Source organism: Chryseobacterium sp. GW823-FHT05E08, assembly GCF_058795655.1.
Genome location: NZ_JBXAHY010000005.1, coordinates 173015 through 230685 on the forward strand (window position 1 = coordinate 173015; position 57671 = coordinate 230685).

General features: G+C 33.4%; 60 protein-coding genes (2 of these 60 running past the window's edge). 26 read left to right on the top strand and 34 right to left on the bottom strand.

The features are described 5' to 3' along the window. The 4 genes from AC1Q7L_RS17500 to AC1Q7L_RS17515 form a co-directional block, all read right to left on the bottom strand. On the bottom strand, positions 1 to 235 hold the 5' portion of the coding sequence (locus AC1Q7L_RS17500) for a hypothetical protein (RefSeq protein WP_072411550.1). The gene continues 68 nt to the left of window position 1, outside the view; only the first 235 of its 303 coding nucleotides appear in the window; the start codon lies at positions 233 to 235; the stop codon falls past the left edge of the window. A 137-nt stretch (positions 236 to 372) separates the two neighbouring features. After that, positions 373 to 1155, bottom strand: coding sequence for a type IX secretion/gliding motility protein PorT/SprT (gene porT / locus AC1Q7L_RS17505; protein WP_066750526.1), 783 nt, complete (start codon positions 1153 to 1155; stop codon positions 373 to 375). 3 nt (positions 1156 to 1158) lie between these two features. Beyond that, positions 1159 to 1890: a bifunctional demethylmenaquinone methyltransferase/2-methoxy-6-polyprenyl-1,4-benzoquinol methylase UbiE gene (gene ubiE, locus AC1Q7L_RS17510; protein WP_066750529.1), complete on the bottom strand. Its 732-nt coding sequence runs from the start codon at positions 1888 to 1890 to the stop codon at positions 1159 to 1161. Further along, the gene (locus tag AC1Q7L_RS17515; RefSeq protein ID WP_066750532.1) at positions 1887 to 2456 is read right to left on the bottom strand and encodes a hypothetical protein; all 570 of its coding nucleotides are present in this window, start codon (positions 2454 to 2456) and stop codon (positions 1887 to 1889) included. Before AC1Q7L_RS17515 ends, ubiE begins: the two co-directional genes overlap by 4 nt. 102 nt (positions 2457 to 2558) lie before the next feature. Between AC1Q7L_RS17515 and AC1Q7L_RS17520 the strand changes: the two genes are divergently transcribed. Both AC1Q7L_RS17520 and AC1Q7L_RS17525 read left to right on the top strand, forming a co-directional pair. Continuing rightward, on the top strand, positions 2559 to 3626 hold the full coding sequence (locus tag AC1Q7L_RS17520) for a 3-oxoacyl-ACP synthase III family protein (RefSeq protein ID WP_492307139.1): 1068 nt from the start codon (positions 2559 to 2561) through the stop codon (positions 3624 to 3626). 67 nt (positions 3627 to 3693) lie between these two features. Further along, positions 3694 to 4899, top strand: coding sequence for a metallophosphoesterase (locus AC1Q7L_RS17525; protein ID WP_492307138.1), 1206 nt, complete (start codon positions 3694 to 3696; stop codon positions 4897 to 4899). A gap of 329 nt (positions 4900 to 5228) precedes the next feature. On the opposite strand, the gene AC1Q7L_RS17530 is transcribed toward AC1Q7L_RS17525, so the two are convergent. Both AC1Q7L_RS17530 and AC1Q7L_RS17535 read right to left on the bottom strand, forming a co-directional pair. Beyond that, complete coding sequence (locus tag AC1Q7L_RS17530; protein ID WP_492307137.1) at positions 5229 to 5981, bottom strand: polysaccharide deacetylase family protein; 753 nt, start codon at positions 5979 to 5981, stop codon at positions 5229 to 5231. Positions 5982 to 6066: 85 nt separating this feature from the next. Continuing rightward, positions 6067 to 7032: an NAD-dependent epimerase/dehydratase family protein gene (locus tag AC1Q7L_RS17535; RefSeq protein ID WP_492307136.1), complete on the bottom strand. Its 966-nt coding sequence runs from the start codon at positions 7030 to 7032 to the stop codon at positions 6067 to 6069. Positions 7033 to 7125: 93 nt separating this feature from the next. Between AC1Q7L_RS17535 and ggt the strand changes: the two genes are divergently transcribed. Then, positions 7126 to 8811, top strand: coding sequence for a gamma-glutamyltransferase (ggt, locus tag AC1Q7L_RS17540; RefSeq protein ID WP_492307135.1), 1686 nt, complete (start codon positions 7126 to 7128; stop codon positions 8809 to 8811). A 194-nt stretch (positions 8812 to 9005) separates the two neighbouring features. Further along, positions 9006 to 10286: a dicarboxylate/amino acid:cation symporter gene (locus AC1Q7L_RS17545; RefSeq protein WP_492307134.1), complete on the top strand. Its 1281-nt coding sequence runs from the start codon at positions 9006 to 9008 to the stop codon at positions 10284 to 10286. A gap of 332 nt (positions 10287 to 10618) precedes the next feature. On the opposite strand, the gene AC1Q7L_RS17550 is transcribed toward AC1Q7L_RS17545, so the two are convergent. The 7 genes from AC1Q7L_RS17550 to gyrB form a co-directional block, all read right to left on the bottom strand. Beyond that, on the bottom strand, positions 10619 to 11470 hold the full coding sequence (locus tag AC1Q7L_RS17550; protein ID WP_492307133.1) for a diacylglycerol/lipid kinase family protein: 852 nt from the start codon (positions 11468 to 11470) through the stop codon (positions 10619 to 10621). 75 nt (positions 11471 to 11545) lie between these two features. Further along, the gene (locus AC1Q7L_RS17555; protein ID WP_492307132.1) at positions 11546 to 12358 is read right to left on the bottom strand and encodes a DUF3298 domain-containing protein; all 813 of its coding nucleotides are present in this window, start codon (positions 12356 to 12358) and stop codon (positions 11546 to 11548) included. 72 nt (positions 12359 to 12430) lie between these two features. Next, positions 12431 to 13258 (bottom strand): RsiV family protein, encoded by an 828-nt coding sequence (locus AC1Q7L_RS17560; protein WP_492307131.1) that lies wholly within the window; start codon positions 13256 to 13258, stop codon positions 12431 to 12433. Positions 13259 to 13376: 118 nt separating this feature from the next. Continuing rightward, entirely contained in the window at positions 13377 to 15308 is a 1932-nt protein-coding gene (locus AC1Q7L_RS17565; RefSeq protein WP_492307130.1) for a transglutaminase-like domain-containing protein, read from the bottom strand. Positions 15309 to 15310: 2 nt separating this feature from the next. Next, entirely contained in the window at positions 15311 to 17203 is a 1893-nt protein-coding gene (locus tag AC1Q7L_RS17570) for a DUF3858 domain-containing protein (RefSeq protein ID WP_492307129.1), read from the bottom strand. A gap of 111 nt (positions 17204 to 17314) precedes the next feature. Continuing rightward, the gene (locus AC1Q7L_RS17575; RefSeq protein WP_492307128.1) at positions 17315 to 18190 is read right to left on the bottom strand and encodes a phage tail-like protein; all 876 of its coding nucleotides are present in this window, start codon (positions 18188 to 18190) and stop codon (positions 17315 to 17317) included. Between the two features lie 148 nt (positions 18191 to 18338). Further along, entirely contained in the window at positions 18339 to 20273 is a 1935-nt protein-coding gene (gene gyrB / locus AC1Q7L_RS17580) for a DNA topoisomerase (ATP-hydrolyzing) subunit B (protein WP_410693482.1), read from the bottom strand. Positions 20274 to 20506: 233 nt separating this feature from the next. On the opposite strand from gyrB, the gene AC1Q7L_RS17585 reads away from it, so the two are divergent. Next, positions 20507 to 21850, top strand: a complete 1344-nt coding sequence (locus AC1Q7L_RS17585) for a cytochrome ubiquinol oxidase subunit I (RefSeq protein ID WP_492307127.1) — start codon at positions 20507 to 20509, stop codon at positions 21848 to 21850. Then, positions 21847 to 22851: a cytochrome d ubiquinol oxidase subunit II gene (locus AC1Q7L_RS17590; protein ID WP_492307126.1), complete on the top strand. Its 1005-nt coding sequence runs from the start codon at positions 21847 to 21849 to the stop codon at positions 22849 to 22851. The genes AC1Q7L_RS17585 and AC1Q7L_RS17590 overlap by 4 nt, the downstream gene beginning before the upstream one ends. Positions 22852 to 22907: 56 nt before the next feature. On the opposite strand, the gene AC1Q7L_RS17595 is transcribed toward AC1Q7L_RS17590, so the two are convergent. From AC1Q7L_RS17595 to AC1Q7L_RS17625, 7 genes are all read right to left on the bottom strand, one after another. After that, entirely contained in the window at positions 22908 to 23720 is an 813-nt protein-coding gene (locus tag AC1Q7L_RS17595; protein ID WP_492307125.1) for an OmpA family protein, read from the bottom strand. A 130-nt stretch (positions 23721 to 23850) separates the two neighbouring features. After that, a complete protein-coding gene (locus AC1Q7L_RS17600) occupies positions 23851 to 24369 on the bottom strand; it encodes a hypothetical protein (protein ID WP_492307124.1) in 519 nt (172 codons plus the stop codon). Then, a complete protein-coding gene (locus AC1Q7L_RS17605) occupies positions 24366 to 25658 on the bottom strand; it encodes an AAA family ATPase (RefSeq protein WP_492307123.1) in 1293 nt (430 codons plus the stop codon). The genes AC1Q7L_RS17600 and AC1Q7L_RS17605 overlap by 4 nt, the downstream gene beginning before the upstream one ends. A 19-nt stretch (positions 25659 to 25677) precedes the next feature. Next, positions 25678 to 27378, bottom strand: a complete 1701-nt coding sequence (gene lysS, locus AC1Q7L_RS17610; RefSeq protein WP_492307122.1) for a lysine--tRNA ligase — start codon at positions 27376 to 27378, stop codon at positions 25678 to 25680. A gap of 203 nt (positions 27379 to 27581) precedes the next feature. Then, a complete protein-coding gene (gene rlmF / locus AC1Q7L_RS17615) occupies positions 27582 to 28508 on the bottom strand; it encodes a 23S rRNA (adenine(1618)-N(6))-methyltransferase RlmF (RefSeq protein ID WP_492307121.1) in 927 nt (308 codons plus the stop codon). A 2-nt stretch (positions 28509 to 28510) separates the two neighbouring features. Continuing rightward, complete coding sequence (locus tag AC1Q7L_RS17620; protein ID WP_492307120.1) at positions 28511 to 28885, bottom strand: c-type cytochrome; 375 nt, start codon at positions 28883 to 28885, stop codon at positions 28511 to 28513. Continuing rightward, on the bottom strand, positions 28885 to 29109 hold the full coding sequence (locus tag AC1Q7L_RS17625; protein WP_492307119.1) for a hypothetical protein: 225 nt from the start codon (positions 29107 to 29109) through the stop codon (positions 28885 to 28887). Before AC1Q7L_RS17625 ends, AC1Q7L_RS17620 begins: the two co-directional genes overlap by 1 nt. Before the next feature lie 180 nt (positions 29110 to 29289). Between AC1Q7L_RS17625 and AC1Q7L_RS17630 the strand changes: the two genes are divergently transcribed. The 18 genes from AC1Q7L_RS17630 to AC1Q7L_RS17715 all read left to right on the top strand — a co-directional run bounded on the left by AC1Q7L_RS17630 (position 29290) and on the right by AC1Q7L_RS17715 (position 41892). Continuing rightward, a complete protein-coding gene (locus AC1Q7L_RS17630; RefSeq protein WP_492307118.1) occupies positions 29290 to 29676 on the top strand; it encodes a cupin domain-containing protein in 387 nt (128 codons plus the stop codon). 371 nt (positions 29677 to 30047) lie between these two features. Next, positions 30048 to 31475 carry an anthranilate synthase component I family protein gene (locus AC1Q7L_RS17635; RefSeq protein ID WP_492307117.1) on the top strand — a complete coding sequence of 476 codons (1428 nt, stop codon included), beginning with the start codon at positions 30048 to 30050 and terminating at the stop codon, positions 31473 to 31475. A gap of 21 nt (positions 31476 to 31496) precedes the next feature. Next, positions 31497 to 32111 carry an anthranilate synthase component II gene (locus AC1Q7L_RS17640; RefSeq protein ID WP_492307116.1) on the top strand — a complete coding sequence of 205 codons (615 nt, stop codon included), beginning with the start codon at positions 31497 to 31499 and terminating at the stop codon, positions 32109 to 32111. Positions 32112 to 32149: 38 nt separating this feature from the next. Next, entirely contained in the window at positions 32150 to 33136 is a 987-nt protein-coding gene (gene trpD, locus AC1Q7L_RS17645) for an anthranilate phosphoribosyltransferase (protein WP_492307115.1), read from the top strand. 21 nt (positions 33137 to 33157) lie between these two features. Beyond that, a complete protein-coding gene (gene trpC, locus AC1Q7L_RS17650) occupies positions 33158 to 33937 on the top strand; it encodes an indole-3-glycerol phosphate synthase TrpC (RefSeq protein WP_492307114.1) in 780 nt (259 codons plus the stop codon). Between the two features lie 15 nt (positions 33938 to 33952). Next, a complete protein-coding gene (locus AC1Q7L_RS17655; protein ID WP_492307113.1) occupies positions 33953 to 34597 on the top strand; it encodes a phosphoribosylanthranilate isomerase in 645 nt (214 codons plus the stop codon). Between the two features lie 89 nt (positions 34598 to 34686). Continuing rightward, the gene (gene tnpA, locus AC1Q7L_RS17660; RefSeq protein WP_492307112.1) at positions 34687 to 35139 is read left to right on the top strand and encodes an IS200/IS605 family transposase; all 453 of its coding nucleotides are present in this window, start codon (positions 34687 to 34689) and stop codon (positions 35137 to 35139) included. Positions 35140 to 35226: 87 nt separating this feature from the next. Further along, positions 35227 to 35751 carry a hypothetical protein gene (locus AC1Q7L_RS17665; RefSeq protein WP_492307111.1) on the top strand — a complete coding sequence of 175 codons (525 nt, stop codon included), beginning with the start codon at positions 35227 to 35229 and terminating at the stop codon, positions 35749 to 35751. Next, positions 35735 to 35902, top strand: coding sequence for a hypothetical protein (locus tag AC1Q7L_RS17670; protein WP_492307110.1), 168 nt, complete (start codon positions 35735 to 35737; stop codon positions 35900 to 35902). Before AC1Q7L_RS17665 ends, AC1Q7L_RS17670 begins: the two co-directional genes overlap by 17 nt. Positions 35903 to 35907: 5 nt before the next feature. Then, complete coding sequence (locus AC1Q7L_RS17675) at positions 35908 to 36273, top strand: hypothetical protein (RefSeq protein WP_492307109.1); 366 nt, start codon at positions 35908 to 35910, stop codon at positions 36271 to 36273. A gap of 12 nt (positions 36274 to 36285) precedes the next feature. After that, the gene (trpB, locus tag AC1Q7L_RS17680; RefSeq protein ID WP_492307108.1) at positions 36286 to 37464 is read left to right on the top strand and encodes a tryptophan synthase subunit beta; all 1179 of its coding nucleotides are present in this window, start codon (positions 36286 to 36288) and stop codon (positions 37462 to 37464) included. Positions 37465 to 37642: 178 nt separating this feature from the next. Further along, on the top strand, positions 37643 to 38377 hold the full coding sequence (gene trpA, locus AC1Q7L_RS17685; protein WP_492307107.1) for a tryptophan synthase subunit alpha: 735 nt from the start codon (positions 37643 to 37645) through the stop codon (positions 38375 to 38377). A 78-nt stretch (positions 38378 to 38455) separates the two neighbouring features. Beyond that, positions 38456 to 39184 (top strand): lipoyl(octanoyl) transferase LipB, encoded by a 729-nt coding sequence (gene lipB, locus AC1Q7L_RS17690; protein ID WP_492307106.1) that lies wholly within the window; start codon positions 38456 to 38458, stop codon positions 39182 to 39184. 24 nt (positions 39185 to 39208) lie between these two features. Next, positions 39209 to 39805, top strand: coding sequence for a hypothetical protein (locus AC1Q7L_RS17695; protein ID WP_492307105.1), 597 nt, complete (start codon positions 39209 to 39211; stop codon positions 39803 to 39805). 148 nt (positions 39806 to 39953) lie between these two features. Further along, positions 39954 to 40586, top strand: coding sequence for an NAD(P)H-dependent oxidoreductase (locus AC1Q7L_RS17700; RefSeq protein ID WP_492307104.1), 633 nt, complete (start codon positions 39954 to 39956; stop codon positions 40584 to 40586). Between the two features lie 21 nt (positions 40587 to 40607). Beyond that, positions 40608 to 41042 (top strand): MarR family winged helix-turn-helix transcriptional regulator, encoded by a 435-nt coding sequence (locus tag AC1Q7L_RS17705; RefSeq protein ID WP_066750616.1) that lies wholly within the window; start codon positions 40608 to 40610, stop codon positions 41040 to 41042. Continuing rightward, complete coding sequence (locus AC1Q7L_RS17710; RefSeq protein WP_492307103.1) at positions 41043 to 41465, top strand: organic hydroperoxide resistance protein; 423 nt, start codon at positions 41043 to 41045, stop codon at positions 41463 to 41465. It abuts the gene before it with no gap. Positions 41466 to 41643: 178 nt separating this feature from the next. Beyond that, positions 41644 to 41892, top strand: coding sequence for an FUSC family protein (locus tag AC1Q7L_RS17715; protein ID WP_492307102.1), 249 nt, complete (start codon positions 41644 to 41646; stop codon positions 41890 to 41892). Positions 41893 to 41904: 12 nt separating this feature from the next. Here the strand turns inward: AC1Q7L_RS17715 and AC1Q7L_RS17720 are convergent, their stop codons facing one another. From AC1Q7L_RS17720 to AC1Q7L_RS17760, 9 genes are all read right to left on the bottom strand, one after another. Next, a complete protein-coding gene (locus tag AC1Q7L_RS17720; RefSeq protein WP_492307101.1) occupies positions 41905 to 42534 on the bottom strand; it encodes a peptide deformylase in 630 nt (209 codons plus the stop codon). A 141-nt stretch (positions 42535 to 42675) separates the two neighbouring features. Next, on the bottom strand, positions 42676 to 43548 hold the full coding sequence (locus AC1Q7L_RS17725; RefSeq protein ID WP_492307100.1) for a ChaN family lipoprotein: 873 nt from the start codon (positions 43546 to 43548) through the stop codon (positions 42676 to 42678). A 190-nt stretch (positions 43549 to 43738) separates the two neighbouring features. After that, positions 43739 to 44767 (bottom strand): hemin-degrading factor, encoded by a 1029-nt coding sequence (locus AC1Q7L_RS17730; RefSeq protein WP_492307099.1) that lies wholly within the window; start codon positions 44765 to 44767, stop codon positions 43739 to 43741. 4 nt (positions 44768 to 44771) lie between these two features. After that, entirely contained in the window at positions 44772 to 45422 is a 651-nt protein-coding gene (locus AC1Q7L_RS17735; RefSeq protein WP_492307098.1) for a class I SAM-dependent methyltransferase, read from the bottom strand. Between the two features lie 2 nt (positions 45423 to 45424). Next, positions 45425 to 46195 (bottom strand): heme ABC transporter ATP-binding protein, encoded by a 771-nt coding sequence (locus AC1Q7L_RS17740; RefSeq protein WP_492307097.1) that lies wholly within the window; start codon positions 46193 to 46195, stop codon positions 45425 to 45427. Next, a complete protein-coding gene (locus AC1Q7L_RS17745; protein ID WP_066750645.1) occupies positions 46195 to 47235 on the bottom strand; it encodes a FecCD family ABC transporter permease in 1041 nt (346 codons plus the stop codon). The genes AC1Q7L_RS17740 and AC1Q7L_RS17745 overlap by 1 nt, the downstream gene beginning before the upstream one ends. Further along, positions 47219 to 48097: a heme/hemin ABC transporter substrate-binding protein gene (locus AC1Q7L_RS17750; protein WP_492307096.1), complete on the bottom strand. Its 879-nt coding sequence runs from the start codon at positions 48095 to 48097 to the stop codon at positions 47219 to 47221. The genes AC1Q7L_RS17745 and AC1Q7L_RS17750 overlap by 17 nt, the downstream gene beginning before the upstream one ends. Before the next feature lie 23 nt (positions 48098 to 48120). Next, on the bottom strand, positions 48121 to 49227 hold the full coding sequence (locus tag AC1Q7L_RS17755) for an HmuY family protein (RefSeq protein ID WP_492307095.1): 1107 nt from the start codon (positions 49225 to 49227) through the stop codon (positions 48121 to 48123). 11 nt (positions 49228 to 49238) lie between these two features. Next, entirely contained in the window at positions 49239 to 51374 is a 2136-nt protein-coding gene (locus AC1Q7L_RS17760; protein ID WP_492307094.1) for a TonB-dependent receptor plug domain-containing protein, read from the bottom strand. A gap of 94 nt (positions 51375 to 51468) precedes the next feature. Between AC1Q7L_RS17760 and AC1Q7L_RS17765 the strand changes: the two genes are divergently transcribed. Both AC1Q7L_RS17765 and AC1Q7L_RS17770 read left to right on the top strand, forming a co-directional pair. Next, positions 51469 to 52269, top strand: coding sequence for a choice-of-anchor J domain-containing protein (locus tag AC1Q7L_RS17765; protein WP_492307093.1), 801 nt, complete (start codon positions 51469 to 51471; stop codon positions 52267 to 52269). A 231-nt stretch (positions 52270 to 52500) separates the two neighbouring features. Continuing rightward, positions 52501 to 53772, top strand: coding sequence for a T9SS type A sorting domain-containing protein (locus AC1Q7L_RS17770; protein WP_492307092.1), 1272 nt, complete (start codon positions 52501 to 52503; stop codon positions 53770 to 53772). Positions 53773 to 53997: 225 nt separating this feature from the next. Here the strand turns inward: AC1Q7L_RS17770 and AC1Q7L_RS17775 are convergent, their stop codons facing one another. The 5 genes from AC1Q7L_RS17775 to AC1Q7L_RS17795 form a co-directional block, all read right to left on the bottom strand. Continuing rightward, the gene (locus tag AC1Q7L_RS17775) at positions 53998 to 54288 is read right to left on the bottom strand and encodes a putative quinol monooxygenase (protein ID WP_410693513.1); all 291 of its coding nucleotides are present in this window, start codon (positions 54286 to 54288) and stop codon (positions 53998 to 54000) included. An 87-nt stretch (positions 54289 to 54375) separates the two neighbouring features. Beyond that, positions 54376 to 55263: a sulfite exporter TauE/SafE family protein gene (locus tag AC1Q7L_RS17780; RefSeq protein ID WP_492307091.1), complete on the bottom strand. Its 888-nt coding sequence runs from the start codon at positions 55261 to 55263 to the stop codon at positions 54376 to 54378. 1 nt (position 55264) lies between these two features. After that, complete coding sequence (locus AC1Q7L_RS17785) at positions 55265 to 56506, bottom strand: sulfate adenylyltransferase subunit 1 (RefSeq protein WP_492307090.1); 1242 nt, start codon at positions 56504 to 56506, stop codon at positions 55265 to 55267. 146 nt (positions 56507 to 56652) lie between these two features. Further along, positions 56653 to 57561, bottom strand: a complete 909-nt coding sequence (cysD, locus tag AC1Q7L_RS17790; RefSeq protein WP_492307089.1) for a sulfate adenylyltransferase subunit CysD — start codon at positions 57559 to 57561, stop codon at positions 56653 to 56655. Positions 57562 to 57582: 21 nt separating this feature from the next. Further along, on the bottom strand, positions 57583 to 57671 hold the 3' end of the coding sequence (locus AC1Q7L_RS17795; RefSeq protein ID WP_492307088.1) for a phosphoadenylyl-sulfate reductase. It continues 604 nt past the right edge of the window; the window shows 89 of its 693 coding nt (coding positions 605-693); its start codon lies beyond the right edge, outside the window; it ends in the stop codon at positions 57583 to 57585.

Sequence of the window (57671 nt, forward strand, 5' to 3'; positions counted from 1 at the left end):
TTTTCATTAACCTATTGTGTTCAGGGTTTCCTGATATTGCTGAATAAAGTTTTATATTTTTTTGTTCTTCTGCTAATACCTGATTCTTTTTTCTCTCCTCGTCGTATTTCTTCTTCAGTTCTTCATGCTCTGTATTTAATTCTGTTAATCTTTCATTAAGATTTTGATAATTCTTTTGTAAGTTCAAAATCTTTTTCTCTAATTCTGAAAAATTGTTTTCTAAATCTTGAAGCATTTCAGGTTTCTATATTCTAACTATTAGCAAAAATAAAAAAATAATGACAGTAACAAAAATAAAAGTCCCTATATTTTGATTTTCCAACAAAAAAGGAGATGTAACACACCTCCTTTATATTTTTTAAGCTTATTTTCTTATTCAAATTTCAATACAAAGAATACAGCTCTTGTTTGCAGTGTAGACATTGCAGCCGTCCAATAAGGCGGTGTATTGGCATTATCTGCCACCAACTCGTTGTTCATGATGAATGTTCCTCTGATCGCCGGCGTCAATTTAAATTTATTGAAATAAAACTGAATACCCATCTCAGCAGACCATGCAAAGTTATGCGTTGTAGATCTGAATACCTGTTGCAAGTTATCATCCGTAGAATCTGAATTAGACTGTAAATTCACAATATAATTCACCCCCGCAGCAACGTAAGGTCTTGAGTTGTACCATCTTTGACCATGAAGTTCTAACATTACAGGAATATCCACCAAAGTAGATTTAATCTGTCTTGTTCTGTCTTTATCATTCAACGGAATTGGAATAAAAGGGGCATTCGTCAAAGTTCCTGCAGCGTACTGGTCGTTTGATTGTGTATTAAAAGTTAATTCCCTCTGAGCAAATTGCAAGCCTGGTTCAACTTTTAGATCCAAATAATCGTTAAGTCTCCATTTTGCGATCAAACCCGCTCCGAAACTTTTACTATTTTTAGATGTAACAAGATTTTGGTTCCCTTCCATACCGTATCTTGGATTAAGTACTATACGGTAGTCTACTATATTACCATTTAAATAAAACCCCCAACTGAATATCTGCTGGTCAAAATCTTCCAACTTGTCCATTCTGTTTCGGGTTCTAAATTGCGCGTCTGCAAAAACAGCAATATTTACTGAGGCTAAAACCAGTGCTTTTAATAGAAATTTATTCATAGGTTACTTTGTTGCTTTATAAATTGTGGCTATACCTAAACTTAGTTTTTTATATTCAACTTTTTTAAATCCTGTATCTAAAAGAATTTGTCTCATCTTTTCCCCGAAAGGAAAAGCATTAACAGAATCCGGAAGGTATGTGTATGCCCTATTATCTTTAGAAACCAGTCTGCCGATGGCAGGTAATATATTTTTAAAATAAAACATATAAAATGGTGCTAAAAACCCCTCAACCTTTGAAAACTCCAGTATGTAAACACTCTTGTTATCCTTAACTACCCTTCTTAACTCTGCTAAACCTTTTGTAAGGTTTTCAAAATTCCTTACTCCAAATGCAACGGAAACAGCATCGAATCTATTGTCCTCGAAAGGTAAATTTTCTGCATCCCCTTTTTGCATGGAAATTTTGCCGTCTAATTTAAGTTTTTTTATTTTAATAACGCCAACATTTAACATTTGTTGCGATAAATCCAAACCAATTACTTTTGCATTGGTTCCTTTTTCAATAGTAATTGCCAGATCTCCCGTTCCAGTAGCCACATCCAGCACTTCCTGCGGGTTATCTTTTTTCATCATATTCACCAATGTATTTCTCCACAAAACATCAATTTTCATGGATAAAACATGATTCAAAAGATCATATTTCGGTGCAATATTGTCGAACATATCCTCTACCTGGCTCTTTTTTGTAGCCTCAGAATTGTAGGGCGTCACTTTGTTGATATCGTTTGTCAAAACTTGTAATATTCTTTATAATAATTAAGGAAATCTTGTTTTCTGAAGATCTTTGATCTTGATTCTACCTGCTGTACATTTTTGATCATTTTATCATAATCTTCGTCTACATTATAGTAAAAATCGTCTGTATAAAGCTTATTGAAGCGTTTTGGCGCCCCAAAATACTGTTTTCCGTCTATAACGGTCTTATCCAGCGCCAAAAGTAATGAATCTTTTTTAAGATTGTATCCATAATATTGACGATTAACATAATAATCTTCATGAGCAATATTCAAAAGCCCACGAATTTTATTCACTTCAAATGCAGAATCATAGAGTAATTTCTTATTCTGATCAAAAACTTTGATGGCATTTTTACCCTGTTTAAGGTCCACATGCACAAACTGTCCTGCAGAAATAATTCCTTCGGAACCGTTATTAATCTTGTAATAATAGGTATTAGGGGTAGGATTATCTACTAAGTAATAATTTTTCTTAGCTAAAAAGAAGAAGTAAATCCCAAAGGCCATCATAAACACCACAACAGCAATCGCTAAACCTTTTAAAGATGGATTATTTTTCATAGATTGTAAAGTACAATTTTTGCAAATTTAATAATATTTTTAATTCTTTCTTATTAATATTAATTATTAACTTTGCGTCTTTAAAAAAAATCATTTAAACGAATGCCGAATACGATCATTATTGGTTCTGGATCTTATATTCCTAATAGAGTTATTAGAAGCGATCACTTCATGGATTCTGAGTTTTATACGGATGAAGGTGAAAAAATTGAGAAACCGAACGAAGAAATCATTTCAAAATTTGTAGAAATTACAGAGATTGAAGAGCGTAGATATATTGAAGATGACAATTCTAACTCTCGAATTGGTTACGAAGCATCTAAAATTGCTATTGAAGATGCAAAAGTAAATCCGGAGGAAATAGATTACATCATTTATGCAAGTAATTTTGGTGAAGTGAGTAAAGCCGGTCTTGTAAACTTTATGCCAACAATGGCAGCAAGAGTGAAAAACCACTTAGGCATCAAAAACAGAAAATGTATTACTTATGACATGATCTTCGGATGTCCGGGATGGGTGGAAGCAATGATTTTAGCTGATAATTTAATTAAAGCTAACGTTGCCAAAACAATTCTTGTTGTTGGAAGTGAGACGTTAAGCCGTGTTACAGATCCTTATGACAGAAATAAAATGATTTTTGCAGACGGAGCCGGAGCGGTTGTTGTAAAAGCTACTGACGAAGAAAACGTAGGAATTATCGCTCACAATACAATTTGTGATAATGGTCCTGAGCTTGACTATCTGGTAAGCGGATGTTCTCTGAACAAAGAAGCTGATCAAGATAAGTTTTACATCAGAATGCTGGGAAGAAAAATTTATGAGTACGCTCTTAAAAATGTTCCCGTAGCAGTAAAAGAAACTATTGATGATGCCGGACTTTCTATTGAAGATATTGATAAAGTATTAATTCATCAGGCAAACGCTAAAATGGATTATGCAATGATAGAAAGGCTTCACAGGCTTTATCATGTTAAAGATTACAATCACTCTATCTCTCCTATGACGATCCAGAAGCTGGGAAATTCTTCTGTTGCAACAATTCCTACATTATTTGATTTAATAATTAAAGGAAAAATGGAAGGTCATTCGTTTAAAGATAAAGGTAACATTGTTATGGCTTCGGTTGGTGCCGGAATGAACATCAATGCTATCGTTTATAGATTTCCTTAAAAATATTTAATTTAAAAATATAAAAAGCACAGGGAAGTTATTCTTTGTGCTTTTTTTAAACATTATTATGCAAAGAAATTTTTTATTTATTGCTGCGATCTTCTTATTTTTAGAAGTTTATATCTATCAGGCAATAAGAACGTTAACGGATAATTCTTGGATAAGAGCCGGATATTGGGTTATATCTTTGGCTGTTTACGGATTTTTCGCTTATGAAGTTTCCCACTTCCAAAGATCAGACAGAAGTACGGTGAGGGCGCAAATCATGATCTCGTTATTTTTAATCTTTATTTTACCTAAAATTTTCATCGTTCTGTTTTTGTTGATTGATGACATTTTCAGAACGGGAGGTTATTTAATCGGACTTACCAGGCCAACTGAGAACTTTTTCCCGGAAAGAAGAAAGTTTCTAAGCATTATGGGACTTGGTTTAGGAGGTGTACTTTCGGCATTATTTATTGATGGAATCACTTTCGGAAAATACCGTCACAAAGTAAGAAGAGTGAGAATAAATTTCACCAATCTTCCGAAAAGCTTTAAAGGCTATAAAATCATACAAATCTCAGACGTTCATAGCGGAAGTTTCTCGGATCCGAGTAAACTGGAACATGCGATTGATTTAATTAATGAACAAAATCCTGATTTAGTTCTATTCACAGGAGATATGGTAAATAATATCGCGGATGAGTTCAAGCCGTTTATTCCTTTATTTTCAAAAATTAAAGCGAAAGATGGCAAGTTTGCCGTGCTTGGAAACCACGATTACGCAGATTATGTAACATGGAATTCATTAGATGCTAAAAAGAAAAATCTTGATACCCTAATCGATTATGAGAAACAAGCCGGTTTTGATATGCTTCGAAACGAGCATAGAGTAATTGAGAAAAATGGCGAGAAAATTTATATTCTGGGTGTTGAGAACTGGGGATTAAAACCTTTCCCTCAATTTGGAAAGTTAGATGACGCCTTGAAAGGAGTTCCGGAATCAGCAACAAAAATATTAATGAGCCACGACCCTACTCATTTCGATTACGTGGTTAAAAAGCACCCGATAGATGTTCATTTGACACTTTCTGGGCATACCCATGGAATGCAGTTCGGTTTAGATTTAAAAAATATAAAATGGTCGCCTGTACAATACCGCTACCCAAAATGGGCTGATTTATATGAAAGTGAAGGGAAAATGCTTTATGTAAACAGAGGCTTTGGCGTTTTAGGTTATCCCGGAAGAGTTGGAGTTTTGCCGGAAATTACGCTTTTTGAATTGGCTTAATTTTTAAACACGAATAACTCTAATTTTTTGCACGAATAACACAAATAATCTTAATCTAAAAAGTTTTAGAGAGTTTTTTTAAACGCAAAGATTTTATTTTGAACATTATATTAAGTGAGCAATGATGAATCAACTCATTGATTTGATTAAGCTATCGTTTAAGCTTCGCGAAGCAAATTTATTTGCCTTTGCTTTCTAAAAATCAACGGCTTTAATAATTAAATCTTTGCGTTTAAATAAATTTTCTAAATACAAAGACATTATTTCTTTTATAAGTTTAAAACACAAACATCTGTGCAAATCTGTGAAATCCGTGGGAAAATAAAAATCTAAAAAATATAATCTTTCATACGAGAAGTCGCCATGTCATTCTCGTTGATCCAGGTAAGGAGGGCATCTAATTTGTCCTCCATTTTTCTGCCCGAAAATAAGCTTCTGTAATACGGAATATCAAACTGATATTTCTTGAAATCGGTGAACTGCCAAGAATTAAGATAGATCAAAACAAAGTCGTCATTCTTCAATGTTTCAAAAACCATATTTCTGTAATATTTCATCGGTAAGATCTGAAACATAAAATCATTATACGGCAGTTGAAAGTAAGGTGAAATACTTTCCGGAATAATACTTAATCCATCCTCTTCTGTGATCTCTGTATTTCTTTTTAGACGCTTAAAAGGAAAAAGAATATTCGCATTATCAATATTGGAAACATAATTAAATTCCAACAATTTTAAACTTTCCTGAGGTTGCTTAAAATCTTTTTGTCGGATTCCGCGGATTTGTTTTTCGAGAAAATCCTGTGTATTTTTTTTAACATCTTCAATTTCCTGAAGACTCGAATTTTTATTATAAAAAGCAATTTCATGCCCTTGGGATGAAATTGCTTTTATTAAATTTTTAAGTTTTTCGGCGATAGAAATCTCCACAAAAAAACTTGCTTTTACATCATGAATATCTAAAATTCTTAGAATAGCTTTTGTATTATCTTCCGTAATTTTTAATCTTTCTTCATCAGTAATCTGAAGACCATTTTTAGCCTCGGCTTCAATATTGATGATGTTAAAAGTGAATAATATCATTTAAACTAAGTTTTAGATAGAATTTATATTCAATTAATAATCAGATGTTAAAATATATTTTAATTAAAGTTTAACTTTAGATAAATTAATCTTTACCTAATTTCACTTTAAGATTCTTGATCATGTCTTTTGACATTTCAGAAATTCCGAAATCGTACGTCAATCCCCAATCTTTTTTCGCTACAGAATCATCAATTGATGCCGGCCAAGAATCAGCAATTGCCTGTCTAAAATCTGGTTTATAATCGATCTCAAAACTTGGAATTTCTTTCTTAATTTCTTCTGCCAATTCTTTTGGAGTGAAAGACATTCCACCCAAATTATAAGACGAACGAACCGTCAAACTTTCTTTTGGAGCTTCCATTAATTTCAATGTTGCGTTGATCGCATCATCCATATACAACATCGGCATTCCTGTATTTTCAGAAATGAAACTTGTGTATTTTCCTTCTTCAATTGCTTCATAAAAAATCTCCACAGCGTAATCTGTAGTACCTCCACCTGCCGGAGTTTTCCATGAGATCAATCCCGGATATCTGATACTTCTTACGTCTACTCCATACTTATCGAAATAATATTCGCACCATTTTTCACCCGCCATTTTAGAAATTCCGTACACCGTTGTAGGATTTAAAACAACATCCTGAGCTACATTTTCTTTAGGAATTCCTTTCCCGAAAACAGCAATAGAACTTGGCCAGAATATCTTTTTAAGAAGACCTTCTTTTGCCATTTCACAAAACTGAAGAAGAGGTTCAAGATTTAATTTCCAAGCGAAAATTGGCTGCTTTTCAGAAGTTCCTGACAATAATGAAGCCAAATGATAAACAGTTGTAATGTCGTAATCTTTAATAACCTGCTTTACCAACTGTGTATTTGTAACGTCCATTCTTTCATAATGACCCGCGGCAGTAATGCCTTTTTGCCATCTGTCTAGTCCAGAAGCCACTACATTTTCTGCACCGTGAATCTCGACAAGTCTATTCGTAAGCTCGGTGCCGATCTGTCCCAAAGCACCCGTAATTAGTATTCTTTCCGTATAGGATTCCATTTTTACTTTTTTATTATGATGATCAAAAGCAAAAATAGAAATTTTAGACCCTATTCTAAAACAAAATTGTAAATTCGATTATAATTTTTAAAAATGAAAAAGTTAATTATTTCGATCATTCTGTTTTCTCATTCGGTTTCAGCACAATACACCGATATCAACATTGTAAAAGAAGTTAAAGTTAAAAATAAAGGAGTCGTTGTTTCCGCGCATCCTCTGGCTAGTGAAGCTGGAGCAAAAATCTTAAAAATGGGTGGAAATGCCTATGACGCAATCACGGCTACACAATATGCTCTTGCCGTTGTTTATCCACAAGCAGGAAACATCGGTGGTGGTGGATTTTTAGTTGGAGTAAAAAGTAACGGAGAAAAATTTACTATCGATTATCGCGAAACAGCCCCAAAAAAGGCTTCGAGAGACATGTATCTTGATAAAAATGGTAAAGCAAACACAGATTTATCCCAAAACGGAAGACTGGCAGTTGGAATCCCGGGAAGTATTGCCGGATTTTTCGCGACTTTAAAATATTGTAAACTTCCTATGAATCAAATCATTCAGCCTGCAATTGATTTGGCCGAAAAAGGGTTTGCAATTACCGATCAGGAAGCTACAATGCTGAATTCACAGAAAGAATACTTTCAAAAACACAATAAATCATCAATCCTTTTTGTAAAAGAAACTCCTTGGAAAGGTGGAGATCTATTGGTACAGAAAGAATTAGCAGAGACTTTAAAACTTATTCAAAAATTAGGAGCCAAAGGATTTTATGAAGGAAAAACCGCTGATCTTTTGGTTGCCGAAATGAAAAAAGGAAACGGAATCATCACTTTAGAAGACTTAAAAAACTATAAAGTTGCCGAAAGAAAAGCTTTGGAATTCGATTATAAAGGAAGTAATGTTGTCACGATGCCTTTACCTTCAAGCGGAGGGGTTCTTTTAGCTCAAATGTTGAGAATGGCCGCTTTTGAAAATTTAGAAAAGTATCAGCAAAACTCCACTCCCGCTGTACAGATCATGGTGGAAGCAGAAAGAAGAGCTTATGCAGACAGAGCCGAATATATGGGAGATCCAGATTTTATTGAAGATAAAACGTCTTATTTGATCTCTGAAAACTATCTAAAAAACAGATGGAAAAGCTTTAGTTTTAATAAAGCAACTCCAAGTTCAGAGGTTGGAAAAATCATTAAACAACCTAAAGAATCAACAGAAACTACCCATATTTCAGTTATTGATAAAGACGGAAATGCAGCAGCAGTAACCACAACTCTTAACGGGTATTACGGCAGCAAAGTATTAGTAACAGGCGCAGGTTTCTTTTTAAATAATGAAATGGATGATTTCTCGGTAAAACCAGGCGTTCCCAATATGTTTGGAGCTGTGGGTGGAGAAGCCAATTCTATCCAGCCTAACAAAAGAATGCTTTCTTCTATGACCCCGACCATTATTCTGAAAAATGGAAAACCTTATATGGTGGTTGGAACTCCTGGTGGAACCACAATTCCGACCTCAGTTTATCAATCTATTGTTGATGTTGTGGATTTTAAATTAAATGTCAATATTTCTGTGAATGCTCCTAAATTCCATCATCAATGGCTTCCTGAAACCGTTTCAGTAGAAAATAATTTCCCAGAATCAACCATTTCAGAATTAAAAGCTAAAAACTATGTTGTCGAAAAAATAAAACAAATTGGTAAGACAGAAATGATTGTTATTGATGATAACGGAACGATTCACGCTGTTGCGGATGGCCGTGGAGATGATTCTGTTGCGGTGGAATGATTTTAATTTTTTAAACAGTAAATGATATCAAACCTTATAGGTTTTAAAAACCTATAAGGTCTAATTAAAGGTTCAAAATTATTGCAATCAGTTTCGGCGGGGCTTTCAGCCCCACCGAAACTTTTCATGACTTTTATCATCTGTAAAGATAAATTTCCTTAATTTTCCACCTTTAAAATCATAAACTTTTCCTTTTGAAAGCAAAAAAAATCTATCAGCAGCTTTATTTTCAGGTTATTATAGCAATAATTGCAGGTATTATTTTAGGCAGATTCTATCCTGAATTGGGTGAGAAAATGAAACCTTTGGGCGACGGATTCATTAAATTAGTGAAAATGATTATTGCTCCCGTAATTTTCATCACGCTTACATTAGGAATCGCTCACATGACAGATTTGAAAAAAGTGGGAAGAATTGCCATAAAAGCAATGATTTATTTCTTTACTTTTTCAACATTGGCTTTAATTATAGGTTTAATTGTTGGAAATATTTTACAGCCGGGACATGGTTTAAATATTGATCCCGCTACTCTATCAGGTGACGTTTCTCAATATCAGCAAAAGGCTCATGAAACTACTTTAACAGGTTTCATGATGAATATTATTCCCGAAACTTTGTTTAGTCCGTTGGTTGGGGAAAACATTTTGCAGGTTCTTTTGGTTGCTATTTTAATGGGAACTGCCTTGGTTTTAACCAAAGAAAAAAGTCAGAAAATAACGGATTTTTTACAGGATCTTTCTACTCCGATCTTTAAAATTGTTCATATGCTGATGAAATTGGCGCCAATCGGAGCTTTCGGAGCAATGGCTTTTACTATCGGAAAATATGGACTGCACTCTGTTTTAAACTTAATCTTTTTAGTCGGAACATTTTATATTACCTCTGCCCTTTTTGTGGTTTTAGTCTTAGGTGCTGTAGCGTGGTACAATGGTTTCAGTATTTTCAAATTAATGTATTATCTGAAAGAAGAACTGCTGTTGGTCTTAGGAACGAGCTCATCAGAATCAGCACTTCCGGGAATAATGGAAAAGCTTGAAAAAGCAGGCTGTTCAAGAGCAATCGTAGGCTTAGTAGTTCCGACGGGTTACTCTTTCAATCTTGATGGAACCAATATTTACATGACGCTAGCTTCATTATTTATTGCTCAGGCTTTAAATATTGATCTTTCAATTGAGAAACAATTAATCTTACTTTTAGTTGCGATGTTAAGTTCAAAAGGAGCTGCGGGAGTTACGGGAGCAGGATTTGTGACTTTAGCAGCAACATTAGCCGTAGTTCCTGAAATTCCGATTGCGGGAATGACTTTGATTCTTGGAATAGATAAATTCATGAGCGAATGCCGTGCTTTAACGAATGTTATCGGAAATTCTGTTGCAACGGTGGTAGTTGCCAATTGGGAAAAACAATTGGATAAAGATCAGTTACAATACTGTCTTGATCACCCGAACGAGATCGAGAAGAAATTGGAGGTTTGATTTTTTAGGAGCTTAATCCCGCTTTCCACTATATCTTTTTCGCCAGCTCTTTTTTTCAAAGCCATTTTCAGAAAAAGGATGTCGTTGCAATCGGGGCTAGGATTTCAGGGATGGTGACTTCGGGAGCCTCAGCCACCAGGGAATTTTTGTATTTCAAAGTATAATTTCACTATTAAATAATCATATGCTTTGTCATTCCGTAGGAATCTAAACAAGGATTTTTACAATTCGATTTCTACAAAATAAGTCTAGATTCCTCCGGAATGACAAACTTTGCATTAATGTGAAATTTTTCTTAGAGATTGCTTCGTCGCTTCGCTCCTCGCAATGACCTACACTAAAATATTCAAACTTGAAGGCTGAACTTTCACGTGAATTGGCGACTTTATTTTGTTGAATTCTCCGTCCAAATGCCAGTTTTTGGTATTTACTTTAAATTCAATCTCTGAGACAGGAAGATAAGTTACATAACTGTCATCTTTCAATCTTTTTGTAAACATTCGGAAAGCGAAAAGAGCCGAATAGGTCAGCGGAAATTTTTTAACTAAAACCATATCTACCAAACCATCACTTTTACTCGCGTTTGGAGCAATATAGGCATTATTACCGAACTGACGGGTGTTGGCGATATTCAGCATTAGATATTTCCCGTTGTATTGCTGATATTTTTCATCAGCAAACTTCACTTTAATCGGTTTGTAATTAAAGAAAGTTTTAAGTGAAACTTTAATGTAATTTTTGAATCCACGATCGGTTTTTTCAAATTCTTTAACAACTTTTCCATCGAAACCTGTTCCTGAAACATTGATAGAAAGTCTTTCGTTAACCGTGAATGTATCTATTTTTCTGGAATTTCTTGCTTTAATCTTCTCTAAAAGCTCATCTAAATTCTTGCTGAATTTTGTTTCATTGGAAAACCCGTTTCCTGAACCTGCTGGGAAAATAGCCAGAATTTTTTCTGTACTGATAAGATTTTTTGCTACCGTAGAAATCGTACCATCCCCACCAATTGCCACAAAAATATCGACTTTATCAAAGTTATTTTGAATAAAATCATCTGTTCCCTGAATAGATTCTGAAACATAATACAGCGGATTTCCAACCTTTTTTATCAGTTCATTAAGAAATGGCTGGTAATTTTTCTTGGCCGAAAAAGGATTGATGATAAAAGCTACTTTTTCCATTGGTACAAAAGTAAAAAATTGTGCTGTTATTGGGAAGTATTTTAAAATTATTTAATTATAATTCAATAATAACCTTTATTTAATATTCATTCGGTCTTTAAACTCAAGGTTCAAAGTTCCACCCAAATCATTCCAGGAAACAGGAATTATAATATCACCGATTGAATATCCTTTTTTGATTTCATCCTTATTATAGTGAAAATACAGATTATTTTCATCGAAATAAAAATTTTTCGCTATCGGAATCTTCTCTGCTAACAACGCATTATATTCCACAACATCATATTTTTTCATCTGCTGCATCATGGTCGTTTTATTGATATTAACACCTAATATTTCAGATAGTTTGTCTTCCGAAATAGATGTAATATCATGAAGTGTCAGTTTTTTATGATCAATGAGGTCAAAAACCTTTTCAGAATAGTTATAATAATTGCAGGTTCCTCCAACGAACAGACTTTCGTAGTATTGTATGTGCAAATATTCGTTTTTATTGAATTTAAGATTCATTTGAGAGGTTTTTTCCCACTTTTGAAGTTGTTTTAAATGAATTAACTTATTCGAGCTATTAATTTTTGAATATAATTCGTTCTTTTTTGTTTCCAAATATTTTTTTAAACCTTCTTTGGAAAAATCTTGAATATCATCTTTTGCATAAATAGAATGAAGCAGTTTTTGATCTTTTAAAGTTGGAAAAACCAATAATTGTGAAGAATATTTCACTGTAATTGAGTCAAGAAGCTTTGTAAAATCTTCTTCAATAACAGAATCAATAGTAAAATTTACAGGAATAGAAGCCTGTATATGTTTATTTTTAAAGCCAATCTCTTTACAGGAGAAAAACATTAAAAATAATAAAGCGCTCAAAATAATACCTGCATTTTTCATACATCTGTGTTTGCTTCTATAGGTCAAAAAATGTTCCAAAGAAAAAAGCTCCCTGTAAAGGAAGCTTTGATATTATTTAATTTTCATTCTATTTTTGAATTCCGGATTTAAAGTTCCGTTCAACTCCGCCCATGAAATTGGGATGATAATATCTCCCGCTGCAAAAGCCGTTATTTCATAAGGACTGTAGTGAAAATACAGGTTTTTGTCATCAAAATAAAAGTTATTGCTTGCCGGAATTACATCTACTAAAAGCATTTCCGAATTATTAACTTTTCCGTTTTCATCCGTTGTACCACTATTTATTTTATTGATATTCTTCATTAACAATGCCTCAAGTTTATTTTTTGGTATTGATGTAATATCTTTCAACTCAACTTTTTTGTTGTTTTTCAGATCAAAAACTCTTTCATTAAAGCCATAATTATCATGCGCTCCACCTTCATATGAACCCCATATATATTGAATATGCATGAAATCATTTACATTAGATTTAAGATTCATAGAAGAACTTGTGTACCATTCCTGAGAATATGTTATGTCAGAAATAAAGTCTTTTGAATCTTTTTTAATTGAATTATAAAATTCGTCTTTCTCTTTTTTCAGTAAAGTTTCAATTCCATTTTTAGAGAAATCGCTTATATTTTTATTTGCAAAATAAATACTGTCTAGTAACTTCTCATCCTTAATTGAAGGGAAAACAAGCATTTTTGAAGTATATTTTAACTGTAAAGAATCACTAAGCTTGATAGAATCATTCACTTTTACAGAATCTACAGCAAATTTTTCTGGTTGAGGAACTTCTGTTTTTTCGCCTGCAGTATTCGTCGTTTCCGTTTTCTTACAAGCCAAAAAAATAAAGAAAGAAGATAATGCTAAGACAGCAATTGTATTTTTCATATTTCAATTTTCCTATTAAATACAAAAACCATTCAAAAAATGAATGGTTTTGCGATTATTTTAAAAATATATTTAATATTCAAATCAAACACCAGTTAAAACACTGTATATCAATATACTATTTCTTAATCAAACTTATAACCTGATTTTCACTTTTTGAAGCTACACCCCAAATTTGCTTAAATGCAGGGTAATAATCTTTAGGATAATCTGCACTTTTAACAGCTGTTGTCGAGATAATTTCAAGTGTATTTCCTTTTTGCTCAATTACATAACTGTAGGCAACTTCTTTGTCATCAGTAACGATTTTTTTAGTTTTTGGAAGCTCTTCAATTGTATATCCTTCGGGAATTTCCAATACAACTTTTTTCACTTTTGTATATGGAGAAATAAAGTCAATCGTGTACTTTCTTTCCTCTGTCTGATCAAACTCATTTGAATTTTTGTTTAAAAATAACATCGGATTAATAATCATTTTCTTACCTACTTTATCAATAAGATTATCTGAAGAGAATTTCATTGTACTTTCAAAATCACCGTTTTCAAGCACTTTAGAATCGATTCCCGTAAAATCTATTGCGAAATTTTCTTTGTATTGTTTTTTGTACTTATCATTATTATCGTCATAACTTTCTTTAGCAAACATAGCGTAAGTTCCGGTATCTTTATCAGAATATGTTCCTGAAATACTTCCATCTTCATTAATCTTTGCATTGGCCGTAAGATAAGTAAAACTAGGTTTAGCATTTACCATTTGTATCTGTTTTACCTTATCTTTTGACAATAAAATGCCTAAATTATTCCAATCTCTTGGAGGCAACTGATCTATAGAAGATTGCTTAGCAGTCGCATCATAAACATGCAAACCATCTTTTGTTTCAATAGATGCAATCACAAAATTCATATTAGAAATGTTAGGAGATGCAAGATTGATCAAACCATTATTTACGGTAGAAATAACAACCGGATCAGCTTTAATACCAGCTTCACGAAGCATCATAACAAGAAAAAGATTGATTTCGGCTCCGTTTCCTGTTTTTGTTTCTAAGAGTTTTTTGATTCCATCTTCTGTGTAAACACCTCTGTCATTATTCCATGTAAAAGTATTTTTCACATGATTAAAAATAGCATTTGCCTTTTCTGTTTCGTTTTTTATATTTGAAATTTCGGCAGGCATAATTTCTTTTGCCAACTTTGTTTTTTTAAGCTCACCACCAAAATATTCATTTTCATACAATCTGTCCTTGATTTGCTCCCAAGATGAGGAATAAAGTTGTAATTGTCCAAAATTCGTTGAGTTTAATTCTGCGCTTATTTTTGTTCTATAATTTCTATCATTTTTAACAAATTTTTCAGCTTTAAAACCTTTCAAATTTTCATATCCAAATCTATACGTTCTATATTGCGTTCCATATAAATTCTTTTCTTCAACCATTCTATGTTTGGGACTCAGTGAACCTGTGTAATTGATGTTATATGAAATGTTTAAAGGACTGTCCAGCACATATTCTGTATACAATGAAGGCGTATCACCTTCTATAAATATTTCGGGTATAGCAAACAAAAATGGTGAAATAACTTCATACTGATATTCAATTATAGATCCATTTTTCACATTTGGAAATGCAAATTTGTTGATCGTAAGATATTTATTTTCTTTGCTTTTATATTTTGAGCTTTTTTCAACCTTTGTGGGAACTGTAACTCCGTTTTCCAGATTGTATGTAAATGCTTTTATTTTATTCAGCTTTTCTTCGTTACTTCCGTTTTTATATAGAGAAATTTCAAGATTCAACCAATCTTCGGCCTTATCTTTATCATAGATCTTAACTCTGTAAAAAGCTTTTATATGAAGGTCTCTAGTGGTAGCATCAATCATAAAATGCTGAGATTTATATAAAATTTCTGCAGGAGCATTTTCATCTAAGGTTGATTTTTGCTTTGATAAATCTGCATCATTAAACTTTGGAGGGTCTAGAAATTCGTGTTTTTGAGCATCAATAAAAACAAAATTTATTGAGCAAAAGGCTATTAATAATATTTTCTTCATGTTTAGATCTTAGTAATTAAAATTTTTGAGTTATCGTTATTTATAGTTTTCTTTCTGAAATTGATATAATCGTTGTATTTCTCTTTTGGAAAAATGCCTTTATTGATACGGATTTTTCTGCTTACTTTCAGCTCAGATCCATTTTTCACAAAGCTTAATTTGTACGTTCCGAATTCAGAAATAAGGTTTACATCATTAGGAACTTCGTCTATTTTGAAGCTGTTTGGAATCGTAAAATTAATTTCATATTCATCTTCAAAAGATTGTCCGATTTCAAAAGGCAGTTCCCTGTTTTCTTCTGTTTTATAAATACTATTTGAAAATATCGGCACAGCTCTGAAAATCATACTACTTCCAGCATTCTTGGAATAATTAGTAGCCTTAAAATCAACATTATAGGTTGCAAAAGCATTATCACGATCGTTAATGAAGTTTTTCATTTCCGCTTTCTCGCAATTCAAAACATCTAATTGTTTTTTTATTGCTTCATTCTTTTCTTTTGGAGATAAATTGGAAAATCCCAAATTATAATCATACTGACTTCCTGTATAAGTAAATTCACCTACGCCCGTTAAACTGTTATCTTCATTAAGCTTAACTTTTAAAATCTGCTTCTCTCTGTTTTTATCAGCCGAAGAAGCCGGAGTATTGATAAGTTCAATACCGTCCTTTTTAATTGAAAGAACATTTCTATCCGTTGTACTATAACTTAAATGATTGAAAGCCATCTGCTGAGAGGTATTTTCAAGCCAAATATTTCCTTTTTCTGTAGGAACCATTAAAATGGCATGATTTCCACCCATTTTAGGAAAATCAGGATCAAAAGAAATATCAGAAGTACTTGAATTAATTACCGAATAATAAGATGGAATACCCGCCTCATCAAGAAGCGTCTTCATATAATTGGTAAGACCTTTACAATCTCCATACCCTTTTTTAGCAACCTCATCAGGAAGCATTGGCTGCCATCCCCCAATTCCTAAGGCAACAAATATATATCTTGTTTTTGCCTGCATATACTGATAAAGTTTTTTCACCTTTTCTTCCGTAGAACCTTGTAGATTAAGGCTTGCTACCTCAGCTTTAATAGTTGGTGTAGAAACGGAAACCGGCTGCAAGATACTGTTGTAATACCATGAACCGAAGTCTGACCAGGTTGTAAGATTTCCCTGTTTTCCTTCAAGGTTAAATTTAGCCAATGAAAAACTTACTTTCGGTAATATTTTTTCAGGTTGTGGAAGTAAATTAATTTCATCAATTGCAGGAACATTTTTATAAGTATACACTTTTTCTGTTCCGTTATTATTTTCTATTACTGAAGTGTAATTATATTTTGAAGGATAAATTTTTGTTCTAAGATCGATACCAGATTTGTTAATAATCTTAAACTGTTTCTCTTCAACAGATGTATTTGTGCTTGAAAAAGGTGTGAAATCTGGTATAAAAACTGTGTTTTCATCAGTAATCTGATAAGAATATTCAATCGTGTACGGATATTGAACTGGGGTATAAGTTAAACTTAGAAATCTACTATCAGAATAGAAAACTCCTTGTGAATTATTTGCATAATCACCAAAATCAGACTTTGAGTATGATTTTATTTTCTTTCCGGATTCATCGTAAACTATTACTTTAACATCAGAAATCTGATCACCTTTTTCGTATGCAATATTAACAACCGCTTTCTCATCACCATCTTTAGTAAGAACCGTAATGGCTCTATTATATTGATACTTTACATCATCAATTTTATTGATTTGAATTGTTGTAAAGTCTTTTCGAACCACAACATCTGCATTTTTCTTTAAATTCTCAGGAATTGCCGAAGCAGGGTAAGTTTGTGCGTAGTAAAGGGACGCTATAGAGCAAGCCCCAATACAAAGTATTTTCATCATAGTTATTAAAATTATGCAAAAGTAGTAAAATCTTAATAAATGTTAAAATTAATTTTTCAAAATTAAAAAGACTTCACTTTTGAAGTCTTTTTAATCAATATCTAAAATATATTACTTCAATCTTTTTACAGAGAAAAAGGTTAATGAATTATTACCATTTATGGTTGATAAACCTCTCATTAATAAAACAGGAGTATTACTTGTCTGTTGACCTATGTAAAACGAATACGTTTTAGAAGCTAATAAATCCACAGATACCAGATAACTATAGTTTTTTACCTGTCCATCTAATAAATTAACCACTGTATCCAAACCGAAGGTGACCCAAGTATTATCAGTTACATTAAATATTCCGTAATATAAATTTCCATTTAATGGACCATTGCTTTGTACTTGTATTGGAAAATTCATACCAACCAAATATGTACCATCATTCTTCACTGTAAATGCATTGGTAGTTGCGGTACTCGTAAAAGTATTGTAGTTATCAATTAATTTAACAGTCATTTGACCAATAGGATTTCGATTCGTTGATCCAACACCAGCTGGATTGCTCGCACTTACAGGTATTGTCCAGTCATTAGCCAATCTCATAGACATTTCCTGTGCAACCTGTACTACACCATTGATCATGACGAGACTTCCAGTTCCGTTAGGCAGCGTATTATCGGTTCCAGGCATATATTTCCAGACATTTCCGTCAAAATAATAATTTCCGATACTTCTTACATTAACAGTTTGCCCTGCTGGTGCACTGTCTGCAGCAGTAACATAAACTTGTGCACCAGTCTGAGAAGCAGTATATGTTTTAGCTCTCAACTGATCTCCAGTTATTCTCGGAGGAATAATCCCATCTAAGCTTGAGGAATTAGCAGGTTTACCTGTAACATCTAGAGAAGCTTTTGGCGTGGGTGTATCAATACCAACTTGTGCATTTGCAATTGAAAATAAGCTAACAACAAAGGCTAGCATAAAAGTTTTTTTCATTATTTGTAGATTTATATTTTTTCATCTTTAACCAAGCTACTATCATACCACAAGCAATATTTTATTATAGATTTAAATCTATAACGCAAAATAAAAAAAGACCTCATTTCTGAAGTCTTTTAATATTTATTTAAATTATTAAGATCAATTATACATCAATCTTAGCATATTTTGCATTCTTTTCGATGAATTCTCTTCTTGGCGGAACTTCATCTCCCATCAACATTGAGAATACACTGTCTGCTTCAACTGCGTTATCAATCGTTACCTGCTTCAAGATTCTGTGCTCAGGGTTTAGTGTTGTTTCCCAAAGTTGTTCAGGATTCATCTCCCCAAGACCTTTATAACGTTGAACCTCAACACCTTTACCATCCGGAGACATGTCTAAAGTAAACTCTTCACGTTCTTTTTCGTTATAAGCATATACTTTTTTGTTTCCTTTTTTCAATAAATATAAAGGAGGTTGAGCAATATAAATGTATCCATTCTCAATCAATTCTTTCATAAATCTAAAGAAGAATGTAAGAATCAATGTAGAAATGTGAGAACCGTCAATATCGGCATCGGTCATGATTACAACTTTGTGGTATCTTAACTTAGCCATATTCAAGGCTTTACTGTCCTCTTCAGTTCCTACAGAAACTCCAAGAGCAGTATAGATATTCTTGATTTCTTCGTTATCGTATACTTTATGAAGCATAGATTTTTCAACATTCAAAATCTTACCTCTTAATGGTAAAATTGCCTGAAAATGTCTGTCTCTACCTTGTTTCGCTGTTCCACCTGCTGAATCTCCCTCCACTAGGAATAGTTCAGATTCTGCCGGGTCTTTAGATGAACAGTCAGATAATTTTCCCGGAAGTCCAGAACCACCCATTGGTGATTTTCTCTGAACCATTTCACGAGCTTTTTTTGCTGCCTGTCTAGCTTTTGCTGCTAAAACAACTTTCTGAACGATAATTTTTGCTTCGTTAGGATTTTCTTCCAAGAAGTTTGAAAGCATTTCCCCTACAATTTTATCAACCGCACCGGAAACTTCAGAGTTCCCTAATTTAGTTTTTGTCTGGCCTTCAAACTGAGGTTCCATTACTTTTACAGAAATCACGGCTGTTAATCCTTCACGGAAGTCATCACCTGTAATTTCTACTTTTTCTTTAGCAGGAATACCTAAATCATCAGCATATTTCTTCAAAGTTCTCGTCAAAGCACGTCTAAAACCTGCCAAGTGAGTACCACCTTCATGCGTATTGATATTGTTTACATAAGAGTGAAGATTTTCGCTGAATGACGTGTTATAACGCATCGCCACCTCAACAGGAATATCGTCTCTTTCTGCTTCCATGAAAATTACGTGCTCCATAATAGACTCACGGTTTCCATCGATATATTCTACAAATTCTTTTAATCCACCTTCAGAATGGAAAATTTCTGTTGGGAAAGATCCGTCTTCGTTGGGTTCTCTTTCATCGATAAGAGTGATTGTGATTCCTTTATTAAGGAAAGCCAATTCTCTTAATCTTGTTGCAAGAGTATCATAGTTGTAAACAGTTTCCTGGAAGATCGTAGCATCTGGCTGGAAGAAAACGTCTGTTCCTCTTTCGTCGGTAGTTCCTATCTCAGCAACATCTGCCAATGCCTTTCCTTCTGAATATTTTTGTTGATACAATTTACCGTTAAGACTTACTGTAGCAACCAATAAAGTTGAAAGTGCGTTCACACAAGAAACCCCAACTCCGTGAAGACCTCCGGAAACCTTGTAAGAATCTTTATCAAATTTTCCTCCTGCTCCAATTTTGGTCATTACAACCTCCAGAGCAGATTTTTGTTCCTTTTCGTGGAAATCTACAGGAATACCTCTCCCGTTATCTTTTACAGAGATACTTTCTCCGTCATGAATTGTTACCTTAATAGTATCACAGTATCCTGCTAAAGCCTCATCAATAGAGTTATCTACTACTTCATAAACCAAATGATGAAGACCTCTTACTCCTACATCACCAATGTACATAGAGGGTCTTAGTCGAACGTGTTCCATCCCTTCTAAGGCTTGGATACTGCTAGCTGTATATTGTTTTTGACTCATATTAAATATTAAAATCTTGCTATATGCAAAGACCTACAAATATCGTGATTTTTTTCGATTTATCAAAGTTAAAAAGAGCCAAAAAAAGCAAGGATTTCCAATATAAACAGCCCTGAAATTTTAAATTGAAAAGAAACAAAGTTATAGCAATTTCCAGACAGGCCTTACTGTTTTAAATCATATTAAACATCAATAATTAATGCTTAAATTTATTTACTCAAAAATTGATTATTATGGACGATTTTCTTGCAGCTCGTGCACAAATGGCCATATCCTTAGGTTTTCATATTGTTTTTGCCTGTGTCGGTATGGTTATGCCTTTTTTAATGGCTTTTGCCCACTGGAAATATCTAAAGACCAATAATGAAATCTATAAAGGTCTTACAAAAGCCTGGAGCAAAGGAGTTGCTATCTTATTTGCCACCGGAGCTGTTTCCGGGACGATGCTTTCCTTTGAATTGGGACTTCTATGGCCGGGATTTATGAAACACGCCGGACCGATTTTCGGAATGCCGTTTTCACTGGAAGGGACCGCCTTTTTTATTGAAGCCATCGCTATTGGTTTTTTCCTTTATGGATGGGATAAATTTAATAAATGGTTCCATTGGTTTTGCGGATTTTTAGTTGGCTTAAGTGGTTTAGCGTCAGGAATTTTGGTTGTTGCGGCTAATGCGTGGATGAATTCCCCGTCCGGTTTCGATTATATTAATGGACAATACGTCAATATAGACCCTATAAAAGCAATGTTTAATGATGCTTGGTTTCCGCAGGCTTTACACATGACGGTTGCGGCATTTTGTGCGACAGGATTTGTGGTAGCGGGAGTTCATGCCTATTTAATCATGAAAAAGAAAAATGTAGAATTTCATACCAAGGCATTTAAAATTGCGGCTGGATTTGCATTGATTGGTGCTTTCGGTGCTCCCCTTACCGGTGACGTTGCTGCGAAATCTGTTGCGGAAAGACAACCTATTAAATTAGCCGCAATGGAAGCCCATTTCGAAACTGAAAAAGGTGCAGCTTTTGTTTTGGGCGGAATTCCTGATGAAGAAAAGGGCGAAGTAAAATATGCTTTGAAAATTCCAAAAGTTTTAAGCTTTTTGGTGAGTAATGATTTTAATTCCGAAGTAAAAGGTTTAAATGATTTCCCAAGAGATGAATGGCCGCCAATTTCCGTTGTTCATTATGCTTTTCAGATCATGATATTTTTTGGAGTTGTGATGATTTCCATTGGAGCTGTTTATTTATATGCCGTTTTCTTTAAAAAGGAATGGCTTACAAAAAATTGGTTGTTAAAAACATTTTTCTTTGCTACACCTTTCGGATATATCGCATTGGAAGCGGGCTGGACGGTAACCGAAGTTGGCCGACAACCCTGGATCATCTACGGAATTATGAGAACGGTTGACGCTGTAACTCCAATGCCGGGAATTCAGTATTCTTTTTACTTTTTTACCGCGATTTTCGTTTCGTTATCATTAATTATCATTTTCCTTTTGAGAAGACAGATACACATGGTTCCTAAATTATATGACCCAACAGACGCTCAGTTTAACGATAAAAATATGAAATCATGATCTACGTAGTTATAGGCTTTCTCTGGCTATCCATTTGCTTGTATGTGATTTTGGGAGGCGCCGATTTCGGAGCCGGAATTGTTGAGCTTTTCACAAAAAAAAGAGCCCGTGACAAAACCAAGGAAATCATGTATGAATCTATCGCACCCGTTTGGGAAGCCAATCACATGTGGCTGATTATCGCAATTGTGATCCTTTTTGTCGGGTTTCCTGAGATTTATACGACAATGTCGACCTACCTTCATATTCCATTGGTTTTAATGCTTTTAGGGATTATTGCAAGAGGTACAGCTTTTACTTTCAGACATTATGATGCGGTGAAAGATAATTGGCAGGTTTTATACACTCAAATCTTCTATTATGCGAGTCTTTTAACTCCTTTTTTCTTAGGTTTAATTGCTGCTGCAACGGTTTCCGGATCTATCAATCCTGATGCGACGACATTTTTAGATCTATATATTTTCAGTTGGTTAAATTGGTTTGGAGTCGCAGTCGGCTTATTCACAGTTTCACTTTGTGCTTATCTGGCGTCTATTTTTTCTTTGAGAGAAACAACTGACAGATTGGAATTAGGCTTAATGATCAAAAAATCAAAACAAACTATGATTTTCGTAGTAGTTACGGGAGCTCTGGTATTTTTAACGGCTTACCTTTCAGGTATTCCTTTAATAAAATGGGTTTTTTCAAAAACATTAGGAATTACCTCTATCTTTTTCGCTACTGTTGCTTTGGGCTTGATCTTAAAAGCGATGAAAAACAGGAAGTTGCTTCCGGTAAGAGCGTTGGCAGGGTTTCAAATTATTATGATCTTAGTTGCTGCAACTTATCAGCATAATCCGAATATAATTTTATTAGGAAACGGACAATATCTTTCTTTACTACAACATGTTGCCGCACCAAAAACGATTTCAGCATTAGGCTGGGCTTTGATGCTTGGATCTTTGTTTATTCTGCCGTTTTTGTTTTATTTGATGTTTTCGTTTAGTAAGTTGAGAAAATAATCGTAAATAATATAAGAATATAAACCGTCAATATTTGGCGGTTTTTTATTTGAATTCTATTTTTTAAGCAACATAACCTCCACTCTCCTATTCTTAATACGATCATTTTCCGTACGTTCAGGGTAAATTAAAGGATTAAGATGACCAAGTCCTACAGCTCTTATTCTGCTAGAATCTATTCCTTGCATTTGTAAATATTCTTTAATTGCATTAGCTCTCGTCCAGGATAGATTAAAAGTTCCTAAATCAATATCTTTACCATCAAAATTTTCGTAATCACAGCAAATATGACCTTGCAATTCAATCTCTAAGGTCGGATTATCTTTCATTATTTTGAAAAGCTGCTTAACACTTTCGTTGCCATTTGGAAGCCAGACATGACGGTTTCCGATAAAATTAACGTTGGGTAGCGAAAAAGTTTCTTTCACTTTCATTTGTGAAATATTTGTATTCAGAAAACTAGGAAATTCTTTCTGTGAAATTTCTTGTTCCTGTTCAATAAATATATCCACTCTTCTGTTTTTACCTCGCAACTCTTCTGTACTGCTATCGTTGATCTGTTTTTCATCGCCCAAACCAACAGTACTTTTCAAATTGATATTATTTTTGATTTTTTCCTGTAAATATTTACTGACTGTATTGGCTCTTTTTTCAGATAAAACCTTGTTATATCCAATGCTTCCCGAAGGATCGCAATTTCCAAAAACTCTGAATGTGAGATTGGTTTTTAATTGAGCCAGACTATCCAATTTCTTTTTAGATTCATCATTAAGTTCAGAACTGTTATGCACAAAATAAACTGATGTGAGCATTTGCGCATTAATCCCGATGAAAGAGAAAAGCAAGAGCCAAAATAGAATGAATTTCATCAGTTTTAGGTTTTGTAGAAAAACGGAAAATATCACTTTATAGTTTATTTAAAACAAAAAATCCTGAAAAATTTCAGGATTTTACACTTTTTAAATTTCGTGAATTTATTGTATTATAATAATTATTTTATTACTCAAATTTGATATAATTTCCTTCTGAAAGATCAATATTATATTTTGTTTTAAACAAAACTTTCTTTTCAGATTGGCTTGATTGAGGAATTTTCCTTTTCGTATACCCTCTAGAATTAATAGTTTCAAAACAAGTTAAAGCATTTTTTATTTCAAAATTTTCGAGAAAATCTTTATAATATTTAAACGTATTTTCTAATTGTTTATATACTTTTTTCTTATGAGTACTCAAATTAGTATTTGTTGCCTTAACTTCAATAAAATGAATTATATCGGAATTAAATAATACAAAATCACATTGCCCACCTTTTACACTCATCATAACACACTCATCATTCTGAACAAAATGATAATTCTCTTTTCCATAATTTTCTACATGAACATGAAAAATTTCATTTGCATTCACAAATAATCCTTTCTTTAAAATAGGATCATCATAAATAAACTTATGCTTTTCCAAAATCTCATTTATACATAACTTTTTTTCTGGAAAATTATTGAGAAAATTATTTATCATAAAGATAATATTTTGTCAAATTCATCCGAAAATTCATCTGAAACTTTATCTATCATATTTGATTTTATCTGGCTCAACTTATGATTCATTATTTTATATGATTTTCCATTTTTCAATTCGTAGGCATTAAAGTTTTCAGGATTAATCCAAAATTCTTTTTTAATAATTTTTTGCACTTCTTTCGGCTTTTCCTGTCCCTTCTGAAAAGCCAATAATAAATTATTAATAGAAGCCAAAATATAAGGACTATGAGTAGTAATTACCATCTTTTTTCGTTGATAATTTTTTTCTTTAATATCGAAGATATTTTTAACTAAATATTTAATAAGCTGATGTTGGGTTTTCGGATAAATATTAAGCTCAGGTTCTTCAATAACATAATTAAAATGATAATTTTCTTTTAAGGTTTTAGCATATTCTATCAACAAAATAATGGGAATTACACTCTGCATTCCTGAAGCGGATTGCAACAAATCTACTTTTTCTTCTTTATTATGATATATGTAAGAAGTTTTTCCTTCTCTTTTGTATTTAAAACTTTTATCAATGAGATTTAAAGGAACTTCTTTTACAACGTTAAGTGCTTTTTCATATTCTTGTCCGATTTCAAGAAGGTGAGAAGGAATCTGAATTCTATTATTTATCAATCCTAGTGTATTTTCAGCTATAATATGTAGAAAGTTCCTTTCTGATGGAATATATTGAGAATCGTGGAGAAAATTTACATTAAAATTTTCTTCAATAGTTTTATCAACAATTTCAAAAAAATCTTCAAAATGTTTTTCCGTAACAGCTTCATTATTACTAATTTGCTCAATAAAGCTTTCATAAAGAAAGTTTTCACGGGTTTTCCGATGTACTTTAAGGGAATACACCATACTTAATAAATGAAAATACTCTTTTACTTTTTCATTTATTACATTATTTGTTTTAAATTCTTTTATAATATGCTCTAAAATATCTTGTCTCCAATTTACTTTTTTATACCCCCCATCTTTCAGTTCAAATACAAAATCGAAACCTAGTATTTCCTTTTTTATATTTCCCTTTTTATAATATATTTCTGTTTCTTTGGTCAAAAATTCATACATCCCATAATTTCTCAATTCATCAAAAAAATCTAACTTTTCATTCTTGAGAAATTTTTCATCTTCAAAAATTGCAATTAATTTGGCCATCGTGCTTTTACCTGTAGCTTGTTTTCCAATAAGACATAAAAAATCCGTAACTACTACATCTACATCCTTTAATGGACCAAATTTTTTAACAATTAACCTCGCTTGTTGCATTCTATAAAAATAAAAAACTTTAAACCAATTTCATATAAACATTATCATCAATCTTCTCAACTTTAACCAAATTATTTTTAGTTAAAACTTTAGAAGCTTTATCCCATTTTTTACCGGAAAGTTTACTTTTTTCTTTCACTTCAGCTAGAGAAAATGCTTCTTCCTGAGTTTTTAAAATATCTAGGATCGCATTTTCATCTTCTCCCAATTCAATTTGAACAACTGCTTTTTCAGGCTTCATTTGAGGGAAGAATAATACTTCCTGAATAGATGCATTATTTGTTAAGAACATGATTAATCTGTCCATCCCGATTCCCATTCCGGAAGTTGGTGGCATACCATATTCAAGTGCTCTTAAGAAGTCTTCGTCAATGAATTGACCTGCTTCATCATCACCTTTTGCTGCCAATTTCAACTGATCTTCAAAACGTTCTCTCTGATCAATTGGATCATTTAATTCTGAATAAGCATTGGCAATTTCTTTACCGCAAACCATTAATTCAAAACGCTCAGTTAATCCTTCCTGACTTCTATGTTTCTTAGTCAGAGGCGACATCTCTACAGGATAATCTGTAATGAAAGTTGGCTGAATGAAGTTTCCTTCGCATTTTTCACCAAAAATTTCATCAATTAATTTTCCTTTACCCATTGTTTCGTTCACCTCAATTCCGATAGATTTAGCAAAATCAAACAACTCCTGCTCAGATTTTCCAGTAATATCAAAACCAGTATATTTCTGAATAGCTTCCGTCATTGAAACTCTTGCGTATGGCGCTTTGAAATCAATTTCCTGATCACCAAATTTAGCTTTCGTAGTTCCGTTCACCGCTAATGCACAATGTTCTATCATTTTTTCAGTGAAATCCATCATCCAATAATAGTCTTTGTAAGCTACATAGATTTCCATTACCGTAAATTCCGGATTGTGAGTTCTGTCCATCCCTTCATTTCTGAAGTTTTTTGAGAATTCATAAACACCGTCAAAACCACCAACAATTAATCTTTTCAGATATAATTCATTAGCAATTCTCATATATAAAGGAATGTCTAATGCGTTATGATGCGTAATGAAAGGTCTTGCAGCTGCACCACCAGGAATAGCCTGTAAAACCGGAGTTTCAACTTCGATATAGCCTGCATCATTGAAAAACTGACGCATTGCAGTGTACATTTTTGTTCTCTTTACGAAAGTTTCCTTTACGTTAGGGTTTACAATTAAATCTACATAACGCTGTCTGTATCTTAATTCAGCATCGTTGAATGCATCATGCACTACTCCATTTTCATCAGTTTTAGCCTGAGGAAGCGGACGTAAAGCTTTAGTAAGAAGCGTAAAGTTTTTAACCAAAACTGTCTTCTCGCCAACCTGAGTTGTAAATAAATCTCCTTCAATACCGATAATATCACCGATATCTAAAAGGTGTTTGTACACTTCATTATATAAAGTTTTATCTTCTCCTGTACAGATCTCGTCTCTGTTGAAATATACCTGAATTTTACCTGTAGAATCCTGCAATTCAGCAAAAGAAGCCTTCCCTTGAATTCTGCGGGACATCAATCTACCAGCGATCTTCACCTGTTTATTCTCAGAGAAATCCTGTTTTATAGACTCAGTAGTGTCTGTGATTGTATATTCATCCGCAGGGAATGCATTAATCCCCATTTCACCAAGCTTTGTAAGCTTTTCTCGTCTAATGATTTCTTGTTCTGATAATTGCATTGTAATTATTTAAAATAACGTGCAAAATTAGTGATTTTAGAATTGATGGTCAATGCCTTTTCTCAGAAATTTAGAAATATAATGGCGAATTTTCAATTAGGAATTGGGAATTTGCTTGGCAGGGAATTTATTTGTGAAGATAATTATTGATTATCAATTATTTAAATATCAATTATATTTTTTTTATAAAACTATAATTAACATTAGAACCAGTCTTTACGATTTTGCTGAGGAATAAATGTCCAAGCTAAAATCCTGCTAATTTTTTGACCTTGAGCCATATCAATCGTTTTGAAATCTACAGCTTTAACCTTCTTTAAAAGCGAAGTTAACTTATATAAATTATCTTTTTTAGAAACCAAACAAGTAAACCATAGAATTTGTGAAGAATATAGAGAACTTTCTTCGATCATTTTTGAAATAAAAGCCAGTTCACCACCTTCACACCAAAGTTCAGATTGTTGTCCTCCGAAATTGAGAAGAGGTTTTTGCTTTTTCGATTTGCTGATATTTTTTGTTTTTCTGATGTTTCCTTTCATCGCCGATTCTTCAGAATCATGAAAAGGAGGATTACACATAGAAAACGTAAATTTATCTTTTGAGCCTAGAATATTTTTAAAGATAAAATGAGAATCTGGCTGTTGTTTTAATTGAATAACAGATGATAAATCACGATTATGATCTAAAATCTGTTGTGCATTTTTTAAAGAATCTTTGTTGATATCCGTTCCCAACATTTTCCAACCATAAGATTTGTGAGCTATTAATGGATATACAAGATTAGCACCTGTTCCAATATCCAAACCATTTACAGAAACTCCTGTTGGTATTTCTTTTTTTTCTTCGGCTAATAAATCGGCAATATAATGCACATAATCTGCCCTTCCGGGAATTGGCGGACAAAGATTAGCATCAGGAATATCCCAATTCTTGACTTGATAAAAGTGTGATAATAAGGCTTTATTGAGTAGTTTAACCGCCTTTGGAATACTAAAATTAATGGTTACCGTTTGATAAGCATTAACAAAAACATACTGTTTCAGCTCTGGCACGCAGGAAATGAGCTTATCAAAATCATAAGGATCACGATGCAGATTTCTTGCGTGCAGACTGAGTTTTTCAGTAGTCATATTTATTTTTTCTGACTTAAAATATATTCTACCATCTTTTTAGCATCTTCTTTAGACACCTGTGGATGGGGCGACATTGGAACACCTCCCCAAACTCCGCTTCCGCCTTCTATAATTTTGGAAGCCAGCAATTCAATATCTTTTTGAGAATATTTCTCTGCTATTTCCTTATAAGAAGGTCCTATCATTCTCTCATTCAATGCGTGACACCCCGAACAATCCAATGTTTCGATGATTTGATCACCAGAAAGATTAGTTTTTGCAGGTTCCGAAACAGCATTTGTTTCAGAAGAAGTTGTGTCAACTGATGGAGTTTCTTTTTTAGAACAGGAAAGAATAAGTAAACTTACACAACCTGTCAAAAATATTTTTTTCATTATTTTTTCGCTGTAGAATCTGTTTTAGCAGCTTCAGGAGCAGGTGTTGTTGCAGGAGTTACAGCTGGCGCAGCAGCTGGTTTAGCCGTAGAATCAGCAGCTACTGTTGGTGCTGTTGGTTCTTCTAGCATTGTGTTGCTGTCTTGTAAAGAATGGTCAGTTTTTTTAGAACAGTTTACTACGAATAAACTTCCGATAAATGCAATTGCTAATACTTTTTTCATTGTTTTCTAATTTGAAGCAAAAATATAAAAAATAAACTTTTAAACTCATGACAAGCACCCAGTTTAAAAGATATTTTTTTTAGAAGCTTTTTGTTAAGCCAAATTAATCTTTAAAAAATAATTCATTACGTAGAGATATTTATTATTGAAATCATTAACTTTATTTAAAAAATAAAAAACATGAACCGAAAAACAATTTTTACAAACCTGCTTCTCTTTTCATTATTAATGATTCTTTCCTGTGATAACTCCTCTCCTACTGTTGAAACAGGATATTCTGACAAAATAGAATCTGTAACTTTATTAAAAACAACCAAATCCTGGGACGGAACTCAATATGAAAAATATCCTGACGGACAGCCTGAAATTTCCGTTCTTAAAATTTCTGTTCCACCCAATAAAGAATTAGATTGGCATACACATCCTGTTATTAATGCAGCTTATGTAGAAAAAGGAGAAATTGAAGTTGAAAGAAAAGATAACAATGGCTCAGACAAGGACAAGCCGTCCCGGAAATGGTCAACATTGCGCATAAAGGAAAAACAGGAGAAAAAGGTGTTACGCTAATTGTATTCTACAGTGGTAGCCCTGACATTCCGTTGTCTGAGCCGGCACATTAAAATATTTTTCCATAAAATATCTTTGAAAGCTTGACATAATTATACTTTGCATCAAAATTGAATTAATAAATAATATTTTAAGTTTTTTTATTTTCTCTTTTTTTGATTTCTATATTAAAAAAAATATTTACATTTGTCATATGTTTAATACGAGCAATAACAATTGGTGGTGGCTTTCAAACTCTTCGTCGGGTCTGAAGTTATTATCATGTTGCTAAATCAACAGCCGGAATAATATACTACAATATATAAGACTTTGACGATTTTCGTTGAAGTCTTTTTTTATTTACAATCAATTCAAAAAAAATAAAACAGCAAATGTTTAACAAAAAAATAAAGATAAAAACCGTTTCCAAAAAAACATTGGGAGATCTGAAAACACCCATGAATATTTATCTGCAGCTTCGTGATAAGTTCAGAGACACTATTCTTTTGGAAAGTTCTGATTCTAAGAATATTGATAATAATTTTTCATTCATCGCCATCAATGCTGTCGCAGGAATCGAAATAAAAAATCTTAATGAATTTGAAATAAAACTTCCAAGACAGGAGCCTATTAAACAATTCATTATAGAACATAAAGTTGCAGATGTTTTTGAAGATTTTACTAAAATTTTCGAATGCGAAAAAACAAATGATCCGGTTGAACAAACCGCTCAAAGCCTTTTTGGATATACAAGTTTCGAAGCTGTTCAGTTTTTTGAGAATGTCAATTTTAAAGCTCAAAGTCCCGAAGTTGAAATCCCAATTCTTCGTTACAGACTGTATCAATATGTAATTGCTATCAATCATTATAATGATGAAATGTACATTATCGAAAATCAGATTGAAGGTGTAAAATCCGAGCTTTATTTATTGGAAAGCATCATTAAAAACCAAAATTCAGTCGTTTATCCTTTCAAAAAAAATGGTGTAGAAACTTCTAATATTACTAATGAAGAATACATTGAATTAGTAAAAACAGCCCAGAAACACTGCATGAGAGGAGACGTTTTTCAATTGGTACTGAGCAGAAGATTTGAACAGAAATTTCAGGGAGATGAATTCAATGTTTATCGTGCTTTGAGGAATATTAATCCTTCACCGTATTTATTCTTTTTCGATTATGGAAATTATAAATTATTCGGATCAAGTCCTGAGAGTCAGTTAATCATCAAAAACAATAAAGCAATTATTCACCCAATTGCAGGAACATTCAAAAGAACGGGACATTTTGAAACTGACCTTCAATCCATTGAAGAATTAAAAGCTGATGCTAAAGAAAATGCGGAGCACACAATGTTGGTAGATTTAGCGAGAAATGATTTGGGAAAACTAGGGAAAAACGTAACCGTTACCAAATTAAAAGAAATCCAGCTTTTTTCACACGTTATTCACATGGTAAGCGAAGTTACAGCCGATTTACCAGAAAATACAAATCCATTCGAAATGGTTGCCACCACCTTCCCACAAGGAACTTTAAGTGGTGCCCCGAAACACAAAGCGCTACAATTAATCAATAAATACGAAAAAGATTCCCGAGGATATTACGGTGGCTGCATCGGAATGATTGGATTGAATGGTGACTGTAATCAAGCCATCATGATCAGAACCTTTTTAAGCAAAAACAACACCTTATATTATCAGGCCGGAGCCGGATTGGTTGCAAAATCAAACCCAGAAAGTGAGTTGGAAGAAGTCAACAATAAATTGAACGCCCTGAAAAAAGCAGTTGAAAAGGCTGAAAAATTAGTTAATAGTTTCTAATTAACAAAAAAAGCAACAAAAATGGAAAACACTATAAAACAATCAACAATAGACAATCAACCATCAACTAAAATATTGGTTTTCGATAATTACGACAGCTTTACTTACAACCTCGTTCAGATCATCGAAAGAGTTTTAAATCAAAAAGTTGACGTTATAAGAAATGATCAAATTTCTCTTGAAGAAATTAATAAATATGATAAAATAATACTTTCTCCAGGACCGGGAATTCCCGAAGAGGCAGGTATTTTATTAGATGTCATTAAAGAATATGCTCCTACAAAAAGTATTTTGGGTGTTTGCCTTGGTCAGCAGGCAATTGCAGAGGCTTTTGGGGGAAGTTTAATTAATCTTTCAGAAATTTTTCACGGTGTGGCAACTTCGGCAGAATTAGTGAAAAATGATACTAAACTTTTTAGAAATATACCAAGCGGTTTGGCAGTCGGAAGATATCACAGTTGGGCTGTTGATCCCAAAAATTTCCCGCAAGAACTGGAAATTACCGCAGTAGACAAAGACGGAATGATCATGGCATTACAACATAAAACCTATGATGTGCATGGTGTTCAGTTCCATCCCGAAAGTATTTTAACTCCAGACGGAGAAGCTATCATTAAAAATTTCCTTTTAAATTGAAAACAATAGAAATTCCATCAACCATAAAAATCCCACAAATGAAAGAAATCCTGGAATACCTGTTCAATCATCACACCTTATCAAAATCTGAAGCTAAGGCAATTATGATTGAGATCGCTCAAAATAAATTCAATGTGATTGAAGTAACTGCTTTTATCAGTGTTTTTCTGATGAGAAATATTACTTTGAAGGAATTGGAAGGTTTCAGAGAAGCTTTGTTGCAAATGGCGGCTACCGTAAATCTGGATGCTGACGACGCAATAGATATTGTTGGAACCGGAGGTGATGGCAAAAACACCATCAATATCTCAACTTTAGCAAGTTTTGTGATAGCTGGAGCTGGTCAAAAAGTGACTAAACATGGGAATTATGGAGCATCTACAACCACTGGATCTTCAAACGTGATGGAGGAACTTGGCTATATTTTTAAAAATGATTCGGACATGTTGAATAAAGATCTTGAAAGAGCCAATATTTGCTTTTTGCATGCTCCCTACTTCCACCCTGCTTTACAATCTGTCGGAGCATTGAGAAGATCTTTAGGTTTGAGAACATTTTTCAATTTGTTGGGTCCGTTGGTCAACCCTGCGAAGCCACAATTTTCAATGATTGGTGTTTATAATCTTGAAATTGCCCGAATTTATCAATATCTACTACAAAAAGATGAGCGAGATTTCATTTTGGTTCACAGTTTAGACGGATATGATGAAATAAGTTTGACTCACGACACGAAAATTATCACTAAAAACGGGGAGGAAATTTATTCTACGGAAGATTTAGGTTTTGATTCCATTTCTCAGGAAAGCATAAAAGCTGGGGAAACAACTCAGGAATCTGCGAAGATTTTCAGAGATATTTTGGAAGGAAGAGGAACAAAACAGCAAAATTCCGTGATTTTAGCTAATGCTGCTGTTGCCTTAAATCACACCAAAAAATTCGGAAGTTATGACGACTGTCTTTTACTAGCGCAGGAAAGTTTAGAAAGCGGAAAAGCATTGAAAAGCTTGGAGTTGTTGTTGGAGTAATCATCTTTAAAATGTAGAATGATGACGATATTAGACAAAATCATAGAAAGAAAAAGGCAAGAAATTACAGCTTCAAAATCAAAAATTTCTATTGAAGAATTGAAAAACTCGGAGTTCTTTGGAAGAAAAACTTTTTCACTAAAAGAATCTGTAAAAAGTAAAACCGGAATTATTGCCGAATTTAAAAGACAGTCTCCATCAAAAGGAATTATTAACGATCAGGTTGCTCCTTTAGAAGTAGTTTCAGCGTATGAAAAATTTGGTGCGAGTGGAATTTCAATTTTGACAGACAAAGATTTTTTCGGTGGAAGTTTTGAAGATATTTTAAGTGTAAGAAATCATATCAATATTCCAATTTTACGAAAAGATTTCATGGTGGATGAATATCAGTTTTACGAAGCAAAAAGTATGGGAGCTGATGTAATTTTATTAATAGCTTCTTGCCTATCAGTTAATCAGGTTCAGCAATTTACAGAATTATCTCATGAATTAGGTCTAGAAGTTTTACTGGAAATCCATACTGAAGAAGAGCTTAATCATTTTAATCCAAAAATTGATTTGGTTGGAATTAATAACAGGAATTTAAAAGATTTTAAAGTTGATTTACAGCATTCTGTGAACTTAAAAAACTTACTTCCAAAAGACGTTTTATCCGTCGCAGAAAGTGGAATTTATACAATTGAAGATTTCAACTATTTAAAGGAAAAAGGATTCGACGGATTTTTAATGGGCGAATATTTTATGAAAAATAAAAACCCTGCAAATACGTTTGAAGGATTTATTAACGTGGTTACAAAGTAATTTGAAAACATAATAATGAAAACAAAACTTAAAGTCTGCGGATTAACAAAATTGGATCAGATTCAGGAATTAATTTCTATGAATACGGACTTTCTTGGTTTTATATTTTATGAAAAATCACCGAGGTATGTTCTGAATCATTTGACTTTAGAAGACATTTCAAAAATTAACCATCAGGGGAAAGTTGGCGTTTTTGTGAATGAAGATTTAGAAACAATAATTGAAATAGTACAAAAAGCAAATCTGAATTTCATACAGCTTCACGGCGATGAAAGTGAACATTTTATTTCAGAATTAAAAGAAAAATTAAATCCTGAAATTGGTATTATAAAGGTAATAAGGATTGGAAGTGAGAGATTGGACAGCACAAGTAGCATTCAGGAAACTATCAACCGACAACTAAAAAACAGCAACTATTTACTTTTTGATACAGACAGCAAAGCTTTCGGTGGAACAGGAAAACAATTTGACTGGAATTTATTAAATAAATTTGAAATTCCACTTCCTTACTTTTTAAGCGGTGGAATTTCAGAAGAAAATATAAATGATATTAAAATTTTAAACCAAAAACCTTTCGCTTTAGATATTAATTCAAAGTTTGAATTGGAATCTGGGATTAAAGATGTGGAAAAGATTAAAAAATTTAAAAACCTATACTAGAAAGAGTCCCAAAGGGACGATTTAACAGAGAATTGGATAAAGTCCAATTAATAAAAAACACAAACAAATTAATAAAAGAGCACAAACAAATGCCACAATCATTAGTTAAAAATTATGTCCATATTATTTTCAGCACAAAATATAGGAACGATTTTATTGATGAAAAAATAGAAAAAGAATTATTTTCCTACATTGCTATAATATGCAAAGACTTTGAAAGTAGTGCATTGCAAATTGGAGGAACGGATAATCATATCCATATTCTCTGCTTACTTTCGAGAAAAATTGCTTTAATGAAATTAGTTCAGGAAATCAAATCGCATTCATCAAAATGGATAAAAACAAAAGGAAAAAGATATGAAGACTTCTTTTGGCAGGAAGGTTACGGAGCATTTTCAGTAAGTGAAAAAAATATTTTTCCAACAATTCATTATATTAAAAATCAACGGGAGCATCATCAGAATCAAAGCTTCAAAGATGAAATGATTGGGATACTGGAAAAACACAAAATACAGTATGATGAAAAATATTTGTGGGATTAATATTTGAATTGGATATATATTATAGGATTGTATCCTATGCTTTATTAAATCGTCCCTTTGGGACTCTTTAAGAGAAAAAACAAAAAAATGATAAACATAAATTTAATAAGAAAAAATTTCTATAAAAGATTATTTCCGCCAAAGTTTGAAAACGAAAGAGTTCAGGCTTTGTACAATTTTGTGTCTAAAAATGACAATAATTTTGAGCATTGGGAACTCGATGGATTATTAACGGATTTTATCAACATCATTAAAATTTATGATGAAAAAGATACACAACACTTTTTTGATACAATCAATTTATGGAACAGTTATTATCTTGTTATTATTTCCGATAAATTTCTAGATAATAGAGTAAAATCTAATGTTACCTATGATTTTGGAAACATTTATGCTAAGATATTTTTACTGTATGAAAATTTTGACTCCTATTTTTTAATTGACAGTCTCGAGATTGCGATTACAATGTACAATTCAAAATTGGATATGATTACTTTAATTGATCTGATTGGTAAAATTAATTTATTACACCATAAAAATCTGATCACCAAACAACAATACAATTACAACATTGAATTTATTAATCGATTAAAAGATGAAATATCAAATTAAAAAACCTGAGGAATTAACAGAAAACGAAATACAAATCATATTGAATCTCTGGGAAGTTTCAGAATGGGATTCTATGGAATCTGGATATTTCCGTTCTTTTTTTAAAGATTCAGAATTTCATTTTCTTATTGATTACAGGAAGAAATATTAGCCTTAATGCGCTTCAATTTTAATTTCATTTTAGAAATTTCTAATAAAAAATACCATTTTGCAGAAGCAGTCGGATTGGTTTCTGCACAAAAGAAAAAAGGATATGGTAAAGAATTAATCAAGTATATTATTGATAATGTTATCGAAAGAAATCTGGAAAGTATCGGTTTTTGTTTGTCTGAATTAAGACCTTTCTATGACAAATGTAACATCAATATTTTGCATGATAAAGCTAAATCCATCAAAGAAAAAAGCGACTCTGAATGGATACCATCCGATGATGACGATATTTTAATTTTTAATCTATCTGATGAGAAAAAGGAACTTTTAAATCAGTTAAGTTCCGAAAACAATGCTTATTTAATACAATAAAAAGAGAAGAAAATGGACTATAAAAATCCTGATAAAAATGGATATTACGGAGAATTCGGAGGTGCTTTTATCCCCGAAATGCTCTATACTAATGTAGAAGAATTGCAAAAAAACTACCTCGAAATCATAGAATCTGAAGATTTTCAGACTGAATATCAGGATCTGCTGAAAAACTATGTCGGACGTGCTACTCCACTTTATTTTGCCAAGAATTTAAGCCAGAAATACAAGACCAAAATCTACCTAAAAAGAGAAGATCTTAATCACACTGGAGCGCATAAAATCAATAATGCTTTGGGGCAGGTTTTGTTGGCAAAACGCTTGGGAAAAACCAGAATTATTGCAGAAACAGGAGCTGGTCAACACGGCGTTGCCACCGCTACAGCCTGTGCTTTGTTGGGCTTGGAGTGCATTGTTTACATGGGTGAAATCGATATTCAAAGACAGGCTCCCAATGTTGCCCGAATGAAGATGTTGGGTGCAGAAGTTATCCCTGCAGTTTCAGGTTCTAAAACTCTAAAAGATGCTGTAAATGAAGCTTTAAGAGACTGGATCAACAATTCCGTAACCACTCATTATGTGATTGGAAGTGTGGTCGGTCCGCACCCTTTTCCGGATTTGGTGGCGAGATTTCAGAGTATTATTTCAAAAGAAATCAGAGAGCAGCTTAATGAGCAAATCGGAAGACAAAATCCCGATTATGTAATTGCAAGTGTTGGTGGTGGAAGCAATGCAGCAGGAACTTTTTATCACTTTGTGAATGAAGAAAACGTTAAAATTATTGCCGCTGAAGCTGGAGGTTTAGGAGTAAGTTCTGGAAAGTCGGCAGCGACCACTTTTCTTGGAACTTTAGGCGTTTTGCACGGAAGCAAAAGCTTGGTTATGCAAACGGAAGACGGGCAGGTTATCGAGCCCCACTCTATTTCCGCAGGATTAGATTATCCCGGAATTGGGCCTTTTCATGCGCATTTATTCAAGGAAAAACGTGCTGAATTTTTCAGTATTAATGATGATGAAGCCTTAAAATGTGCTTTCGAACTGACCAAATTAGAAGGTATTATTCCCGCTTTAGAAAGTGCTCACGCTTTGGCGGTTTTAGACAAGAAAAAATTCAACGAAAATGATATTGTTGTCATTTGCCTGAGTGGCCGTGGTGACAAGGATATGGAAACATATTTGAAGAATTTATAGTTTAATTTTGGCGATAAATTCCGTCTTCCACTCCCGCTTTTTTACTTCGTAAAAAGAGCTCCGTTCAAGCCGGATCGAAAGGTAGAATCCAAAACAACTTTTGTCAGTTCAAAGAACTTTCAGAAAATAAAATTTTAATTTAAAAACTTATTTTTCTTTAATTTTTTAAACAATTTAAATGAAAAAACTAAACATATACTTCACAGCAGGAATTCCACAATTGGAAGATACCGCTGATATTATAAAACTTATTCAAGATTCTGGAGCAGATATGATGGAAATCGGAATGCCTTATTCTGACCCTGTTGCAGATGGACCTGTCATCCAAAAAGCTCATGAACTGGCTTTAAAAAACGGAATGACCATCGAAAAACTTTTATCACAGTTAAAATCGATTAAAAATGAAATCAAAATTCCGGTAATTTTAATGGGATATATCAATCCTGTTTTAAGTTTTGGATTTGAAAACTTCTGCGCAGCATGTTCAGAAAGCGGTGTTTCGGGATTAATTATTCCAGATCTTCCGCCTATTGAATTCGAAAAAAATTATCAGAAAATTTTAGAAAAATACAATCTGAATTTCACATTTTTGGTAACTCCCGAAACTTCTGACGAAAGAATTATATATCTCGATTCTTTAAGTTCAGGATTTTTATACGCGGTAAGTTCCTCATCAACAACAGGAAATGAAAATGCTGTATTAAAAAATGAAGATTATCTCTCAAGATTAGCTTCTCTCCCATTAAAAAATCCTGTCATGATTGGTTTTGGAATAAAATCAAAGCAAGATTTCGAAAACGTCACAGAAAAAGCCGATGGCGGAATTATCGGGACTGCATTCGTAAATATTCTACTACAAAATAAAGATTGGAAGATAAAAGCCATAGATTTTATTAATTCCGTAAAAAATTAAAATTCACTAAATTTGTATGTCAATAAAATGGTATAAAATCGTGATTCTATATCATTACAAGAAAATCGACATCCACACATGAATACAAATCAGAATAAAGTAGTAGAATTTGAAGATCTTGGTGTAAAAGAATATCAACCTTCTTGGGATTATCAGGAAAAGCTGATGAAAGATATTATTGATACCAAAATCAAAAACCGCGATTTACCTGCTGAACAACATATTACCACTTCCAATCACTTCCTTTTGGTGGAGCATCCTCATGTTTATACTTTAGGAAAAAGCGGACATGAAGAAAATATGCTGGCCGGAATGGATCAATTAAAGGAAATCGACGCTACTTTCGTGAAAGTGAACCGTGGCGGAGATATTACCTATCATGGTTACGGACAAATTGTTGGCTACCCTATTTTAGACCTTGAAAATTTCTTTACAGATATTCACAAATACATGCGAAATCTTGAAGAAGTGATCATCAGAACAATTAATGAATACGGCTTGAAAGGGGAACGTTCTCCAGGTGAAACAGGTGTTTGGCTGGATGTGGGGAAACCTTATGCAAGAAAGATTTGTGCGATGGGCGTAAAAGCTTCCCGTTGGGTAACGTTACACGGTTTTGCCCTGAATATTAATACCGATATGCGCTATTTTGAATATATCGTTCCTTGTGGTATCAAAGACAAGCAGGTAACTTCTTTAAAAAGAGAACTTGAAAGAGAATTGATGCCCGAAGAAATGGAAGATATTAAAGCTAAGATTAGAAAGCATTTTGCAGATGTTTTTGAAGCGGAATTGGTCGAGAAATAAAAACTTTATTCAAAAAATATTTAATTGAAAAAGCTTATTGTATTTATTTTATTATTTGTTGGAAACTTTATTTTTTCTCAGAAAATTCCATTATTAAACTTAAGATCACCTGTTGAAATTGATATTCGTTTACCTGTTGCTTTAAATAATGATGAATTATGTATTATTCTTCAATATAACAGTGGTTGGTCTGCATACGATACAAACAGATATTACATTTTCAAAAATAACAGATCTGTAGAAATATATAACGAAGAATTTCCAAAGTCTTACTTAAAAAATAAGGAATTAAAGACATCTATAAAGAGATTAGAATTAACAGCAGCAGTTCAGGATAGTCTTTTTAAAATAATAAACTCAAAGAAAATTATTGAGTTTCAAAAATACGATCAGACTGATTTTAAAATTAAATTGAATTCGTCTTCCAATATGCCGCCTCCCTGTAGAATTTATGATTCTACGGGATATTCATTAAAATTTATTCAAAATAATAAGCAAAATGCCTACAGTTATTATGCGCCAGAATATTATTTAGAAAAATGTCCTGATAAATCGATTAATAAAATTGTACTTAAAGAATATTTACAAGTACTACAGGAATTCTGGAATGTTAAGTTATAAAAGTTCTATTATATTATCTACAATGTTTATCTGTTAGTATTTACAATTGGATTATAGATTCTATCAAAAATACATTTATCAAAATTAAATTGCACACAATTAAATTTCACCATACCTTTGTCTTATAATTTTAAAATAAGAACAAACAATGTCATTAATAGAAGACTTAAACTGGAGACATGCAGTAAAAGCATACGATTCAACTAAAAAAGTATCACAGGAAGATTTACATAAAATTCTAGAAGCTGCGAGATTGGCTCCTACCTCATCGGGATTACAACCTTTCAAGATTATCGTTGTAGAAAATCAGGAACTAAAAGAAAAAATGGTTGCGGGAGCGTTGAATCCAGAAGTAATGAAAGATTCTTCTCACGTGTTGGTATTTGCCGCTTGGGATAGCTATTCTAACGAAAAAATTGATAAAGTTTACGATCTTCATACCGATGTAAGAGATTTGCCAAGAGGTCGTTTTGGAAGCTATACCGATAAGATCAAAGAAATGTACGAAGCTCAAACACCTGACGAACATTTTGCACACACGGCACGTCAGACTTATATTGCATTAGGTTTGGCAATGGCTCAGGCTGCCGAATCAAAAATCGACAGTACTCCTGCGGAAGGTTTCAGTAATGCAGTAGTTGATGAAATTCTTAATTTGAAAGAATTAGGTTTAAAAAGTGTAAGCCTCCTATATCTTGGTTACAGAGATGCAGAAAAAGACTGGCTTTCAACAATGAAGAAAGTTAGAGTTCCAATGGAGGACTTTATCATTACAAAATAACACCTCATTTAACTTTATCTTATGGAAAATTTAAAACAGCTAAAACTGGAAAACCAAATCTGTTTTCCTTTGTATGTGATTGCAAAAGAAATCACCGGATTGTACAGACCTTTTCTTGATGAGCTGGATATCACCTACTCTCAATACCTTGTAATGATGGTGCTTTGGGAGAATGATGGACTTACCGTAAGCCATATCGGGGATAAATTATTTCTCGACAGTGGTACTTTAACTCCTCTTCTTAAAAGGCTGGAAGCTAAAGGATTTATCGTAAGAAAAAGAAAAAAAGAGGACGAAAGAGTGGTTGAAGCATTCTTAACCGAAGTCGGAAAACAACTGCAGCAAAAAGCATGTGAAATTCCAAAAAAGATTCAACAAAAAATTGGTATTGAGCCCGAAGATCTCATTCAGCTTAAAGATACCATCCAAAAAATATTAAGCAAAATAGAAAAATAAATGAAAACATTATATACAACAAAAGTTACTGCTAAAGGTGGCAGAAACGGACAGGTAAAAAGTGAAAACGGAGTTCTTGATCTTGAAGTAAGAATGCCTAAAGCGCTTGGTGGAGCTAATGAAGATTTCGCGAATCCAGAAATGCTTTTCGCTGCAGGATATTCAGCGTGTTTTGACAGTGCTTTAAACAGAGTCATCAGTTTATCAAAAACAAAAACGGGCGAAACTTCTGTTACAGCTCAGGTTAGTATCGGGCAATTGGAAAACGGAGGGTTCGGTCTTGCAATGGAATTGGATATAAATATTCCTGAAGTTTCTATTGAAGAAGCACAATCTCTTACTGAAAAGGCTCATGAAATTTGCCCTTATTCTAATGCTACAAGAAATAATATCGAAGTAAAACTTTCGGTGACGAATAACTAAGATCAATTTCTTACATTATAAATTAAATCTGTTTCTTCTCGAAGCAGATTTTTTTTGTTTTTAAATACAAAAGAAGAAAATAAAAATTGTTGTTCTGTGGAAAAGAATTAATTTTAGGGAGCTTTTTAAGCGAAAAATTTAAAAACAAATAACCCAAAACAATTAAACATTTAGATAAATGAAAGAAAATGAATTTGCTCAATTAAGTGATCAGGAATTATTAGCAAAAAAGAAACAACTAAAATCCAGCAATATAATAAATGCTGTAATTATTGGTGTATTAATAGGAATTGTAATTTATAGCTTCATTAAAAACGGTTTTGGATTCGTGACATTCTTGCCATTACTTTTCGTTTACTTCATTGTAAAAAACCAAAATGAAAGCAAAGAGCTTGAAAAGGAAATTAAATCACGAAATTTGAAATAAGAAATATAATCATTATCTCGTCATAGAATCACTTTTCTTATAAGCATCAACCGGTTTATAAGAATTATTTTTCTCTTTTTCTTTCTTATCTGAGATTAAAATTCCAAAAAGATGGTCAATTTCATGCTGGAAAATCACTGCTGTAAAACCTTCCACAATTTCTGAGTATTTTTGACCTTTCAGATCAACATATTCTAACTGAATCACTTTGCTTCTGTAAAACTGATCTCTAAATTCTGGGATCGATAAATCACCTTCAGGGCCAAGATTCTGTAATTCTGATCTCCAGACAATTACGGGATTAAGGAAATATTCTAACGGTTCTCTTTCTTTATCAAAACGTTGCACCCAAATTACTTTTCGGTTAATTCCGACTTGTGGTGCGGCAATTCCTACTCCGCCGTCTGTTGAAAGCAGTGATTCTTTCATTCTTTTAACCAAAATTGCGGTGTTTGGATCTTTAGGATCAATTTCTGATGAAAGGCTTAGCAAAGTTTTATGTTGATTTTCATCAGTGGTTTGATAAATTGGCAACGCAGAATTTTTATCACCTTCATTAATGATAGAAATTTCGTTTGAAGTTAATTTTTGAGCATTAATTAAACCAATGAAAAGTATGAATAGAAAGGATAGTTTTTTCATTTTTGATGGATGTTGTACAAAGATAAAGATTGTGATTTAAATATGAAGGCTTCGACTCCGCTCAGTCTGACAGCGGATAATATAACGGATAGTATTGTCAGGCTGAGCGGAGCCGAAGCCTTTTATTATAAAGTCTAAACCTTAAAAAGTTTTCGTCATATCACTCGGAATAATCAGATTAAAATTCGTTGGAATATAATCTTTCTCAGGAACTTTCAACTCAGGATCTTCGGATTCAAAAACAGAGATTACCGCCATTTTCAGGTTTGGATTTTTCTGTTTGATGTACCAATAAATTCCGCCAAATTCTTTGCTGTGATAATTTCCGTTGTAATGAATAAAAGTCTTTCCGGACTGAATATTTTTCAAGATAGATTCAGCCATTGTTGCATCTTTTGTTGCTTGTGCAGAGATAAAATTCATCACCTTCATTTCTTCTGCATGATCGCCCATCATTTTTTTCATTTCTGGGTAACCCGGAGTATCCAACGTTACTTTGATCGGCAATTGAGCGATGTAAGTTTTCTCTTTTGCGGTCAGATTATTTAACGATTCCAAGCCTTCTTTTGAAGTCTGAGAAGCATATCTTCTCGGAATATTTGTTGCGATAAAATTCAGTTTTTTATCTTTTGCGAAATCCACCAACGGTTTGTAATCTGTTGCATAATTATTCCATAAACGCGCTGAATCTTTCAATGTTTTAGCATCAAATTTACCGCTTAAATATTGGTTTAATTGAGATTGATTATCTCTTTCAAACATCTCAGCACCTAAAATAAGCTGACCGCTTTTCTGTTTATATAAGGCTTCTGTAATCTTTAATTGAAGCCAATGATTGATCGAACTGTTATGATTTTCACCAAAGAAAACAACATCATATTCAGCTAATTCTTTGACTAATTTTTCTGTCTTGATCTCTTTTCCTTTTTGATCATAAAATTGATAGGCTTTGAAGCTCTGAGCATTGATAACACTGAAACTTATCAATAATATAGCTATGAAAATATTTTTCATTTTTATTTAATTTTAATGAATTTTTTAAACACTAATGTCACGAATTGTTTTCACAAATATCACAAATAATATTAAATATAACTTTAAAAATTAGTGTGATTTGTGAGGAAATATTTGTGTTAATTGTGTTTAAATGAAACAAAAAGCCGCCTTGAAAATTTCAAAACGGCCTTATAAAATCATCTAATTATTATTTTTCTAATTCTGCTACAAGGTCTTTCCACTCTTGTAACTCAGGAATTCCGGGTTTTCTTTTTCCGAAGAACTGAACGATAAAATCGCCTTCTTTATTGAAGACCTCAATTGCCGTTACTTCACCGTCTTCAGTTGGTTTTTTAACGATCCAAGCTTCTGTAATTTTCGTTACATCAAGGTGTAAATTGAAATCAGGATCCATTACATTGAACCACTGTTGGTGCCAAAGTGTTTTCTTCACTTCTCCCGTGTGGATCTGGATAATTCCTCTGTTTCCAACGAAAATCATGATCGGAAGACCTTTTTCAGAAGCATCTTCAAGAACGTTAACTACTTTAGCTGTGTCGATTTTTTTAGCAAAACCTTCTGGAGCCAATCTCAAAGCCTGCGTTCTGCTTACTCCGAATTTTCTTGTCATCATGAAGAAATCGTGAGTATCTTTTAATTCAGTCCAAGATTTTTGGAAACCTTCAACATCAATTTCAGAATCAGCTTTTTCTTCAGCTTTGGGAGCAACAACTTCAAATTCGAAAGCCTGAGTTTGATCTTCAGCTTTAAATTTTTCAACAATAGCATCGAAAGCTTCTGCGTTGCTGTCTTTTGTCAAATAGATTTTGTGTAAAGCCAATCCGTCTTTTCCGAAGAACTGAAGACTTTTTTTATCACCTTCTACCACTCCGAAAGCGAATTTCCAGTGATTTAAGAAAATTCTTAAATCGATATCTTCTCCTACAAAAAGTTGAGCATGAGGACTGCTGAAATCTCCATTAAGATAAGTCCCTTTTCTCTCATGAACGCACTCGTCGTTACGCGTAAGAGCCATTACTTTTCCTAATTTTTCTGCTTCCGTTAAAATATCTTTAAATTCCGGCTTCAAAACGGTTACGCCTTCGCCAATGTTTGTTGCTAATAATTCAGCTTCGCTTACGCCCAGCTCTACAGCAGCATTTCTTATTCTTAAATGCGGGTTTTCAGCTTTTAGAGCGTCCCATTTTGCTTTTAGATCGTTTACTAATGTGCTCATTATTTTATTTTTTTATGGTTAAAACTGTATAATTTCTTGTTATTGTTTCGTTTCCTGTTTTGCTTTTCACTTCTTCTTCTTTTTCAGAGATTTTCATTCTTTTAAAATGACTTTTTGAGACTGTTTCTTCCATTTCATCCGTATTATACAATGTAAAATTAAATTGTGTGAAAGGCAGTTTCTCCATGAAATCTCTTTGTCCGAAAGTGAGAACAAAAGTTCCTTTATCTTTTAAAACTCTGTAAATTTCATTTAAAAAATCAACAGGTTCTTCCCAAAAATAGACGGTGTTTACGGTAAATATCTTATCGAAAACCTCATCTTCAAAAGGAAGCTTTTTTCCTTCGTACAATATAAAATCGGCCTGATCTTTAAATTCTTTATTTAAAGCTTTAGCTTCATTCTGCATCGTTTCAGAAATATCGATTCCTGTATATTTTAAATTATTGGCAACATTCAAAATACTTTTCAGGTGTCCGGCATTTCCGTGGCCTATTTCAAGAATGTGTTCATCGTCTTCTATTAAAAGCGTTTTGATACTTTCTAATGTCATGCTGATGTTTGTGGCATTCATCATTTCGCCGATCTCTTTACCTTTTTCTCCCTGCGGATTGGCAAGATTTTGAGCCAGAATTTTCAGTTCATCTTTCTCCATGGTTATCCAAAAATGATCATTGGGTTATTTGTAATCGGGTGTTCGCAAATAGTACACGGAAAATTGTATGCTTCACTTATATTTTCAGCAGTGAAAACTTCTTGCGGTGTTCCGTATGCTGCTACCCTTCCAGATTTCATTAATAATATTTTGTCTGCAAACTGAGCCGCAAGATTTAAATCATGCAAAACAACAATCGCAGAATTGGTATTTTTAGTAAAGTTTTTAATGATTTCTAATGCTTTGTATTGATGTTTTACATCTAAATTATTCAAAGGTTCATCAAGAAAAACCAATTTATGAGTGATCTCATTCTCCAACTGCACCATTACTCTCGAAAGATGTACACGCTGTTTCTCACCACCTGACAAAGTATTGTATTCTCTGTCTTTTAGATGAAAAACTTCGGTTTCATGCATTCTGTCGTTGGTAGCGTCTATGTCTTCCTGTCTTGGCTGAGCATCAAAATATGGATATCTTCCCATCATAACGACATCTTTTACCTCAAGGGTAATATCGTTGCTGTTGTGTTGAGAAAATTTCGCCTTATGTTTTGAAAGTTCTCTTACCTCCCAGTCGTTCAGGTTTTTATCTTTAAATACAATTTTTTGTTTTGATTTCACTTCATTCGCCAGAACGCTCAATAAACTTGATTTTCCGGCTCCGTTCGGACCGACAATTGCTAAAAATTCGCCATAATCCAAAGAGACATCAACCCCATCCAAAATATGGAATTCTTTATGTTTATAACTGATTTGATGCGCCTTTATCATTACAATGATTTTTTGAATTTAATTAAAATAGCAATAAAGATAGGTCCTCCAATCAATGAAGTTAAAATACCAATCGGCAATTCTGATGGCGCAACAATACTTCTGCTGAATGTATCGGCAATCAACAGTAAAATACTTCCCAGAACCGCTGACAGTGGTAAAATGAAAACATAATTCGATTTAAATAAAAGCCTTAAAATATAAGGTACAATAAGACCTACAAACCCAATCGTCCCTGAAAACGCAACACATGTTCCCACCATTAAAGAAGTGATAATTACGATCTGCTTTTTCAGTCTTTCTACATTTATTCCTAAATGCTGTGCATCTTTTTCACCTAACATCATTGCATTTAAAGCTTTCCCTTTTGGAAGCAAAATGGTGTAAGAAATAATTAAAACTACAGTTAAAACTATATTTTTAGTCCAAGTTGCTCCTGCGAGACTTCCCATATTCCAAAAGGTAAGATCTCTCAGCTGTTCATCTTTTGAAATATAAATCAGAAATCCGGTAATCGAAAATCCGATCGATGTAATGGCAACACCGCTTAACAACATCATGACAACGTTTGTTTTTCCGGCACTTGTGGAAATCCTGTACACCAACATCATCGCTAATAAAGCTCCCACAAAAGCTGAGATACCTACTAATGAAAATTGTACCATCTCAGGAAGATATTGTTTGAAATGCCCTCCTAAAACAATGGCAATTGCCGCAAGTAACGTTGCTCCGGAAGTTAAACCGATTGCCTCACCGGTCGCCAAAGGATTTTTAAACAATCCCTGCAAAGTTGTCCCCGAAACAGCAAGCATGCTTCCTACCAGGATCGCCATAATAATTCTGGATGCTCTCACGTCCCAGATCACATATTTATCGCTTAATGCTAAGTTTGGATCACCTTTAATGAACTGACTTAAAACCGTAAATGGCGAAACACCATTGAAGTCGTAAACACCAATATAAAGTGCCACAATTGCCAGAATAACCAGCAATAGGGCACTTATAGTAAGATAAAAGTATAGTTTACTTTGTGCTTTCAATTAATAATTTGTTTAATCCAACAGCAGCCTCTCCTAATCTTGGTCCGAAACCTGAAACCAGGCCTCCATCCATAGCAATGATCTTTTTGTTTTTACCAGCGTTTGTTTGAGAAACACCCGGCATTTTCAATGCTCCTTCGTTTCCTCCGGCACCTTGTAGTCCGCTTGAGAAGAAGAATAAAACGTCCGGATTTGCTTTAACAACCGCTTCCGGAGTTAATGGTTTGAAATCTTCGAAATCTTTCACCGCATTTTCACCTCCTGCAAGACCTATCAATGCATCCATTGGAGTTTTTGTACCTGAAACCATCAACATATTTCCTCTTGCGTAGATGAACAATACTTTTGGTTTTTTAGCGATTGGCTGAACTTGTTTTAAATCAGCATCGATTTTATCATTTAATTTTTGATAATCTGTGTTACCGATTGCTTTAGCAACCTCAGCGATTAATTTTTTAGTTCCGTCAACTGTAAATTCTTGTTTAAAAACCTCAGTTTTAATTCCAGAAGACTTGATTTTACCCATTAAATCCGGGTTAATATCTTTATCAGAACCTAAAATTAATGTTGGAGATACCGCCATAATCGGCTCGATCGTCATTGATCTTACGTGGCCTAGATCTTTAGCTGTAGCTTTCAAAGATTCAGGATATGTACTTGTAACGTCTGTTCCTACGATTTCTTTTTCGTGACCCAGAGCGCTTACAATTTCTGTAATTCCTCCGTTTAGAGTAACGATTTTATTATTAGATTTTGGAGTTTCAGAACTTACTTCTGTAGAATTTTCTTTTTTAGCACCTTCTTCTTTTTTGCAAGAATACACTGCAACAAGCACAGAAGCTGCAAGAATGAATTTTTTCATGATATACTATTATTTGATTTATTTTATAAAGGCTTGTATTCGAATTGAGGGAAACCACGCTCACCTGTAGTGCTATTGGTTAATCTTGTAAATCTCAATTTAAAGTAATACCCGTCTGTATCTTTAATAACATAGAAACGATCTCCATATACTTCTAATCCGTTTGTACCAACTGGATTTCTCCAATTTGATCCGATTATTCTCTGATCGTTATAGATAAATTTAGACTGATCGATATTTGAAGCTTTAAAATTATTATAAGCTTCCACGCCTGAACCCGAAGTAACGACTACTTCATATGCTCCAACTCCGCCAACGTTATTGTGAGTTACAAAATCTGCATAAATATAACTTCCCGCACCTGTAATAATGTTAGTAAATACGGTAAAACAGATATCCCATTTCTTTTTTTCAGGCTGAATAAATACTTCTTTATTATTCTTTAAACTCACAAAATTATAATTGTATGTTGCGTTTTTTGCAATAATCAATTCCTTGTGAGTGGTTGCTCCTACTTCTGCATATTTCACTTTGTAACCGTCTCCGTTTCTTACAACCTGAACTTTCATCCAGCCTCTGCTGTCACCACCTGTTGAAACCGAACCTACCGGAACCGCACCTGTGAAAATTTCTTTTCCCATGTTTACCAAATAGATGGCATTTTCAGAATCGACTGCTTTTACATCTTCAATTGCTGTATAATCTGTAGGAAAATTACCTTTAACATTATCAATGTAAACTTCATTTGCAGGATTGAAATTTGCAACCTGAACCTGAGTTTTTAAAGTAGCTACATTAGCTTCTGTAACCTGATCGATATCTGTAGCACTCGGTATTTTTCCTGCAGCAATCATAATTGATGAATTCAAAACTACCTTGAAACTGCTTCCCGAATAAAATGCAAGATCCCAATCTGTTCTTTTCGTTAATTTTTGTACGGGCCCTTTAGTACTCGGATCAATTTCACTTAAATCAATCCAAACCTGATTAGGCTGCGTCGCACCACCTACTGTAGGATCAGCAATAGCTCCCTCAATTGGAGATACTGAAATAGGACTTTCATTATCATTGATACAAGATTGTGAAACAAATGAAGCTCCAACTAAAAGGCAAAATAGTATTTTTTTCATTCTAATTCTTTTTAAAAATTATAATTTAATCGTGCGAAATAACTTCTTCCATAGAAAAGGTTTTGATCATTTGCCGCTGCATTATGTGCACTGCCACTGATCACCGAATTTCTCACAGTTGACACATCAAAAATATTTTTAATCCCTAAGCTCAATTCTAAATGATCTTTGAAGAACGGCTGTGTTACAGTGAAATTCATTGTATTAAAATCTCCTACTTCTCCTAAAATAAATTTCGGAGGAGCAGCAAGATTTGGCGAAACTTCCTGAACATATTGCTTTCTTACCCCTGTATATTTGTAATAAAGAGCAAATAATGTTTTTGTTTGAGCTAAAGTATAGTTTGCTGATAAATTAGCTTCTGTATAAAAATTATAATCATTTGGGGATACAATTTCGCCGGCGTTAAGAACCTGAGAAATTCCCATTACCGAAACTCCTGCATTTAGAGATAATTGATCTTTTTTTGCAGTAATTCCTCCTCCAAACAACAAAGACCTGTATTTATCAATATTTAAATAAGTATATCTAAGCGGGCTGTTGCTGATGATCACTTCATCTATTCTGTCTTTCACATCAAGATACATTCCCGATGCACTGAAATTGAAATTCCAAGAATTTGCCGTTGACGTTTTATAATCCCAGAATACACCTAGAGAATATCCTGTTTCGGGCTTTAAGTTTTCATTTCCTCTAATGTCGTGGTTGTTATCAACAACATAAGTATAAAGTTCCTCGTAAGTTGGAAATCTGTTTGAAGAACCGAAAACAACACGAAGATCAGAATTTGCAGTAGTATTGAATCTTGTTGTTAATGAATAATTGTATTGGCTGTCGAATTTATCACTTAAAGCTAATCTTACTCCCGGACGTAATGAGAACCAGTTATTAACTTTCCATTCTGCCGAAACGAAATTTGCATAATTAAATATTGCTCTGTTTACATTTTCAAGATTTGTATTCCCTGCAAAAACCGAGTTGTTAGCAAAACCACTTGTTCTGTCTAATTCATAACCAACCTGAAAGTTTATTTTATCGCTGTCAAGGAAATTACTGAACATCCCTCTTGAATAAAGCACTTTAGAATCAAAGTAAGTAGATTTGTCTGCTCTGGAAATCTCCTGTCTGTTTGGGACATCATAGATATAATCCTGAGACTTTCTTTCTTGAGTCTGATACGAAAAATCTCCGTTATAGTTGATTCTTGACCCTAATTTTGTCTGAATATTAAACTGATGAATCCATCTGTTTGTAAAGTAATCTTTATCTTTAGAAATATAAGTCCTATTTCCTTCACCTAAAGGCAAATCTTCTACTAATTGATTGTAGAAATTTACTTCTTCGTTCAGATAGTTGACCTTATAATAGAAAGTTGTATTATTTTTAGCGTAACGGATCGCTGCGTTGGCTGTGACTTGATCTTTTGGTAACCATTCATAACCTCTATTTCCGTCGTTTCCTTCTGTGAAATATTTGTAGCCGTTATATTTACCTTTATATCCCTGAAAATCGTTATGATTAATATCTGCTGTGATGGTCCAGTTTTCGGATAATTTATATCCTAAGTTTAATGATTGAACATGGCGCCCATTTCCTTTTTTGAACCAATCGTAATCTTTTCCTATTGTTTCTTCCTGTAAAGAAAGTGTAGCATTGAATTTTTTAGAATAATTTTTCTTGGTAATGATGTTAATAACACCTGCAACAGCGTTATTTCCATATTCTACACCCATTGCACCTTTCACGATCTCGATGCGTTCAATATTATTTACATTGATTTTACTAAGATCTACCTGATTTCCCATTCCTCGATCGTTTACAACCGGAATGTTATCAATAAGTACTTTTGTATAAGCGCCGCTAAGTCCCATGATACTAGCATTGGAATCTCCGCTTCCGCTACTTGGCTCGATTAGTATGTTAAGATTTTGATTTAAAACTTCTGCAGCGTTTGTAACTGCCATGTTTTTAATCTGTTCAGCATCAATTACCTCAACTTTATAAATAGATTTATTAATAGATTGCTGCATGTATTGTCCGGTAATGACAACTTCTTCTATTTTTTTCTGATTAAGAGAATCTTTTTCCTGTGCGCTCATCCAAAAAACAGTGGATAAAGACAGTATAGAAAGCACTTTCTTCTTCATAGATGCAAAATTTTCGACAAATATAGGGCTTTATTTAGAACAATTAAAAATAATTTATTACTTTTGTGGAATAATTCTAAATAAAGATAACGTTATGAAATTAAGACTACTTTTTGGAACTTTAATGCTTACGGCTATGACAGCTAATGCACAAGTAGCTACTATTAATGAGAACTTTGACGGGTTTACTGCAGGAAATACTACTTTTCCTCAAAACGGGTGGACTGCATCTTTAGCTCCAAATCCTTTACCATTTCCTCCAGGACCATTGATGATCGTTACGGCAGGAACTGATAAAGCTGTTCAGGCATATTCTGGAAACAACACAAGTTTACCTTCCTATTTGATCACTCCACAGATTGTTGCTCCAACAGGAAACAAAACTTTAACTTTCGTTGCTGCAAAAGCTACAGGTTCAGGTGGTAACGGAACTCTTGAAGTAGGTTTGGCATCAAGCCCAACAGATATGACAACATTCGTATCTCTAGGAGCGCCAATTTCATTAACAAGCGAAACGTATCAGAATGTATCTGTATCGGTTCCCGCATCTTCTTCTACTTATATTGTTTTTAAATTTACTCCGACGGTTGCGCACACAGCATTGCAAATTGATAACGTAGTTTATAATACAACTACTACTCTAGCTGTTTCGGATGCTGCAAAATCTAAAGAAGAAATTAAATTCGCTGTTAACGCTGAAAACAATGCTTTACAGTTTGTAGCTAAAAAAGATCCTAAAAATGTTCAAATCTATTCTGCTGGAAGTCAAAAAGTTGCTGAAGGTAAATTGAAAGGACAATCATTTGATATCAGCGCTCTTCAAACAGGCGTTTACTATATCATTATTGAAACTGCAGAAGGTTCAGTAGTGAAATCAAAATTTATTAAAAAGTAAGATTTATTAGACTAACTTACATTTAAAATGGCTGATTTATGAATTTCATAGATCAGCTTTTTTTATGAACAAAAATTAAAATACGCTGTTAAAGCTCATTAATAAAGGATTTTTCATATTTAATAATTAGCAAACACGACAAATATCATGTTTTTATTTAGAACAGTTAAAAATAATTTATATAGTTTTGTGGAATCATTCTAAATAATGAAAAATAAACATTAAGATATTATGAAAACAAAACTACTTTTAGCTTCTCTATTTGCTCTTTCTGTTCAACAAACCGTGTTGGCTCAAACAGATGCTAACGGATATACACAGGTAGATCTTTCTATGGGTTCAGGATACCAGAATCGTGTATTCTTTAGTTTACCCGGAAATAATATTGTTTCTCAACCTGCCAATTCATGGGATGTTGCTTTTTACAGAAATTCTGCAATGAATTTCGGAACAAGAATTAATGATGCTAAAGATATTTTGGTATATCAGGCTTCAAACAACCTTGCAGATTGGGATAATATTAATGTTGCTAATGTATCGACTTGGGGTGAGCCACTTTACAACCCTGATCAGACAACAACTATTCAGGAAGGTGCTTTTGAACAAGGCTCTGCTCCATACGGATGGGGACAATACAACGGGGCAAATCACCACATTGAGGGAACAATTATATTTGTTTTAAAATATCCAAATGACACGTACATAAAATTTGCTATTCAGGATTATTTTGGAGGTTATACTTTCAAATATTCTAAATGGAACGGAACAACCTGGGACGCTACTCAAACAAAAACGTTGGCAAATGGAACGGATGATGCTTATTTCAACTATTTCTCATTCACAACAAATGATAAAGTAGCTAATCTTGAGCCTGCAAAAACCGCTTGGGATCTGATGTTTACAAAGTATTACACTTTCTATAACAATATTATGATGTATCCGCTTTCAGGAGTTATCCAAAATCCGAGCATCACAGTTGCAAAAGTACAGCCAGAAACTCAGGCAACATCTACTTTTACGGCTCCGGCTTCTACGGCTTTTTCTGCTAATATTACATCCATCGGTCATTCATGGAAGCCAGTTTCTGGAGTGTTCAGCGATGTAGTTTACTATATTAAAAAAGGAAGCGATTATTACAGAATGTATTTTGTATCGAACGGAGGTCAATCTACTGGTAATATGTATTTTAAATACAAAAATATCACTTCAACTTTGGGAGTTACGGATATGGCTAATAAAAAAGCGTCATTCGGAATCTATCCAAACCCGACAACTGCTGACAAACATGTTACTGTTTTATTCGATGTTAAAGAAAAAGCGAATAATAAAGGTAATGTAGAAGTATACGACCTTTCAGGAAAAAAAGTATACACGGCAGAATTAACGAATCAGACAGGTTTCTACAAACAAGACTTGAATCTTTCTCACCTTACCGCAGGAAATTATCTTGTAAAAATAACTTTCGGAGGAAGCACAGAAACGAAGAAACTGATTGTGAAATAGTGAATTGTCAATTGTCAATAGTGAATTTTTAAACTTGACAAATTAATTTACAATTCATTCTCAAAACTTAAATTTTAATACTTTCTATTTTTTCTAATAAAAGGCTGCCTACAAATTGTAAGCAGCCTTTTAAAATTTTATGACTAAAGTCAGGAGCCAGAAGATGGAGGTTAGAAGTTTTTTCAATCGTTATAAACTTCCCTCATCCTGCTTCAAACTTCCCGCTTATAAAATCTTGCGTCCTCTATATACCTGAGTTGAGCTTTCCAGCATTTTAGAAATATCTTTTCTGAAATCCAAAAGATGATCTTGGCCATTATGACGGTTCAAATGTTCTTCGCTTTCCCATAATTCGACCATTAAAAAAGTTCCTTTATTGTCTTTGTCTTCAACAAGATCATACTGCAGACAACCCTCTTCTTTTCTGGTTTCTCTTACCAAAGTTTGAAATAATTCTACCGCATCCATTAAGTAATTTTCGTTCAACTTAAAAAGCGCAACAACGTGTAAATTCATGTTCTGTTTTTTATGGTGTAAATGTAAAGTATTTTCAAAATTGAAATACATTTTTACCTATTTTATTTTTCCACAATCAACAGTTTTTTAACTGAAAACAGATTTATAAATTGTTATACAACTCATCACAATCACCAAAGTTCCTATTACAATAAACATTTTTTTCACCGGAAGTTTTGCAGTAAGCATCGCTGAAAATGGTGCTGTGATAATTCCGCCGATCAAAAGACCTAAAATAATATTCCAATGTTGAATTCCTAATGTAAAAAAGAAAGTGACTGCTGCGGTTATGGTTAAAATAAATTTAGCAACTGTGGAACTTCCCACGGCAAACCTTGGCGTAAACGCATTTTTAATTAAAGTTCCGGTAACCAGAGGCCCCCAACCTCCACCGGCAAAAGAATCGATAAAACCTCCGATTAATCCTAATCTTGTTAAGTTGGTTTTTCTTTTTAAAGCTTTATTTTGTTTAGGTTTAAAAGCATTTGACAAGATTTGAATTCCGAGGTATAAAGTATAAAAAGCGATAACCGTTTTTGTAATTTTTGAATAATATTCACCAACATAGGTTAGACTTAAAGCTCCGATTACAGCTCCGATAATCGCGGGAATGGCTAATTTTTTAACCAAACTTACACTTATATTCTTCAATTTAAAATGACTAATACTTCCCGCGGCCGTTGTAAAACTTTCGGCAGAATGAATACTTGCACTCACAATATGCGGCGGAATATTCAGAAATAAAAGCGTTGTCGTACAAATCACGCCATATCCCATTCCCATTGATCCGGCAACAATTTCAGCCAAAACACCCACCAAAAGCATCCAGTAAAAAATATGATTATCCTTTTCTAAAACGGTCAGAAGTTCATCAAGATAACCCATTTCGTACATAGAAAAAACGGCAATAGCTACTATTACAGCGGTTATCAACAGGACATTTAACCTGATCTGAACTTTCCTAGAAATTACCATATTATAAGATCATTACTGCTCCAACCGTTGAATTACTCGTTTCGTCGATCAAAACAGCATTTCCGGTATCTCGACTATCTTCAAAGCTATCAAAAACCAATGGGGAAGCTGTTTTCAAACGAACTTTTACGACTTCGTTAAGCTTAATACTTTCGTTAATCGGTGTTTTTTCAAGTGTATTGACATCAATTTTATATTCAATTTCTTTGATGATCGCTTTTAAAACTTTGCTTTTATGTTGAATGAAATATTTATTTCCTTCATTCAGTTCTTTTTTATCGAGCCAGCAGACAACAGCTTCTATTTCATTTTCAACTTTCGGAAGATCATTAGTTTTGACTAAAAAATCTCCCCGACTGATATCAATATCATCTTCAACATGCAAAACGGCAGGCTGATTGGTGAAAACAGATTCCACTTCTTTTCCGCCTGTTTCAATTTTTGATATTTTGGTTTGAATATTTTGTGGGAGAACCGTAATATCATCCCCTTTTTTATACACTCCCGAAATCACTTCACCCGCATAACCTCTGTAGTCATGCAACTCTTCAGTCTGAGGACGAATAACATATTGCACCTGAAATCTCGGTTTTTGAACTTCTTTATCTTGATTAATTTCAACATTTTCAAGGAAATCAAGAAGTGTTAATCCTTTATACCAACTCGTTTTATCAGATTTTTCAACAATATTATCTCCGTTAAAAGCTGAAATCGGGAAATAATTCACATTCGGCAACCCTAATTTCTGAGCAACCAATTGATATTGAGCTTTAATATCATTAAAAATTTCCTCGGAATAATCAACCAGATCCATTTTATTGATCGCAACTACCACATTTTTAATCTTTAATAATGAAGCAATGATTGAATGTCTTCTCGTTTGCTCAATTACACCTTGTCTTGCATCAATCAAAATCACGATCAATTGTGAATTGGAAGCTCCCGTAATCATATTTCTGGTATACTGAATATGTCCCGGCGCATCTGCAATAATGAATTTCCTTTTTGGAGTCGAAAAATATCGGTAAGCAACGTCAATCGTTATTCCCTGCTCTCTTTCGGCTCTTAAACCGTCTGTAAGAATCGCGAGATCAATTCCGTCCTCATTTTTATTTTTTGATTGTTTTTCCAACGCTTCGAGTTGGTCGATCAATATATTTTTACTGTCGTACAAAAGTCTTCCGATCAACGTACTTTTTCCGTCGTCTACACTTCCTGCTGTGATGAATCTTAATATGTCCACATTTGTTATATTAGTAATGAGTAATTGGTAATGAGTAATTTTTAAAATCGCTCATTCCTTTTATATTTTGTAATCATTATTGTAAGCTTTGAGTAAAATTATACCGACTTGTTTGTCATTACTTATTACTCATTGCCCATTACTTATTAAAAGTATCCTCCTTTTTTTCTGTCTTCCATCGCGGCTTCCGTCACTTTATCATCGATTCTCGTTTCGCCACGTTCGGAAATTTTGGAAGCCGTAATTTCTTTAACAACCTCATCTAAAGTCTCGGCTGAACTTTCAACCGCTGCAGTACAGGTCATATCGCCAACGGTTCTGTAACGAACTCTTTTATTGACAATTGTATCATTTTCATCAATTTGAATGAAATCGGAAACTGCAATTAACTGTCCATCAAACTCAATCACATCTCTGTCATGTGCAAAATAGATCGGTGGAAGTTGGATATTTTCTTTTTTGATATAATTCCAAACATCAAGTTCCGTCCAATTGGAAATCGGGAAAACACGAACATTTTCACCTTTATTGATTCTTCCGTTGTAGATATTCCATAATTCGGGACGCTGTAATTTTGGATCCCATTGTCCAAACTCATCACGAACAGAGAAAAAACGTTCTTTCGCTCTGGCTTTTTCTTCATCTCTTCTCGCCCCTCCGATGCAAGCATCAAACTGAAACTCTTCGATCGTATCTAATAAAGTATAAGTTTGCAGCCAATTTCTGGAAGCAAATTTTCCTTTAGGCTCGGTTAAATTCTTTGCCTTAATGGTATCTTCAACCTTTCTTACAACTAATTCTGCTCCGATATTTTCTGCTAAATAATCTCTGAATTGCAGGGCTTCCGGAAAATTATGTCCCGTATCAATATGAACCAACGGAAACGGAATCTTCATCGGAGCAAAAGCTTTTTTCGCCAAATGAACCAATGTAATAGAATCTTTTCCGCCACTGAAAAGTAAAGTCGGTTTTTCAAACTGGGCAGCAATTTCCCGCATAATATAAATACTTTCGGCTTCCAGCTGTTCCAGATAATCTAATGTATGTTTACTCATTTTTACTACTTAAAATTTAAATTAATGCGTATGCAAACCGCATTCTTTATGTGAACTTTCCCACCACCATCGTCCGGCACGCGGATTTTCTCCTTCTTCAATCGCTCTTG

Bases quoted from the DNA above. Each gene is read 5' to 3' on its own strand.
- AC1Q7L_RS17735 (WP_492307098.1), bottom strand. From the start codon at position 45,422: ATGGAGAAAGATGAACTGAAAATTCTGGCTCAAAATCTTGCCAATCCG.
- AC1Q7L_RS17635 (WP_492307117.1), top strand. From the start codon at position 30,048: ATGTTTAACAAAAAAATAAAGATAAAAACCGTTTCCAAAAAAACATTG.
- AC1Q7L_RS17755 (WP_492307095.1), bottom strand. From the start codon at position 49,227: ATGAAAAAAATACTATTTTGCCTTTTAGTTGGAGCTTCATTTGTTTCA.
- gyrB (WP_410693482.1), bottom strand. From the start codon at position 20,273: ATGAGTCAAAAACAATATACAGCTAGCAGTATCCAAGCCTTAGAAGGG.
- AC1Q7L_RS17750 (WP_492307096.1), bottom strand. From the start codon at position 48,097: ATGAAAAAATTCATTCTTGCAGCTTCTGTGCTTGTTGCAGTGTATTCT.
- AC1Q7L_RS17640 (WP_492307116.1), top strand. From the start codon at position 31,497: ATGGAAAACACTATAAAACAATCAACAATAGACAATCAACCATCAACT.
- AC1Q7L_RS17770 (WP_492307092.1), top strand. From the start codon at position 52,501: ATGAAAACAAAACTACTTTTAGCTTCTCTATTTGCTCTTTCTGTTCAA.
- AC1Q7L_RS17780 (WP_492307091.1), bottom strand. From the start codon at position 55,263: ATGGTAATTTCTAGGAAAGTTCAGATCAGGTTAAATGTCCTGTTGATA.
- AC1Q7L_RS17590 (WP_492307126.1), top strand. From the start codon at position 21,847: ATGATCTACGTAGTTATAGGCTTTCTCTGGCTATCCATTTGCTTGTAT.
- AC1Q7L_RS17585 (WP_492307127.1), top strand. From the start codon at position 20,507: ATGGACGATTTTCTTGCAGCTCGTGCACAAATGGCCATATCCTTAGGT.
- ggt (WP_492307135.1), top strand. From the start codon at position 7,126: ATGAAAAAGTTAATTATTTCGATCATTCTGTTTTCTCATTCGGTTTCA.
- tnpA (WP_492307112.1), top strand. From the start codon at position 34,687: ATGCCACAATCATTAGTTAAAAATTATGTCCATATTATTTTCAGCACA.
- AC1Q7L_RS17620 (WP_492307120.1), bottom strand. From the start codon at position 28,885: ATGAAAAAAATATTTTTGACAGGTTGTGTAAGTTTACTTATTCTTTCC.
- lipB (WP_492307106.1), top strand. From the start codon at position 38,456: ATGAATACAAATCAGAATAAAGTAGTAGAATTTGAAGATCTTGGTGTA.
- AC1Q7L_RS17720 (WP_492307101.1), bottom strand. From the start codon at position 42,534: ATGAAAAAACTATCCTTTCTATTCATACTTTTCATTGGTTTAATTAAT.
- AC1Q7L_RS17765 (WP_492307093.1), top strand. From the start codon at position 51,469: ATGAAATTAAGACTACTTTTTGGAACTTTAATGCTTACGGCTATGACA.
- AC1Q7L_RS17515 (WP_066750532.1), bottom strand. From the start codon at position 2,456: ATGAAAAATAATCCATCTTTAAAAGGTTTAGCGATTGCTGTTGTGGTG.
- AC1Q7L_RS17560 (WP_492307131.1), bottom strand. From the start codon at position 13,258: ATGAAAAATACAATTGCTGTCTTAGCATTATCTTCTTTCTTTATTTTT.
- AC1Q7L_RS17595 (WP_492307125.1), bottom strand. From the start codon at position 23,720: ATGAAATTCATTCTATTTTGGCTCTTGCTTTTCTCTTTCATCGGGATT.
- lysS (WP_492307122.1), bottom strand. From the start codon at position 27,378: ATGCAATTATCAGAACAAGAAATCATTAGACGAGAAAAGCTTACAAAG.
- AC1Q7L_RS17565 (WP_492307130.1), bottom strand. From the start codon at position 15,308: ATGAAGAAAATATTATTAATAGCCTTTTGCTCAATAAATTTTGTTTTT.
- AC1Q7L_RS17725 (WP_492307100.1), bottom strand. From the start codon at position 43,548: ATGAAAAATATTTTCATAGCTATATTATTGATAAGTTTCAGTGTTATC.
- AC1Q7L_RS17730 (WP_492307099.1), bottom strand. From the start codon at position 44,767: ATGAGCACATTAGTAAACGATCTAAAAGCAAAATGGGACGCTCTAAAA.
- AC1Q7L_RS17710 (WP_492307103.1), top strand. From the start codon at position 41,043: ATGAAAACATTATATACAACAAAAGTTACTGCTAAAGGTGGCAGAAAC.
- AC1Q7L_RS17555 (WP_492307132.1), bottom strand. From the start codon at position 12,358: ATGAAAAATGCAGGTATTATTTTGAGCGCTTTATTATTTTTAATGTTT.
- AC1Q7L_RS17675 (WP_492307109.1), top strand. From the start codon at position 35,908: ATGCGCTTCAATTTTAATTTCATTTTAGAAATTTCTAATAAAAAATAC.
- AC1Q7L_RS17760 (WP_492307094.1), bottom strand. From the start codon at position 51,374: ATGAAGAAGAAAGTGCTTTCTATACTGTCTTTATCCACTGTTTTTTGG.
- AC1Q7L_RS17715 (WP_492307102.1), top strand. From the start codon at position 41,644: ATGAAAGAAAATGAATTTGCTCAATTAAGTGATCAGGAATTATTAGCA.
- AC1Q7L_RS17700 (WP_492307104.1), top strand. From the start codon at position 39,954: ATGTCATTAATAGAAGACTTAAACTGGAGACATGCAGTAAAAGCATAC.
- AC1Q7L_RS17535 (WP_492307136.1), bottom strand. From the start codon at position 7,032: ATGGAATCCTATACGGAAAGAATACTAATTACGGGTGCTTTGGGACAG.
- AC1Q7L_RS17600 (WP_492307124.1), bottom strand. From the start codon at position 24,369: ATGATAAATAATTTTCTCAATAATTTTCCAGAAAAAAAGTTATGTATA.
- porT (WP_066750526.1), bottom strand. From the start codon at position 1,155: ATGAATAAATTTCTATTAAAAGCACTGGTTTTAGCCTCAGTAAATATT.
- trpB (WP_492307108.1), top strand. From the start codon at position 36,286: ATGGACTATAAAAATCCTGATAAAAATGGATATTACGGAGAATTCGGA.
- AC1Q7L_RS17575 (WP_492307128.1), bottom strand. From the start codon at position 18,190: ATGAAAAAAACTTTTATGCTAGCCTTTGTTGTTAGCTTATTTTCAATT.
- AC1Q7L_RS17705 (WP_066750616.1), top strand. From the start codon at position 40,608: ATGGAAAATTTAAAACAGCTAAAACTGGAAAACCAAATCTGTTTTCCT.
- AC1Q7L_RS17530 (WP_492307137.1), bottom strand. From the start codon at position 5,981: ATGATATTATTCACTTTTAACATCATCAATATTGAAGCCGAGGCTAAA.
- trpD (WP_492307115.1), top strand. From the start codon at position 32,150: ATGAAAGAAATCCTGGAATACCTGTTCAATCATCACACCTTATCAAAA.
- AC1Q7L_RS17570 (WP_492307129.1), bottom strand. From the start codon at position 17,203: ATGATGAAAATACTTTGTATTGGGGCTTGCTCTATAGCGTCCCTTTAC.
- AC1Q7L_RS17625 (WP_492307119.1), bottom strand. From the start codon at position 29,109: ATGAAAAAAGTATTAGCAATTGCATTTATCGGAAGTTTATTCGTAGTA.
- AC1Q7L_RS17740 (WP_492307097.1), bottom strand. From the start codon at position 46,195: ATGATAAAGGCGCATCAAATCAGTTATAAACATAAAGAATTCCATATT.
- AC1Q7L_RS17775 (WP_410693513.1), bottom strand. From the start codon at position 54,288: ATGAATTTACACGTTGTTGCGCTTTTTAAGTTGAACGAAAATTACTTA.
- AC1Q7L_RS17665 (WP_492307111.1), top strand. From the start codon at position 35,227: ATGATAAACATAAATTTAATAAGAAAAAATTTCTATAAAAGATTATTT.
- AC1Q7L_RS17655 (WP_492307113.1), top strand. From the start codon at position 33,953: ATGAAAACAAAACTTAAAGTCTGCGGATTAACAAAATTGGATCAGATT.
- AC1Q7L_RS17520 (WP_492307139.1), top strand. From the start codon at position 2,559: ATGCCGAATACGATCATTATTGGTTCTGGATCTTATATTCCTAATAGA.
- cysD (WP_492307089.1), bottom strand. From the start codon at position 57,561: ATGAGTAAACATACATTAGATTATCTGGAACAGCTGGAAGCCGAAAGT.
- AC1Q7L_RS17630 (WP_492307118.1), top strand. From the start codon at position 29,290: ATGAACCGAAAAACAATTTTTACAAACCTGCTTCTCTTTTCATTATTA.
- trpC (WP_492307114.1), top strand. From the start codon at position 33,158: ATGACGATATTAGACAAAATCATAGAAAGAAAAAGGCAAGAAATTACA.
- rlmF (WP_492307121.1), bottom strand. From the start codon at position 28,508: ATGACTACTGAAAAACTCAGTCTGCACGCAAGAAATCTGCATCGTGAT.
- trpA (WP_492307107.1), top strand. From the start codon at position 37,643: ATGAAAAAACTAAACATATACTTCACAGCAGGAATTCCACAATTGGAA.
- AC1Q7L_RS17605 (WP_492307123.1), bottom strand. From the start codon at position 25,658: ATGCAACAAGCGAGGTTAATTGTTAAAAAATTTGGTCCATTAAAGGAT.
- AC1Q7L_RS17550 (WP_492307133.1), bottom strand. From the start codon at position 11,470: ATGGAAAAAGTAGCTTTTATCATCAATCCTTTTTCGGCCAAGAAAAAT.
- AC1Q7L_RS17670 (WP_492307110.1), top strand. From the start codon at position 35,735: ATGAAATATCAAATTAAAAAACCTGAGGAATTAACAGAAAACGAAATA.
- AC1Q7L_RS17525 (WP_492307138.1), top strand. From the start codon at position 3,694: ATGCAAAGAAATTTTTTATTTATTGCTGCGATCTTCTTATTTTTAGAA.